This is a genomic window from Streptomyces viridiviolaceus (assembly GCF_014650995.1).
GTDB classification, from domain to species: Bacteria; Actinomycetota; Actinomycetes; order Streptomycetales; family Streptomycetaceae; genus Streptomyces; species Streptomyces viridiviolaceus.
In genome coordinates this window covers 1-57043 of the sequence record NZ_BMWA01000020.1, presented here as the reverse complement: position 1 = coordinate 57043, position 57043 = coordinate 1, and the positions used below count along the sequence as shown (strand labels likewise).

The window sequence follows — 57043 nt, the reverse complement described above, 5'->3', positions numbered from 1 at the left end:
CCCACGACCAGTTCGGTGTCCACCGGGTGCAGCGCACCGGCGGAGGAGGTGGGCCTGAGGCGTCCGGAGGTGTCCGAGGCCGCGAGGGACAGACGCAACAGGGCCCGCAGGTCGAGGTCCGCGGGGCCGGCCTCCGGGAGCGGGCACGGCGGGCCCGCCCAGGCCCGGACGGGCGCTCCGGCGGGTGTTTCGGGGCCGGGGCGCTCCGGGGAGCGGGCGCGGGCGAGGGCGGCGCCGAGGTCCACCGGGCGGTCCTCGCGGAGGTGTTCCACGGCGGTCCTCACATGTGCGGCGGAGGCGCCAGCGTGAAGGTTTCCGGCGCGCTGGGCGCGGTCGTGCGCCATCCGCGCGCGACCGCGGCCTCGGCAAGGCGCGGGCAGCCGAAGTAGCCGAAGGCGGCGGGCGCGTTGGGCAGGAGTCCGGAGACGAGGACCCGGGCGACGCGCAGCGCGGTCTCCGCCACGTCCTCGGTGGTGAGGTCGAAGGTCATGACACGGTGACCGCCGCCGCGCAGCGTGCTCTCCAGCCGCTTCCGGCTGCCTGGCTCGACCTCTGCCACGGATACCGTCCCGAGCGCAGGCTCGGTGAACCTCCGGGCCTCGACCGCCATTCGCTCGTCCAGCCACACCTGCACGTGTGCTCCCAGGTCCCGCACGTGCTCGAACTGCTCGCCGCACACGTCGAGGTAACGGCCGTCGGCCCGGTGCTCCAGGTACAGCCCGCGAGCGAGCAGCCCGGCCTCGACGGCCTGGAACACCCAGCCGTCGGGGTCGGTCAGGCCCTGGGTGAAGACCCAGGTGTGGACGGCTTCCAGGACGGCCTTGCGGGCGGCTTCGGCCGGTTCGTACTTGCAGGCGAACCCGGCGGCGTACAGGCCGAGGCGCGGGTCGTGGACGAGCGCGGCCATGCAGGGGGCGAACTCCGAGTGCATTTCGACGATGTGGACGTCGAGCGCGGAGCCGGCGAGGTCGTCGGCGAGGCCGGGCACGCTCGCCGGGTCGATGCCCCGGGCCGGGCCGTCCAGGTGCCACCACAGTTCCAGGGCGTCGCGTTCGACGATCTCCAGCAGGCCGCGTTCAATTGCGTCGTCGAGGCCCTGTCCGGTGGCGATCCCGGCGTAGTTGAGGTGGTGGGTGCGGGGCAGCTCCCGCAGGTCACCCTGGCGCCAGTTGAGGTGGGTGAGCGAGACGGGTGCCCAGACCTCGGCGGCGGTCCCGTCGGGCAGTCGTTCGGTTCCCCGTGTCCACAGCACGGGGGTGTCGGCGGTGAGCGGGCGGTAGGGGAACTTTGCGCGGGCGTACTGCCAGGGTGCGTAGGCGGGCAGATCGGCCGGGCCGTACAGGCGCAGGCCCTTGTCCGCCAGTTCGGCGGCGGTGGCGCGCAGGGGTGCGTCCGGGTGGCCGGGCGGCGGCACACGGTTGCCGCAGTAGCGTTCCATCCCCTCGGCTATCGCGGCGACGCGGGCCTGCTCGGGGTCGCCGAAGGTGGTGCCGAGGGAGACCCGGTCGGCGGGCCACAGCCCGAGTCTGCGGGCGTCGGACATCTCGGCCGTGAGTGCGGTGTAGCGGGGCGGGGCGCCCACGGGGTGCTCGACGGGCTTGACCTTGCGGACGATTCCGCAGACGGGGTCGACGAGCGCTTCCAGCGGCAGAGCCGTCATCGCAGGATCTCCTCGGCAGGGTCGGTGGGGGCGGGACGGGACGGGAGGACGGGCAGGTTCAGCACCACGCTTTCCGGGTCGACCTCGCGCCGGGAGGCGAGCAGCTGTGCGGCCGTCATCGGGTCGTCCCCGGTGTGGGGGTTGCGGGCGTGGGCCGGGAAGTGGTGTCCGGCGATCTCCAGGCGCAGCCGGGTACCGGCCCGGAGCCGACGTGCGAGCCGGCCGAGGCCGACGGTGAACGCGGCTTCCCGGCCTGCCGGTTCGGCACGTCGTACGATGCCGACGGCGAGCCGCTCGGCGGTCCCGTCGGTTGGCAGCGCGACGAGCCGGGCTGCCCAGTCGGCGGACGGTGTGTGGGCGGTGGCCCGCAGCCGCACACTGACGGGGCCGACGAGGTCGAGCGGACGCGGCGACGGTGGTGTGACCAGCAGGCAGCGGTCGGGCGGGCCATCGGCGGGGACGGTCAGGTCGTCGGAGCGAACGGGCCGGGCGGGGTCGGCGGTGAAGGCGGAGCCGTGCAACAGGCGCGTGCGGTGGGCGCGCGGTTCTCCCTCGACGTTGGCGGGCAGCCATAGGCCGGCGCCGCCGAGCGCCAGTGCGCCGTGGTGGCCGGGGGCGAGGTCGCCGGTCAGGGCGCGGCGGGCCCAGCGTACGTACAGCTCGCCGAGGTTCAGCCGGTGGGCGGGTCCCGCGTCCGGCCCCGGGGCAGAGGTCAGAGGGTGCCCCCAGGGGCCGAGCAGCAGACGCGCCGAGGATCCGCCCCAGGCGCGCCACAGAGCGACGGTCTCCTCGGTGAAGTGGTCGTGGTGGCCGCCCACCGCGAGCAGGGGCGGCCCGGCGTGCGCCGCCCGCGCCACGAGGTGCCCGCGGTCGGGCCGGCGCCACAGCCCCGCCCACGAGGGCAGGGCGCGTCCCAGCCGCTCGGGCAGGGCGGTCAACGGCAGGTGGGCGAGCAGGCCGGGGTCCTCGGCGAGGGCCTTGTTCAGCGCACTTTCGTCGGAGTCGCGCCGGTCGCCGTGGGCGGCCCACCACCCGGCGCGGGAGAGCAGCCGTTCCACGCCGGACGCCTCGCGGGCTGTCTCCGCCAGGCCGAGGGCGGGCACGGCCGCGATGACGGCATCCGGCCGGGCGTCCCCGGGCGCGTCGAGGGCGAGGACGAGGGCGCAGTGGGCGGCGTAGGAGGCGCCGGCGGCCACCAGCCGCCCGTCGCTCCACGGCTGCCGCCGGATCCAGCGGACGGCCGCTGTTCCGTCCGCGGTCTCGTGCGCGTACGGGTGCCACTCCCCCGGCGACGCGAACCGCCCCCGCACGTCCTGGACGACGGCGGCGAACCCGCGGCGGGCCCAGCCACGCGCCTCGGCCTCGTGCCGGGTCCGGTCGTAGGGGGTGCGCAGCAGGACGGCCGGGAAGGGGCCGTCACCGGCCGGGAGCAGGACGTCGGTGGCCAGTTCCCCCACGGCCGTGCTGAACGCCGTCATCCTTCCTTCTTCGGCATCGGCGCGACGTCGGGCACCGGCAGCACGGGGTGCTCAGTGACGGTCAGCGTGCGCAGGTCCACCCGTCGCAGTCGGCGCCGCGCCGGGAGTCCCGCCGGGTCGCAGGCTCCGGTGGCCCACCGGCCGAGATCGTCCGCGAGCAGCGCCGCGAGCAGCATGGCGGCGGGCGCGGCAAGCCGGACCGGCGCGCCGGAGGTACGCGGTCCGCTCCAGTACGCGGCCAGTTCGCGGTGAGCGGGCGTGGCGGCGAGCCGGCGGGACCGGACGTGCGCCGAGGTGACGTCCCCGGGAGTGACGGTCACCGGCTCGACGTACGCCTGCCAGCCCTCGCGGTGGCAGCGCAGCCATGCGACACCGTGCTCCGGCAGCCGGTCGGCGGCGTCCCACAAGCCGTCCGGCACGGGTCCGTCCAGGCACCACACGACCGCGGAGGGGTTTCCGTCGAGCAGGTCCTCGATGCCCACCGGCGAGCTGCCGGAGGCGGTCACGGCCGGAGTCGTACGGGGCCGCGCGCCCAGGGCGGCCAGTTGTACGGCGAGCGGTTCGGTCAGTACCGGGTCGCCGAGGATCCTGACGTCCCGACGAGCGGCGGGCCACTCCTGGCCCAACGGCCCTTCCGCCAGATAACCGGCTTCTTCGAACGCCCGGACTACGCGATCCAGCCCCTCGTCCACCGGGGCTGTGGTTCCCCCGGTGAGCAGGGAGAGCAAGGCGTCCTCGTCCACGTCTCCTGTCCTGACACTCAAGAACTCCCCCGCGGGGGTGCGGACGGCAAGCCCTCGCCCGGGCACGGCGACGACCTCGACACCGGGGACGAGTCGGCTACGGGACACGGTGTTCCTCCTGTCGACGGGACCTGGGACGGGCGTGGGCCCGCCCGGAAGGCATCGGGCGGGCCCACGGTCGAGGGTGGCTGGGCCCTCGCTTACTCCTCGGTGTCCTCGAAGGGGTTCTCGACGAGCGCGTTGGAGTGAGAGGCCGAGTCGTGAGCCAGCTGACCCGGGTCGGCGATCGGCGCGAAGACCTGCTCGTTGTCCATGAACTCTCCTTCATCAGCAGGGAGATACGGCGTTCGGATGAGCGCCGCGGCCCAATCTAATGAATCTGATTTTCATATTCTAGAGCCGCGATGGGGTGATCTGGGTAACACACAGGCCACCCCCCTTCCGGATCCTCACCGACCCGGCCTGCCACCTGCAGCACCTCCGCCAGCAACCCCGGCGTGACGACCTGCTTCGGCGCTCCGTCGGCCACCACACGGCCCTCCCGCAGGGCGACGATCCGCTCGGCGAACCGGGCCGCGTGGGCCAGGTCGTGCAGCACCATCACCACCGTGAGCCCGCGTTCCTCGCGCAGACGCACCACGGTCTGCAGTACGTCGAGCTGGTGGTGCAGATCCAGGTACGTGGTCGGCTCGTCGAGCAGCAGGACCCGGGTGTCCTGAGCGAGCGCCATCGCGAGCCGGACGCGTTGCCGCTCGCCGCCGGACAGCGCGTCGACGTCACGTTCGGCCCACTCCTCCACCCCGACGTCGCGCAGCGCCCGGCGCACGACGGGGTCGTCGCCCTCGCGCAGCATGCCCAACGGGCCACGTGCCGCATACCGCCCCTGACGGACCAGGTGACGCACCGTCATGCCCGGCACGGCCGGAGCCGACTGGTGCAGCAAGGCCACCCTCCGGGCCGTGGCACGTCTGGAAAGCCGCGCCACATCGTCCTCGCCGAGCAGCACACGCCCTTCGTCGGGGTGCAGCAGCCCGGCGGCCAGCCGCAGCAGGGTCGACTTGCCGCAGCCGTTCAGGCCGATCAGTGCGGTCAGTTCGCCCGGCCGGACGGTCAGGTCGACGCCCCGCAGCACGGGCCGTCCGGGGTAGCCGAAGTGGACCCCCTCGACGTGGATCCCCACGGACTCGATCATGCTCTGTCCTCAATTCGACGTCAGAACGTACGGCTCGGCGTGCGGCGCACGACCAGCAGCAGCAGCGCGGCACCGAGGCAGGCGGTGAGCGCCCCGACCGGCAGCGTGAGCCGTCCGGAGTCCAGCGCCGTCGCCAGCAGCCGCGAGGACAACTGCGCCGCCGCGTCCGCCCCGCACACCACAACCGCTCCTGTCAGGGCGGCGCCGGGAAGGCTCCGGCGCAGGTCGGCGCCGAAGACGGCCACGGCCAGATGCGGGACGAGCAACCCGATGAAGCCCAGCGCGCCGACGGCAGCCACGGCGCCGGCGGTCAGGGCCACCGCGCACAGCAGGGCCAGGGTCCGGGCCCGGCGAGCGGAGAGACCGGCGGCGAGGGCGATGTCGTCCCCGCAACGCAGCAGGGTCAACGGCCCCGCCAGCAGCCAGGCAGCAACCCCCCAGACGAGCGCCCACGGCCACAGCAGGTGCCAGTGCTCCCACACCCGGCCCTCCGTGGTGCCCACCAGCCACTGCACGACGCTGCCGAGCTCACCCGGCTCCACCAGCAGGACCATGGCGGTGAGCCCGCCGAGCACCGCCGACACCAGCACCCCGTGCACGGCGGTCTGCGCGGGATCGCCGCGACCGCGGCCGGCGAGCAGCCACAGCAGCGCCGCTCCGGCACACCCGCCCGCGCACGCGGCGAGGACCACGGCCAGCGGCGAATCCCACCCGGCGAGCCCCAGCGCGGTCGCGGTGACCGCGCCGAGGACCGCCCCCGGGGTCACGCCCGTCACCTCCGGCCCGGCCAGGGGATTGCGCAGTGCGGACTGCAGGACCAACCCTGCCACGGCCAGACAGGCGCCCGCGCCGAGGGCAACCAGGAGCCTCGGCAGACGCAATTGGAACACTACGTGGCGCTCCGTCGCGTCACCGCCACCGTTGAGGACGTCCCAGACCGCCCCCGGGGACATGCCGCGCCCAGCCACCACCTCCACTGCGGCGCACACGACGGCCAGTGCCGCGAGGGCCGTGAAACGCCGGGTCACCGTACGTCCTCCGTTCTGGTCGTCCCGAGAGGCGGCGAAGTCGGACCTCCGGGCCCGGGTTCGCCCCGGTGAGCGTGATGCGATGCCCCGGCGGGAGGCACTTCGTCCGCCACACCCGAAGCCGTCTTCCGCGGCCCGGACAGCTGCTCGCGCACCCCGGCCGAGGCGGCCGGGGTGCTCTGGGCAGCCGCCCGGCGACGGCCACCCGACCGCATCAGCGCGACGCCGGCCGGCACCCCCAGCAGGGCCGTCCACGCGCCGGCAGGCGTCTCCACGGGTGCCAACGCCAGCCGGGCCGGGACATCGGCGACCACCACGACGACAGCGCCCCAGGCCGCGGACCAGGGGAGCCAGCGCACCGCTCCCGCCGCGGGAGCGAACCAGCGGCTCAGGTGAGGGGCGAGGAAACCCACCCAGGCGACGGGCCCGCACACGGCCGTCACCGGAGCGATCAGCACCACGGCGATGGCCAGCGCTGCCAGCCGGGCGCGCTGAGCTCGCACACCGAGCGCCTCCGCGTCCTCGTCGCCCAGCCGCAGCACGGACAGCACCGGCGCGCACAGCACGAGTGCGGGCACCGCGACGAGCAGCCACGGCCACAGGCCCGTCACGTCGCCCCACGTCCGGGCGGAGAGGGAACCGAGCAGGTAGCGGTAGATCAACTGGAGGTCCAACTGGTCGGCCATGACCATCAGCACGAGCAGCGCAGCCTGCAACGCGGCCGCCACCGCCGCGCCGGTCAGCAGCACGGCGGACGGACTTCGGCCGATCCCGGCGACAAGCAACGTGAGCCCGCCACCGAGGGCGGCCCCGCCGATGGCCAGCAGAGGCTGAACGACGGCAGGCAGCGAGAAGGCCAGCACCAGCGGCGCGGCCACCCCCAGCGCGGCCCCGGACGACACACCCAGCATCTCCGGCACCGCCAGCGGATTGCGCAGCGCCTCTTGGAGCACCAGTCCGGCCGCCCCCAGACAGGCACCGGCGACCAACGCCAGCAGCAGCCGGGGCACACGAAGTTCACTGACGACGATCCCGGCGAGGGTGGTGTCCCCCTCCAGCACAGCGGCGACCAGCCGGTGCGGGGGGACGTAGGGGGTGCCGAGGCTGAGCGCGCAGACCGAGGAGACGGCCAGCAACACGACCACCAGAAGCGGTTGCCACCTCCGCGCACCGCGCGACGGCCGCTCTCCGCCCGCCGCGGCGCGATCGGCTGCGGCGGGCACTGGAAGGGACGTCCTCACCGCAGCGCGGCCGTGGCCTCGTCGAGCACGATGCCCAGCGAACGGGTGCCGCGCCCCTTGGCCCAGACCTCTGAGTTCACCTCATGGACGTCACCGTTCTTCACTGCCGGAATCTTGCCCCAAAGCGGGTTTCCGGTGAGCTTCTCGGACAGTTTGCCCTCCGCGTCGCCGAAGCTCAGCGTCTCGACGAACAGCACGTCGACGTCCTTGGCGAGGATCTCCTCGAGACTGTAACTGCCCTCCACACCACGGGACTTCCATGGGTAGTCGGCGATCTTGGGGAACAGACTGGCGGCCACGTCACCTTCGGGCGTCGCGACGCCGAAGTTCTCGTCACTGCCGTAGACGATGAGCGCGGTCTTGCCGCTCGGGGTCTTCTCAGCCTCGGCGAGCTTCGCCCGGAAGGCCCTCTCCGCCTTTACCCCCTGGGCGGTGCGGCCGGTGAGCGCGGCGGTGTCGCGCAGGTAGCCCACGCTGTCCTGCCACGTCTCGGGCTGCATGGCCCAGAACGTGGTCGCTCCCTTCAGCGCTGGGGCGAGCTTGCCGTGGGTGTCCCCGAGGCCGATCACGAGATCGGGCTTGTGGGAGAGGATCGCCTCCACCTCCGGGGCGATGAAGCCGCCGGGGATGATGTCCACCCCCTTGGCCTTCTCCTCCCCCAGGAAGTCGGGGTGGGCGAGCAACGTGCTGTTGGTGGCCGTCGGGACGATGCCCAGTTCGGTCAGGATGTCGTCGCACAGGGCGAACAGGCAGACGATCCGCTCGGGCTCCTTCTTCAAGGAGATCTTGACGCCGTTGGTGTCGGTCAACTCCGTCGACGCCTTGATGGGTTCGACGGTCACCTCCGTCTTCGCCGCGGGCTTGGCCTTGCCGTTCGCGGGTTCCTCGGAGGACGAGCCGCAGCCGACCAGGAGCGAACCCACCGCCGCTGCGGTGAGCCAACTGCGAACGAATCTCGACGGTGAGCGCAGCATCGATGCCCTCGCTTCTTTTCAGGTACCGGGAACGCACCGAAGATACATGATAATCGTTTTCATCAGACCGGTTTCTGGAGGACTCATGCCTGCTGCCACGCCCGTCCTGCTCGTCTCCGACCATGTGGCCGGAGCCGTACACCTGCTGACCGTGCCCGACGGTGCCGTAGCAGGACACCTGACCGGCCGTCACCTATCGGAGCACGCCGGATTCCTGGCCCTGCCGGGCGGGCGGGTGGCCTGCGTCGACGACCGTCGCGGGGAACTGCTGGTGCTCAACCCCTACGCCGAGGAACTCGTGGAACACGCGGTTCCGGTCGCCGTGCCGGCCGAGCACCTCGCCTGCGACCCGTCCGGCCGCCGACTGGCCGTCACCACCGGCCTCGGCAAGAACAGCGAACCGTGGTCGGACCTGCTCACAGTCCTCGACCTGGCCACCGGAGAGGCCGCACGGGTGCGGACGCGCATCGGCGAACCTGGCGTAACCGTGCTGGGCGAGACCGACCCTCTGGTCGTACTGCGGCACCGGGAACCCGGCGCGCTGGCCGTCCACCGGTTCGAGGAACTCCTCGCGGCTCCGCCTGGCTGCCCCCTGGTCACCCCTCACGCGGTCCTGCCGCTGCCGGACGACGGACACGGGGACGCACAGGCACCCGGCTCGGAGCAGGTGTTCGCGGCCACGGGCCAGGGAGTGCACCGGGCCCGCCGAAAGGGCGACATCCTCGCTGCCGAGGCGGTCATTCCCTGGGCATCGCCCGCCCGGGGCTGGTACCTCCGGCTCGATACCCGGCGTCGGGCACTGTGGACCACGCTGCGCGGCGGCGACCCGGACCCGCTGCGCTGGCCGGCGTGGACCAACCAGGCATGGCACCACGAGCTGGGAACCGGCCGCACGCTGCTCACGGACCTCGGTCCCGGGCTCGTCTTCCGGCTGGCCCTCGCCCGGCGCCACACCGCCTTCACCCGTGTCCATCCCGACGGCGACGAGCTGATCCTGCTCGGCGCCGACGGCGCCGCCCGCCGCTTCCCCCTGCCCGGTATGGACGGTGCTCCGCGTCGCGGCGGCACCCCCTGGGAGGGCGTCCAACGCCGCGCGGTGGCCGCCTCACCGGGCTGCGACTGGATCGCCGTCACCCGGGGCGGCCACGGCGAGGTGCACATCGTCGACGCGGAGACCGGCCACGAGGCGGCGCGTCCGCGGCTGAGCACACCGCTGCACCACGGCGGCCACCTGACACTGCGCGTCCGGAACGACGGTGCCGACGGTGATCCCGTGGGTCGGTGACGGGCCGTGTGGGCCGACGCGTTCCAGGCGTCCCCGACAGCCGCCCGCCCACACGAGCGACACCCGGTACCCCGCCACACGTGCGTGCGTACGCCGCTTCTCCCGTCGTGGCCGAGGACCGGGTCCGGTCCCTCGGCGGGACAGCGGTGTGCCTTCGCCACCGCAGCATCGAGGCCGATGTGGCGAGAGCACGTTGCGGGGTCAGTGTCCGGCGACGACGCCCGACAGTTCGTTGGTGCTCTCCGGCAGGGTGGCGGAGGTGATCTTCTTCCCCGTGTCCAGGTCGATGGCGTGCAGGGCCTTCTTGCTGGGGTCGGAGACGTACGCGGTGTGGTCGCGGACGAACAGGGTGGGCCGGGCCTGCTGCCAGTCCAGCGGCTCCTGCCACTCGCCCACGGCGGGGATCTCCTTCTCGATCTTGCCGGTGTTCTGGTCGATGACGTGGATGGCGCCGTCGGTGCCGAGGACCAGGGCCTCGCCGTGCGGGCCACGGGCCAGTGAGCGGAAGGAGTAGCTGGTGCCCAGGTCCACCAGGCGCAGCTTCTTCTTCTCGGTGTCGATGAGGGAGACGCGGGTGGGCCGCTCCAGCTCGGCCTCGGGGTCGGTCTTGTAGTCGCCCAGGAGGATCGGCGAGGTGTCGCTGCCGGCCTGGTTGCCGATGCGGCCGTAGTCGTCGGGGGCGTCGATCTTGGTGAACTTGCCGTCCTTGTAGATCAGGATGCCGTCCTCGCAGCCGACGGCGACGGCTTCGTTCTTGGCTGCCGCCTCGCCGTGGACGCCGGGGCAGTCCTCGTTACGTGCGATCTCCTTGTTGTTCTCGTCCAGCACCAGCGCGCCGGTGCGCTTCTCCTCGGTGCCCAGGGTGCTGAGGAGTTCGCCGTTGGCCAGTTCGATGGCGACACCGTGGTGTGCCTCGGCGGAGGTGTAGGCGCGGCCTTCCGGCTTCTTGCCACTGCTCAGGTCGGCGGGGTCGAAGACGTTGACCTCTCCGGTGCCGTCGGTGAAGAGCACGGTCTTGCCCGCGTGGCGTACGACGTGGCCGGGCTCGGCGCCCTTGTACTCGATGTCGGTGAGGGTCTGGTCGGTGGCGTTCAGGACGCGGAAGCCGCTGTCGGTCGAGACGACGACGTGGTCCTCGTCGCCCGCGGGATTGACCCGGTTGAAGCCAGGAAGCTCGATGGTCTTGGCGAGCTTCAGGCTCTTCCCGTCCAGAATGTAGAGTCCGCCGTCGAAGGTGGCGACCAGCGGGTTCTTGACCGCTGCTGTGGGCGTGGCGCTCGCGGTGCCGTCGGCCTTGGCGTCGGCAGAGGAGGAGTCGCCCCCTCCGCAGGCGGTCAGAACCGTGGAGGCCGCCAGGGCGAGTGCCGTGCTCGTGAGGGCTCTGCCGCGTATCGACTTGTTCATCTGTGTGTTCCTTTCCGCGCCGCCCGGTGGCGGCGGTGTGGTGTGACGACGTCGGCCCGTCTGCTGGCGGGCAGGGAGACTCTGTGGGTCAGGCCCCGGTCAGGCCGTCGACCATGGCGGTGGTGTTTGCGCGCATCATCCGCAGGTAGGTGTCGGCGCCCTCGCCCTTGGCGGTCAGCGACTCCGAGTAGAGTTCGATGACCCGGACCTGGCCACCCATCTCCGTACGCAGCACCTCTGCGAGCCGTTTGGGCTGGGAGGAGTCGGCGAAGACGGTGCGTACGTCCGCCCTCCCCATCGCCTCGGTGAGTGAGCGGAGGTCCGAGGAACTGGGTGAGGCCAGCGTGGTGCCACTGGGGATGACCGCGCCGATCACCCGGAAACCGAAGCGGTCGGCGAGATAACCGAAAACGTGGTGGTTGGTGACCAAGGCCCGCTTGCCCTCTGGAATGCGGTCGAAGGACTTCTCCATCCAGGCCGTGAGGTCCGTGAGCTCATCGGCGTAGCGGTCGGCGTTGCCGCGTATCGTGTCGGCGTCCACTCCGTCGACGTGCTCGATGACCTGGTCGGCTATCAGACCGGTGGCCTTACGCACCCGGTCGGGGTCGGTCCAGAAGTGCGGGTCGGGCTGTCCTTCCTCGCCCTCAGGACCGCCGTCGTCGGCCGTATGGAAGGTGAGCGGGTCGGCCGCCTCGCCGGCCGCGAAGGTGGCGACGCCGGACTCGTGGGCGGCATCCACGTGCCGCAGTACGTTCTCCTCGAGTCCCAGGCCGTTGTAGACGACCAGGTCAGCCTGTTCCAGCTCGGCGGCCTGCACCGCCGAGAGGCCGAAGGAGTGCGGGTCGGCGTTGGGCTTCATCAGGACGGTGACGTCGGCTTCGGCACCGACGATCTCCCGGGTGACGTCGCCGAGGATGTTGGTCGTGACGACGATGCCGGGCTGATCGTCGTCGGTGGTGCAGGCGGTGGCGGTGGCGGCTGTGACGAGGCTGAGCAGGCCCACGATCAGACTGCGCAGGCGTGCGATGCCCACCCTCGCGCGCTGCTTCACCCGGGTCCGGCTCATCGTCCGGCCTCCGCCATGAGGACCGGCTTGACGTCCAGGTCGAAGGAGCGCGCGATACGCAGACCGTCGTTGTAGTCGATTTCGAACACCTTCTTTCCGTCGGGGTCGTTGACGTAGGCGCGGCTGCGGTCGACCTCGATGACGGGGGCGCTGCCGTCGGGGCCGGCCCGCTTTCCTCCCGTCAGGAGCGACTTGGTCCGCGCGGCCTGCTTTCCGGTGGCGATGTCATAGCCGTGCAGCGAGCCGTCGGTCTCCAGGACGAGCAGCGGGGAGCCCTCACCGGCTGTGTTGGCCGCGACGACCGGTCCGGTCTCCACCCGGGTCCAGGTCCGCTCGGCGACATCGAGAACCCATACGGCGTCGTCTCCGGCCGGGGCGGTGAGGGTGTCGCTGCCGGGCCGGTGACGGAAAGCGGTGACCCGCTCCTTCGCCGGCACGTCCCGTCCGTAGGGGATCTCCTCGGCGGTGAAGGCGCCGTCCTGCGTACGGACGAGCAAGGCGCCGCCGGCGCAGCCCAGGATCACGCCGCGCCGGGTGACGGCGTCTCCTCGCGGCTCCTCGCACTCCACGTCCGGGGAAGCGACGCGCTCACCCTCGCGGTCGAGGACGACGAGCTTGGAGGTGCCGCCCTCGTCCGCGAAGGCAAGCAGGTGCTCCTCGTACGGCACGACGGCGCCGGTATAGGTGCCCGGCAGCGTCCGGAGGGAGGCGATGCTGCCCGTCTCCAGCTCGCCTCGGTCGTAGAGAGCGGCGCGCCCGTCCTCGTCCGTCACCGCGGTCACGGCGACATCGCTGCGCACCTGTGCCCGGCTGTCCACGGGAAGCTCACCGACGTCCCGTATCGCCGCGCTGTAGTAGTGGACGTGGTCCCCGTGGTCCACCATCCAGGCGCCGCTGTCGAGCACATGGGTGCCGCTGGACGTGTGGAGGTAGCCGAACCTGCCGTCCGTACCCAGCCGAACGGCGCCTTTCACCTGAGCGGTCTTGTGCACCTTGCCTGTGATGAGGTCGAGAACCCCGCTGCTTCCGCTGTCGGGGTCGTTCAGGAGGAGCCGGGACTGCTGCTCGGCGGCCTCCTGTGCTCCCTCGACGTACCCGTGCGGAGTGGCGGAGAGGGAACTCGGCGCGGAGCGGGAGTCGTTGTTCTTGTCTCCCGCGCAGCCTGTGGCGAGCAGCGCGGTGAGCACCAATGCGGCCGAAGCCCACGGAGTGACGTTTCTGCGGACGGTCATGGCGATCGCCTCAGGCTTCTTTCAGTTGACTTCGAGTACAGGGGCCGGGGCGGGGGCGTGGCGCGCACGGCGGTACCGCAGCCCGGACAGCACGTGAGAGAGGAAGAACAGGCTCACCGCGAGGGCCGCGACGGTCGCGCCGGCGGCAGTGCTCAGGTGCCAGGACAGCAGCAGGCCGAAGAACGTGGCGGTGGCGCCGAGCAGGGCGGCGAGCGCCATGACCCCGCGCACGCTGCGGGCCCAGGGCAGAGCGGCCGCCGGGGGTGCGATGAGCAGTCCGAGGACGAGCAGCGTTCCCACGATGTGGAACGAGGCCACGATCGCCAGACCGAGCAGGCCGAGCAGCACGGCGTGGGCCAGGCGCGGCCGCAGCCCCAGAGTGTGGGCCTTGCGCTCGTCGAACGCCAGGGCCAGGAACGCGCGGTGACCGAGCACCGACACCACCAGCGCCGCGAGCAACGCCGCCGCGAGCACGAGGAGGTCCTGCTGCCGGACGGCGAGGACGTCACCGAAGAGAAAGCCGGTCAGGTCGACCGCGAAGGACTGCGAGCGCGAGACGATGATCACGCCGAGCGAGAGCATGCCCACGAACAGCAGCCCGATGCCGGTGTCCTGGGACAGCCTTGGTGTACGGCCGAGCGCGGTGACGCCCGCCGTCATGACGACGGCGCTGGTCACGGCCCCCACCATCAGATTTCCGCCGAGCAGCGCGGCCAGCGCGACACCCGGCAGCAACCCGTGGGACATGGCGTCACCGAGGAAGGCCATTCCCCTCAGCACCACCCAGGTGCCCGCCAGCGCGCAGATCGCGGACACGAGTATCCCGCCCCACAGGGCTCGTTGCACGAAGGTCACCTCGAAGGGGGCCGTCAGCCATTCCATGCCGAGGACAGTACAATGAAAACCATGTTCAATAAAACGCAGCCCTCGCCCACCTCACCCCCGGAGCGGGCTGCTCACCTCCACTTCTCCGGGTTGTGCGCCGGCTACTCAAGCCGCCCAGTGCTTCGTGAAATCAGCGCGCAGATACCGAAGTTGGCCACAACGGTGCTCGTGGGACCGAATGGCAGCGGCAAGTCGACCCTGCTCGGCGTGCTCGCCGGTGTGATCCGTCCGACATCCGGTGATCTCCACTGCACCGGGGATCTGCCACCCGCGTTCGTACCGCAGCGCGGAGCCGTCGGCGACACCCTGCCGCTCACCGTCCGGCAGACCGTGGAGATGGGGCGCTGGGGCAAGCGCGGCCCGTGGCGCCGGCTGACCCGCCAGGACCACGCGGCCGTGGACGGGGCACTCGACCGGCTCGAGATCCGGGACCTCGCGTCACGCCAACTGGGCGAGCTGTCGGGTGGACAGCGTCAACGCGCGCTCATCGCACAAGGATTGGCCCAGGAGTCGGACCTTCTGCTCCTCGATGAGCCGACCACAGGTCTGGATCCGGAGGCGAGGGAGCGGATCGGGACACTGCTGACGGCACTCGTCGCCGACGGGGTGACGGTCATCCAGGCCACGCACGACCTGGAGGTAGCACGCACGGCGGACACATGCCTCCTGCTCCAGGACGGCCGCCTCGCCGGACAGGGGTATCCGGACCAGGTCCTCACCACATCGGCGCTGGCCCGCGTCTGGCAACCACTCTGAGGACCGGCAGCACAGCCAACCACCACCGCCCCGCCGAGATCGCCAGCCCGTTACCGGGAGCCGAGGTGCTCGCCTGGTGCACGTCACCGGACCCTGAGCGCACCGCAGGCCCGGCTGCTACCCCTGGACGCTCTCCGGCCCGGGACCCGCACATGATCGACGCGGATGCCAACGTACCTCGCGGCGAGCGAGGGTGAGGACACGGCAGGTGATCACGGCGTGGCATCGGACGCTGCCAGGCTGTGTCCAAAGCCGGCTGCGGGCCCCGCCGTTCCACCCGGGACCTCCACCAGGGCAGCGGCGCGCTTGCGGTACCGGTGTCGCTCAGCAGGCATCCGCCGTAAGCAGGGTGAGGATACGGACGGTGCGCTCGCCGGTGTGCGGGTCCCGACCGCGCCAGCAGGGATAGTTGTCGACGAGTATCACCGTCTCGGCGAGCCGGAAGCGCGGCAGTCGGAGTTCGAGGGCGTGCACCGCATCCTGGAAACGGTGCAGCATGGCGCTCATGTGGTCCTCGGCCGGGTGGCGGTACATCGGGACTGCGCCGTCCGGCCAGGGGTAGCACCCGTGTTCCCGTACGGTGTACCCGATGTGCCGGGCGACGCGCGGTGTGGCCCGGAGCCCGCTCACTCCCGCCCATGCACCGTAGAGATCGACGTCGCTGCCGCTGAGGAAGTACAGGAGCGCGGGGTCTGCCGCGACGAGCCCCTCGGTGAACGCGTACGCGTCGATGGCGAAGGAGTCACCGCCCGTCGGCGCGGCCCTGGCACGCTGGACCAACATGTGGTCCTCATCGGGATGGCGGCGTCGGTGGGGTGCGCCTCCGACAACGATGCGACGCTGTCCGCGTGCACGTGCACCGATCCGTCGTCGGTGTGGACGTGCGCACGCAGTGCGGGTACAGCTCGCGCAGCCTTCGATGAGAGCCCGAACGCCGGCTGACCCGGCGACGAAAGGGGCAACGGCACCTCCAACGACACGGGCGAAACGGGCACGGAGGACGACGGTTCATCCGGCACCGGAGTGGCCGGTGACGATGCGCCCTCGGCCCGCGGTTCCTCAGACAGCGACGGCTCGATGGCCCCGAGCGGTGCTGGGAACGCCGTATTCCTGGGCGGCACCGCAACGGCGCTCGCGGGACGGCCTTCTTCGCCGTCACCCGCAGGCGCCGAAGACCGGCCACGCCCGTGATCGCCCCGACTGTCCCGACGCCGAAGCCGGCCACGACTCCGCCCGTCAGGGCACCGCCCAGCTCGCTCCGACCCAGGCGCCCAGCAGACTCCCAGCGATCAGGTTGATCGCGATGGGCCAGCGGGCGGCCACGCGCGGTCAACGGGGGAGATCGTGCAGGCGCGCAAGGACTGGTTGGAGGGCGGAGATTCGGCGAGGTGAGCGGTTACGACGGCGCCCCGCTGCCGGCTCCCGAGCTCCCGAATGTCCCGTTGAAGCCGCGCGGGAACACGCGCTGACCCGCTCGGTTGTCAGGTGCTGGCTCCCGGGAGGCGCGGGCCTGTGTGCTTCTGCCTCTCAGCGCCCGGACGGGCTGCCAGGAGGGTAGACGTTCCGGCCAAGCGCCCGGGGTGGGGCGGCGAGCGATTCCAGGGTGTGGCCGTGTGTAAGCGCCTCTGGCCATCCTTTTGCTGACCTCTTGCTGACTTTACTGACGGAACGCCAGCTCCTGTTCAACCGGCCTCTCCGCAGCTCCCGAACCGAAGATCCTGCTCACCGAGCGGGAGATCGCTCACCACTTGGAGGACTCCGGAGCGAGGGCGTACTTCTGCTTCGAGGCACGGACCAGTTGCCGATCACGAAGACGGGCCGCGAGGCGTTCGAGTCGACACCTGGCTGCTGCGATTTCGTCCTGCTCACAGGCGAAGTCGGCTTACGAGCGGGCGTAGTCGGCGTCCTGGTAGGCGACGACGGAGCCCGGGCCCTCGACCAACGGGCCGCCGCCTGGCATGGCCACTTGCCTCAGCGCCCAGAACGTTGAGCTGTAGTCGGGCAGGAAGACGAATGGGCCGGTTCCCGCGGCCGAGTCATCCGCCGATGCACCGGCCGGTGGACCACCGAATGCGGTGTTCAGGTCCAGGCAGGGCTGCCGATCGTCAGCTCGACCTCGTCTCCCGTTCGGACGAACTCCCGGATCAGCCAGCTACGACCGTCGACGGGAGCGCCGGCGCCGGTGGTGCAGGCCGAGACCGTGTGTACGGGGCGCGCCGTGTCTTCGATACGCAACTCGGCCTCAGTGACGACATCGTCGGAAAAGCACAGGTCCAGGTCGATCGGCCACGGGTCTGCCGCGAAGGCTTGAGGATCGGAAAGCCCCTGGAGGCGGCAACGGGCACCCGGAAACAGATGAGTGTGACCGCACACGACCAGGAAGGTGTCCGCTTCGGTCGATCCGGTGGAGGACTGCGGCATGAGGAAGCTCCGGAATCCGCGGTGACGATGGGCACTGGGCAGTCTGGCGCCCTGGACGGCCGGGCTTCGGCATTCCGCAGCCGTGCTGCTCCGCCTGCCACCCGGTCGGAGCTCGGGAAGTCCTCGGACAACCAACTCGTGTTCACCATCGACGTCTTGACCAGCTTGGGCGGGTGAGCCTAGCGTACCGACCAATTAGTTTGTACTTTCAGTGGCTGGGTTGCTCACGGAACGACGGGTAGCGCGCAAGCGCGCAGTTCCTGGGCATCTATCAGCCAGCACAACCAGTGATGCCGGAAGTTACATACCAACCGGTCGGCCGTATCGCTATCCCGCGACTCCACCGCCATGAAGGGAACCTAGTGCGCATGAGCAGGGCGAGAGGCTTCGTCACCACGGCCACCGCGATCGCGCTGGCGCTGAGCGTGACCAGTTGCGCGGAGAGCAAACGCGACAGCGGCTCGAAGCAGGGCCGTGGTGGCGGCACGTTCGCCTACGCGACCTCCGACGACCCGGCGAGTCTCGACCCGGTCTTCACTCAGGACATGCAGAGCGGACTCGTCGCTGCTCAGGTGTTCGAGGGCCTGACGGGTGTGGCGTCAGGAGACGTCCGGGCCGAGCCGCGGCTCGCGACCGGATGGACCGTCGGCAAGGACGGCCTCGCGTACAGGTTCACCCTCCGCGAGGGCGTGACCTTCCATGACGGGGCACCGTTCGACGCCGAGGCCGTGTGCTTCAATTTCGACCGCTGGTACAACCTGCCGAGGACGGCCCAGTCCGCGAACTTCGCCTATTACTACGGATACTTCTTTCACGGTTTCGCCACGGGCCCCACCGCCGACAGCGCGCTCTACAAGTCCTGCACCGCTGCGGGCGCGCACGAGGCGGTCATCGAGCTCAAGAAGCCGTTCGCGGGCCTGATCGACGCCCTCACGATGCCGCAGTTCGCCATGCAGAGCCCGAAGGCGCTCAAGAAGTACCAGGACGACGGGGCTTCGAACCCGAACACCACCGCGTACTCGACGGCGCACCCGGTGGGCACCGGGCCGTTCACGCTGGAGTCCTGGGACCGCGGCAAGGAAGTCGTCATGGAGCGGAACGACGACTACTGGGGCGCCAAGGCCAAGGTGGACCGGCTCGTCTTCGTGTCGAAACCGGACTCCAAGGAGCGCGTGGCGGCACTGCGCAACGGAGAGGTGAACGGCGCGGACTCCGTTTCCCCCACCGATGTCGGAACTCTCGACCGCGAGGGTTTCCGGGTGGAGACCCGACGCCCCTTCACGCTGGCGTTCCTCGGCTTCAACCAGAAGCGGAAGCCGCTGGACGACCCTCGCGTACGGCAGGCGATCGCCCATGCCATCGACCGGAAGGCCGTGATCGGCGCGAGCTTCCCGAAAGGCACCGTGGAAGCCGATCAATGGCTGCCCAAGGGGATGCAGGGCTGGGCCGAGGACGTCCCGGAGTACGCGAACGACCCGGAGAAGAGCCGCCGGTTGCTGAGGGAGGCCGGCGCGGTCGGTACATCGCTCGAGCTGAACTACCAGAGCGGCGGCGGCAGCGCCTGCCTGCCGGCGCCCGCGGACACCTTGAACATCCTGCGCAAGCAGATCGAGGCTGTCGGGCTGAAGATCAAGCCGGTGGCGATTCCGTCCTCCGAGTTCAGCGACCGGATCTACGGCACCTCCGACCACGACATCGAGATGAGCTGCTGGATCGGCCAGGTGAACCTTGCCGACAGCTTCATCGGTCTGGCCTTCGGATTCCCCAGCCTCGAGTGGGGGTTCGACGACCCGGAGCTCTACAAGGACCTGGCGCACGCTCAGACCGTTCCGGGCCGGAAGGAGCAGAACGAGGTGTACGCGGCGTTGTCGAAGCGGATCATGCAGATCCTGCCGGGTGTACCGTTCGCCAGTTCCCCGTCCTCGATCGGACTCGACCCCGAGGTCTCCGGATTCGTCGCGAGTCCGATCAGTCAGGAGATGTTCCACACGGTCTCCCTCGGCTGAACCGGCACCGATCATAAAAGGGAGAACCCATGCTCGGCTTCGTCGTGCGGCGACTGCTCCAACTGGTGCCCGTGTTGTTCGGTCTGTCCGTGCTGCTGTTCATCTGGGTCCGGGCCCTGCCGGGAGACCCGGCGCGCGCCCTCCTGGGCCGGCACGCCACCCCGGAGGCCGTCGCGGACGTCCGCGCCCGGTTGGGCCTCGACAAGTCTCTGCCGGAGCAGTACGTCGCGCACCTGAAACCGCTGTTCAGCGGAGACTTCGGCCGGTCCATCAGCGATGGGCGACCCGTGTTGGAGAGCTTCTTCGACAAGCTCCCGGCGACGCTGCAGCTTGGTGCCGCCGCGCTGCTGATCGCCGTCGTCGTCGGAATCCCCCTCGGGTATCTCGCGGCTCGCCACCAGGGGCGGTGGCCTGACACGCTTCTCGTCTCGGGCTCGCTGCTCGGCGTGGTGACGCCGGTGTTCTTCGTCGCCATCCTGCTCCGGCTCGTCTTCGCGGACTGGCTCCACTGGCTGCCGACCGGAGGCCAGCAGGATCCACGGATCGACGCGACCCATGTCACCGACTTCTACGTGCTCGACGGCATCCTGACCCGGGAGTGGGACGCCGCGTGGGACGCCTTCGTGCACCTGATCCTGCCGGCCATCGCGCTGGGAACCATGGCCATGGCCTACATCGCCCGCATCACCCGGGCCTCCGTGATCGAGGTGCTGGGCGAGGACTACGTCCGCACCGCGCGCAGCAAGGGTCTCTCCGTCATGACCGTGTCACGCCGCCACGTGCTGCGCAACGCACTGCTGGCCGTGGTGACCACCGTCGGGCTCATGGCCGGCATGCTGCTGTCGGGTGCCGTACTGACCGAGACCGTCTTCAACTTCACCGGTATCGGTCACTACCTCTTCGAGGCGATCTCCACACGCGACTACCCCGTCATCGAAGGGTTCGTTCTGTTGATCGCGGTGTTCTACTCGTTGATCAACCTCGCCGTGGACGTCGCGTACGGTGTCATCGATCCCCGGGTGCGCCTGTCATGACCGCGCTGTCGCCTTCTCCCGCAACCGGACCCGGCTCGATGCCGGGGCCCGCCGGTCCGGACGCGGCCGGTGTGAGCCTCACTCGATCGGCCTGGCGGCGCTTCAAGCGCAACCCGGCCGCGATCACCGGCGCCGTCATCGTCCTCTGCTTCGTCGCGGTCGCCGTCTGCGCGCCCGTGCTGACACCGTATGAACCCGCGTCGGTGGAGTGGGCCGACGAGGTCACGCTCGACTCCGGGCCCGAGCCCAACTCGGCGCACCTCCTCGGCCTGGACCGCTTCGGCTCGGACCTGTGGACGCAGATGGTCTACGGCGCCCGCACGTCGCTCGTCCTCGGGCTGGTGTCGACCGTCATCGGACTCACCGTCGGCGCCGTACTCGGCGCGATGTCCGGCGGGTTCGCCACGGTCGGGGGCCGCTGGGGGCGCCGCGTCGACAACATCCTCATGCGTCTGGTCGACATCATGCTCTCCGTCCCCAGCCTGCTGGTGGCCATCAGCATCGCGGCGGTGCTCGGCGCCAACTCATGGTCCGTCATCCTGGCCGTCGGAGCGGCCCAGGTGCCGTTCTTCGCCCGGCTCCTACGGGGTTCGATGCTGGGGCAGAGCGGCGAGGACTACGTCGTGGCCGCCCACGCGCTGGGTCTGCGCAAGCGGCAGATCGTGGTGGGACACATCCTGCCGAACTCCGTCGGGCCCACCATCGTCCAGGCGACGTTGAGCCTGGCCACGGCGATCATCGAAGTGGCGTCCCTGTCCTTCCTCGGTCTGGGTGAGTCGGACCCGGCGGTCGCCGAATGGGGCCGCATGCTGGTCGCGGCCCAGGACCGCTTCGATGTCGCGCCGCAGCTCGCCCTGTATCCCGGCATCGCGATCGCCGTCACCGCGCTGGGCTTCACTCTCCTCGGCGAGACCATGCGTGAAGCCCTAGACCCGAGGAGTCGCCGATGACCCGGCCGACCGAAGCCGCAAGCGCAGGGGACGGGCCCGCACCCCTGCTGGACGTCGACCGCCTCTCGGTCACCTTCAGCAGGAAGGAGGAGCCCCCGGTCCGCGCCGTGGACGAGGTCTCCTTCCGGATCCTTCCGGGTCAGCATGTCGGACTCGTGGGCGAGTCGGGCAGCGGCAAGTCCGTCACCTCGCTGGCCGTCATGGGACTGCTGCCGCGACGCGGCGCGCACGTCGACGGGACGGCCCGCTTCCAGGGAAGCGACGTCCTGGCCATGTCGCCGCGCGAACGCAGCCGGCTCTCCGGGCGGGCCATCGCCATGGTGTTCCAGGACCCGATGACCTCACTCAATCCCGTCGTACCCATAGGTCTCCAGATCACCGAGGTGATCAGGCGGCACTTCGACGTGTCGAAGGCGGAGGCACGCGATCGTGCGGGTGATCTGCTCGCCAAGGTCGGGATCCCGGACCCCGCACGGAGGCTGAAGGAGTATCCGCACCAGTTGTCGGGCGGTCTGCGACAGCGCGTGCTGATCGCGATCGCCCTCGCCTGTGAACCGCGCCTGCTGATCGCCGACGAGCCCACCACCGCGCTCGACGTCACGATTCAGGCCCAGGTGCTGGAGGTACTCAAGGAACTCGTGTCGGAGACCGGCGCCGCACTGCTGATGATCACCCACGACCTCGGCGTGGTCGCGGGACTCTGCGACGAGGTCAACATCATGTACTCCGGCCGGATCGTCGAGAAGGCGCCCCTGTGCCGACCTCTTCGTCCGGCCGCGGCACCCGTACAGCGGCGGGCTCCTGGAGAGCGTTCCCCGACTGGACGCGCCGCGCGGGGTCCCGCTGCGCCCGATCCCGGGATCGCCCACCCAGGTCCTGCCGTGGACCGAAGGCTGCGCGTTCTCACCGAGATGTGCGAACCGAACCGACGCCTGCACCACCAACCCGCCGGAACTGACCCCCGAGGGCCTTCGCGCCGTGCGCTGCTTCCATCCGCTCGGTGCAGGCGAGGAGAACCGGAGTCCGAGGGAGGCCGCCCGGTGAACCTGCTCCACGTGCGGAATCTGAAGGTTCACTACCCGGTCCGTGAAGCGTCCCTCTTCGGCCGCCGGGCCGGCACCGTGAAGGCCGTCGACGGAGTCGACCTGGACATCCCCGAGGGACACACGCTCGGGCTGGTCGGCGAATCCGGGTGCGGCAAGTCGACGCTGGGCAAGGCGATCCTGCGGTTGGCGCCGGTGACCGAAGGGTCCGTAACCTTCGACGGCACCGATGTCGGGGGTCTGACCGGTGAATCCCTGCGCCGGATGCGGCAGAGGATGCAGATGGTCTTCCAGGACCCGCTGGCCAGCCTCAACCCCCGGCACAGCGTGGCCAGGCTGCTGACCGAGCCGCTGCGCGCCCACGGCGTCGAGTTCGACGCCACCACGAAGGTACGCGAACTGCTCGACCAGGTGGGTCTGCCGACCTCGGCGGCGCGGAAGTACCCCTACGAGTTCTCGGGTGGGCAGCGACAACGCCTCGGGATCGCGCGAGCACTCGCTCTCCATCCACGCCTGATCGTCGCGGACGAGCCGGTCTCCGCGCTCGACGTGTCCATCCAGGCCCAGATCCTCAACCTCCTGGAGGAACTCCAGCGTGAACACGGCTTCACCTACCTGGTGATCGCGCACGACCTCGCCGTGGTCCGGCACGTGTCGCACGAGGTCGCCGTGATGTACCTCGGCGGCGTCGTCGAACAGGCCGAGAGCGAGACCCTCTATCGGCAGCCCCGCCACCCGTACACCAAGGCCCTGATGTCGGCCGTGCCGATTCCCGACCCGGTGGTCGAGCGGGCGCGTGAGCGCATCGTGCTCCTCGGCGACCCTCCGTCGCCGGTCGCTCCCCCCTCGGGATGCCGGTTCCACACCCGGTGCGCGTTCCGGCAGACGACCCGCTGTCACGACCAGCGGCCCGTACTGCGCGACATGGGGGACGGGCACAGAGTCGCGTGCCACTGGGCCGACGCGATCGCCGCCGGCACCATCACCGCCGCACCCGGGCCGGCGACGGTCGGCGTGCCGTAGCTCCCGGCGTACCGCTCGAAATCCCGCACTCTTCTCAGCCGAACCAGGAGGAAGCCCTCACATGACCACCGAGAAGCCGACGGCACCCGCACGGGACCGGCTCACGGCTGAGGAGTACACCCGCGCCGAGGAGCTCTGGCCGACCGAGCTGCTCCGCCGCGTCACGAACGCCGTGATCGTTCCGACATGGCTCGACGGCGAAGACCGTTTCTGGTTCAAGCACGAGCACCGTGACGGTCACGAGTACGTCCTGCTCGACGCCACCACCGGGGAGAGGCGCCCGGCGTTCGACCACGACGTGGTGGCCCGTGCGCTCGGTGCCGAGCCGCGGTCGCTCCCGGTGGAGACATTCGAGTACGACGGTGAGGCGATCGTGGCAGTGGTCGCCGGCCGTGAGGGCCGGGTCCGGATCGACAAGGACGGCTCGGTGAGCGAGGCGCCCATGCCGGCGGCCGACGCGTTCCGCGGCCCCGACGGCCAGGAGGCGTTCGTCCGCGATCACAACCTCTGGGTGCGCGACGGCCGGGGTTTCGAGCGGCAGCTCACCACCGGTGGGGTCGAGCACTTCGGCTGGGCGGAGGCCCCCGACAACGACTACGACCGGCTCGGTCGCGTCGGCCGCGACCGAGCCGGTGCCCCTCACACCACACAGGGCTGCTTCTGGTCGCCCGACGGCCGTCGGCTGTTCGTCGCCCGCGTGGACGAGCGGAGGGTTCGCGCCTATCCCTACCTGGAGAGCGTCACCCACGACGGCTCCGTCCTCCCGCGCGTCCATCGCGTCCGCCGCAAGCTCTTCGGCGACGCCGAGGAAACGCGATGGCTGTGGCACGTGATCGACGCCGCCACCGGTGAGCAGACCGTCGTCGACCCGCTGCCCGACGGGCTGCTGATCCAGCCGTGGCACTGCTGGTGGACCGAGCACGGCACTGTGCTGGCCCTCGCCGGCACCTTCGCGCAGGACGCCGCCGCGCTGGTCGAGATCGACGCGGCCACCGGCTCGGTCCGCGTGGTCCACCTCGAACACGACCACATGTTCCGGTTCAACAACATCTGGTTCCACGACGACAACGTGCGCTATCTACCGGAGCGCGGCCAGTTCATCTGGTTCACCTTCGAGGACGGCTGGCCGCACCTGTGGGTGATCGACGTGGCCACGGGCGCGCCCCGACAGCTGACCGCGGGGGAATGGGTGGTCCAGGACCTGGTCCGCGTCACCGACAGGCACGCATTCTTCACCACCGGCGGCACGCAGCCGGGCGCCAACCCCTACCTGCGCCGCCTCCACCGCGTCGACCTCGACGGGGACGGCCCCAACGCCGGACTCGCCTGCCTCACGCCCGAGGACGCGGATCACGCGTTTCCGCCCGTCCCCCAGGGGACCGTGTGGCGCGAGTGGGGAGCGCAGCCCTTCGAACTCCGTTCCTGCGTCTCCCCGTCGGGACGCTACTTCGTCGACAACATCTCGCGGGTGGACCTGCCGACCGTCACACTCCTGCGGGACGGAGAGGGCAACACCGTCACCGAACTCGCCCGGGCCGACATCAGCGGTCTCGAGGAGCTCGGGTGGCGCTTCCCGGAGACGTTCCGCGCGAAGGCCGCCGACGGAAAGACCGACGTGTGGGGTGTCATCGTCAAGCCACGTCGCTTCGACGACGGCGAACCCTGGCCGGTGATCGAACGGATCTACGGCGGCCACCAGGTGCTCGCGCAGCCCCGCAGCTTCCTCGAAGGACTCAACGGCTCGTTCATGTTCGGCCTGCACGCGCTGGCGGACCTGGGCTTCGTCGTGGTCGTCCTGGACGGCCCGGGCACCCCGGTCCGCTCGCGCGCCTTCCGCGACATGACCTGGGACCACGAGGACCGCTTCGGCATCGCCCACCACCGCGCGGCGATCGAGGAGCTGGCGCGTTCCAGGCCCTGGATGGACATCTCGAGCGTCGGCGTGAACGGCCACTCCTCGGGCGGCTACGCCACACTCATGTGTCTGCTCCTCGAGCCCGACTTCTACAAGGTCGGGTTCTGCAGTTCGCCGGCGTTGGGCGCCGACGGCAGCCAGGCGTGGATCACCGAGGCCCACTTCGGGAGACCGGACTACGGCGACGGGCGGACCGTGCGCCTGCGGCCCGACGAACGCGCGCCCAGTCACACCGTCTGGGACCCCGCGACGCATGTCGACCGGCTCCAGGGACGCCTGATGTTGGTCTACGGCGACATCGACGAGGAGTGCGAGCCCCCGGTGCTGCTGCAGTTCCTGGACAAGCTGGTCCAGGCCGGCAAGGACTTCGACCTGCTCCCCATGCCCGGCCGCTCGCACTACTACACGACGGAGCCCTACTACCAGAAGCGGCTGTGGGACTACTTCGTCGAGCACGTGCAGGGCCGCACCCCACTGCGTCATCACCGGCTGGGGGTGACGCCGGGCCGGCGGCTGTCCGAGACCTGACCGGACGGTTCCGCTGCGGTGACGGTCACGGCCGTTGCTCGCGCTGGGCTGGTACGCCTTGGGTGCCCGCCCGGAGACCCGACGCACGTGCGGGTCGGTCCGAGCTGCCGCTTGAGTGTCCTGCCGGCCGTCGCCACCGCCTGACCGCCACCACCAGCAGGGCCGCCGGCGGCACAGGCGACACACCATCGACGCCACTCGGGGGACCGCCTCGTTGTCGAGGCCGATGTGCACAGCGGAGAGGAGTGACCGGCGCTCTGGTCGTTGCGCAACGAGGTCACCAGGACGTTCGTTCACCGACCTGGCTGGCGAGAAGTCGAAGAAACTTCGCTCGGCTTCCGAACGATCGGTAGCGCAGCAGGAGCGGCAAACGGCGAGCTCACGGGCGCGAAGACGTGGTCGGGGACGCCACACCCACGGGCGAGGCCGTCACGTGCGTGGCGATCTGAGTCCTGTTGACCACGCCCAGCTTGGACATGATGTTGTCGACGTGTTTCTCCGCGGTGCGTACGGAGATGACCAGTCGGGACGCGATCTCCCGGTTGGTCAGGCCCTCCGCCACCAGCTCGCTTACCTCGCGCTCTCGCCTGGTGAGGGGGTCGGCGTCCGGCTCCGGCGCCTGCCCAGAGGGTTCCGGGATCTCGTTCAGGGCCCAGGCGACCGCAGCGTCGGGGGACAACGCCGCGCCCGACGCGTAGGCGCTGCCGAAGCGCCGTTCCGTCACGCGCCGGCGAGCATCGCCCTCGCCCTTGAGGTGATAGGCCCACAGCTGCGGGATGCCTTCGAGTGGCATGCCCACCGTCCGCAGCAGCGCGTCCGCGGCTCCCAGGAGAAGCGCCGCCCGTTCCGCCTCACCCTCGGAGGCAGCGATCCAGGACATCGCCTCCAGGCAGACCCCCATGCCCAGCCTGTCGTCGAGCCGACGCTTGAGCCGAAGGCTCTCCCGCTCCAGCTCGGCCGCCATGGCGGTGTCCCCCTGGCGCCATCTCTCGACGCCGTACGCCCACAGGGAGTACGAGTGCCACCACGACTCACCGACCGCGGACGTCACCCGCTGACAACGACGGTGCCACTCGGAGGCACGTGCGCTCTCCCCGGCGAAACCCAGCGCGAGACCGACCTCGAAGGTGGAGTGAATTTCGCCCGTGCGGTGCCCCAGGCGTGCGAACTCGGCCACGGACGCCTCGAGTCGCCCGGCGGCGAAGTCCAGGTCACCCCTGAACACGGCCAGCAGTCCCCAGGTCTGCCTGACGAAGGCGCTCAGTAGCGCGTCATCCGTGGCGAGGGCGATGTGCTCGGCCTCTTCGAGCAGTGCCGCCGCCATGTCGTAGTCACTCTGTAGGATGGCCATCCACGCACTGAGTCTGACGGCTCGCCCCCGGTCGGCGGTCGGCTCGGGAGCGACGGCGAGCAGTTGGCCGAGCCAGTGCCTGGCCTCACTGAGGAAGCCTCGGGCGAGCCAGAAGTTCTCGATCGAACACGCGAGCCGCATTCCGCTCTGCGGTGCCTCGGCCAGGCAGGAGTGCAACGCGGCGCGCAGATTCGCGTACTCCCGGCGCAGCCGTTGCAGCCACTCGATCTGTCGCGGCCCCGACCAGTCGGCGTCGGCACGTTCGGCGAGCCCGACGAACCACTCCCGGTGCCGGCGGCCCAGCGCGGCCGACTCACCGCTCTCCAGGCGCTCGGCGCCGTACTGCCGGATGGTCTCGAGCATGTGGTAGCGCGGCTCTGTCGAGTCCATGACCCTGGTGAGAATCGACTTCTCCACCAGCCCGGCGACCAGGTCGAACACCGATGCGCGGTCCATGTCCCCACTGGATGCGACAGCCTCGGCGGCGTCGAGCCCGAACCCGCCCTGGAACACGGCCAACCGACTCCACAGCAGCCGCTCGGACGGCGTGCACAGGTCGAAGGTCCAGTCGATGGACGCCCGCAGTGTCTGGTGCCGGGCAGGTGCCGCACGGCTGCCCTGGGTCAGCAGCTGGTACCGGTCACCCATGCGGGCCAGCAGCTCGGACAGCGGCAGGACCCGGAGCCGGACCGCCGCGAGCTGAATCGCCAGTGGGATCCCGTCGAGGAGGCGGCACAGTTCCGCGACCTGGACCTCGGTCTCGGGGGTCAGTACGAACCCGGGCACCGCGGCGGACGCGCGGTCGACGAAGAGACTGACCGCCTCGCTCTCGGCGATCGCCTCCTGAGTGAGGGCGCGCTGCGGGTCCGGCGTCGACAGCGGCGGTACGGGAACCGCCGCCTCGCCGTCGATGTTCAGCGCCCGGCGGCTGGTCGCCAGGACCGTCAGCCGCTCGCACCGGCGCAGCAGCGCGTCGACCAGGCTCGCGGCCTCCTCGACCAGGTGCTCGCAGTTGTCGAGCACCAGCAGCATCTGCTGGTCCCGCAGATGCTCCACGAGGGTGTCGAGCTGCCATCGCGCCGAGGTCTCGCGGATCCCCACGGCGGTGTTGACCGTGTGTCCCAGCAGGGCCGGGTCCTGAAGGTCACCGAGCGCGACGAACCGCACGCCGTCCTCGAAGGCCCGTGAGAGCTCCCTGGCCATGCGCAGAGCGAGTCGGGTCTTGCCCACTCCCCCGGTCCCCGTCAGGGTGACGAGGCGCGCCCGCTCCAGTGCGTGGCGCGTGAGCGCCAACTCCCGCCGACGTCCGATGAACCGCGTCAGCTCCAGCGGCAGCGCTCCCACGGGCTCGGACGTGCCGATCTCGGCTGTTGGATGACGGACCACGCCGGTAGTGTCCACCAGCCTGTGGTGCATCGCGATGCCCTTGCCGTTTCCATTACGTTGCGTTGCGACGGCTCGCCGTCCTCACCACCCTGCGTGGCGTCGCGACGTCACCGGACGTCGGCGCGGACCTGCCCCGCAGCAGATCGGCGGCCTTCTCCGCGATCATCACGGTCGCCGCGTTCGTGTTGCACGACACGATCGTCGGCATGACGGAGGCATCGGCCACGCGCAGGCCCCGCACTCCATGGACCCGCAGTTCCGGGTCGACCACCGCGTCGCCTCCGGCGCCCATACGACACGTACCCGACAGATGGAAGAAGCTGCTCACCGCGTTTCGCACAGCCAGCTCCAGCGCGGACCGGTCCAGCCGCAGAAGGTCCTCGGTCTGCGACCGCACCCCCCATTCGTCGAACGCGCCGGTGCCGACGAGCCGGTGGACCTCCTCGATGCCGGCGATCAACTGGTCGTTGTCGTGGTCGTCGCTCAGGTACCGCGGGTCGATCAGCGGTGCGACGTCGGGATCGGCCGACGCCAGCCGCACACTCCCCCGGCTCCGCGGACGCATGTGGCCGACACCGAACGAGAAGGCGTTGCCGGCCGGGCTCTGCCAGGGCAGGTGGTAGTCCACCTGCACCTGCAGGATCTGCAGTTCGGGAGCCACCTGAGCGGCGTCCGTCTTGGCGAAGAGCGTCGACTCCGCGTAGTTGCCGCTCGGCGGCGGCAACGGCCGCTCGGCCCGGACCCTGATTCCGGCCAGCAGGATGTGGTCCTGCAGGTTACGGCCGATGCCGGGAAGGTCGGCCACCGGCTCGATCCCCAGAGCCCGTAGCTCGCCTTCCGGGCCCAGGCCCGAGAGCATCAGCAGCCTGGGGGATCCGACCGCGCCCGCGGTCAGTACGACCTCCTCCGACGCGGCCGCCCGTTCCGGCCGGCCGTCCCACCGGTACGCGACGCCCACGCACCGGCCGTTGCTCACGACGAGGTGCCGTGCCACCGCACCGGTGTGCACGGTGAGGTTGGGACGGTCCATGGCAGGACGAAGATAGGCGGTGGCCGTGCTCTGCCTCCGTCCGTCCACGATCAGCAGGTCGTGCCGGCCCGCGCCCGACAGCTGTCCGTCGTTGAGATCGGCGGCCACCCGGTGGCCCGCGCGGCGTGCGGCCTCGACGTGGGCGTCGGTGAGCGGGTGCGGCGACGCGATGGGCCGGGGCGTGAGCGGTCCACCGCGGCCTCGGTATCCCGGGTCGCCGCCCGGTACGTCCTCCGACCGCATGAAGTACGGCAGGACGTTGTCGTAGTCCCAGCCTTTGGCGCCCGACTCCGCCCACCCGTCGAAGTCGGCGCGGTGTCCGCGCAGGTGGGCCATCACGTTGATCGAACCCGATCCCCCGAGCAGGCGGCCGCGGGGCGCGGGCACGGCCCGGCCGGTGACCTCCTGCCGCGTGGTCTCGTAGCGCCAGTCCGCGTCGCTGCCCAGGAGGGCCGGCCAGGCGCCGGGGGTCTCGACATCGGGGCGGCGTTCGTCTCCGCCTGCCTCGAGGAGCAGTACGGTGACATCCGGGTTCTCGGAGAGGCGGGCGGCCAGGACGCAGCCCGCCGTACCACCGCCGACGACGACGTAGTCGTATGTGGTCACGGCCGGCACCTCAGAGCGCGACCACGACGGTCTTCAGTTCCAGGTACTCGTCCAGGTTCTCCTTGCAGGTCTCGCGACCCCACCCGGAGTGCTTGTACCCGCCGAACGGCAGTGCGGCGTCGACGGCCTGGTAGCAGTTCACCCAGACCTGGCCCGACTCCACTGCGGCCGCGAACCGGTGTGCCCGGCGCACGTCGCTGGTCCAGACGCCGGCGCCCAGGCCGAACGTGCTGTCGTTGGCGAGCCGCAGCACCTCCTCCTCGGTGTCGAAGGGAAACACCGACAGCACCGGGCCGAAGATCTCCTCGCGCGCGACGCGGGAGTCCGGCCGAACGTTGGTCATGACGGTCGGCTGGACGAAGTGGCCCCGCTCGCCCCAGGATTCACCGCCTGCCACCACCTCGGCGCCCTCGTGGCGTCCCAGTTCGACATAGCCGAGCACCTTCTTCCGGTGCTCGGCCGAGATCATCGGGCCCATCTCGGTCGATGGGTCCAGGCCGCGTCCCAGCCGGATGCCGCGAGCCCGGTCCGCCAGACCCGCCACCACGTCGTCGTAGACGCTGCGGTGCGCGTAGAGGCGGGAGCCCGCGACGCAGCTCTCGCCCTGGCAGGCGAAGATCGCCGTGCCGGCCGAAGCGATCGCTGCTTCCACGTCTGCGTCGGCGAAGATCACGTTGGGCGACTTCCCGCCGAGTTCGAGCGAGACCCGCTTCAGGGTTCCGGTGGCTGCCCGGGCGATGGCCTTGCCGGTGGCGACCGAGCCGGTGAAGGTGATCTTGTTGACGCCCGGGTGCTCGACGAGGGCGGCGCCTGCCGCGTCACCGTAGCCGCTGACATAGTTGAAGACGCCCTCGGGAATACCCGCCTCCAGAACGAGCTCACCGAGGCGCGCAATCGACAGCGGGGTCTGTTCGGCGGGCTTCACGACCACGGTGTTGCCCGTGGCGAGTGCCGGCGCGAGCTTCTTGACCGCCATCATCAGCGGGAGGTTCCACGGGACGATCGCGCCGACGACGCCGACCGGCTCCCGGACGGTGTACGCGTGGTAGGGCCCGCCGACGTTCCTCGGGAAGGACACCGGGATGGTGTCTCCGGTGATCTTCGTGGGCCAGCCCGCGTAGTAGCGCAGGATGTCGACCGAGAACGGGACGTCGACGAAACGTGCCTCGTTGATGGGCATGCCCACGTCGAGTGACTCCAGCTCGGCGAGCTCCTGCGCGTGCTGTTCCACGAGTTCGGCCAGCCGCCACAGGAGCCGGCCGCGTTCCTGCGGAGTGATGTGCCACCACGGACCGGTCAGCGCGGCACGGGCCGCCCGGACGGCACGGTCGACGTCCTCCGCGCCGCCCGCGGCGACCTTGGCGATGACCTCGCCGGTCGAGGGGTCCTCCACGTCGAGGGTCTCACCGCCGGCCGCTTCGACCCAGTCGTCGCCGATCAGCATGCGTTCGGCCTTCCGCACCCGGGTGCGCAGGCCGTCGGGGATGAGGGTTGTGGTCATGTCGTTCCGTCCTGTTCGTGAGGTCGTGACGGGCTCCGGCGCGAAGGTGGGGCGGCGGGCACGCTGCCGCCCCACCTGGTGTCAGGCCTGGGTGAGGGCCTTGGGCGGGGTGAAGTTCTTCATGAGCGGGAACACTTCGCGGCCCAGCCGCTTGATGTCCTCGACGTAGTCGGTGAGGACGAGCATGTAGCCGGCGACTCCGTCGATCGCCGCCCACCTGTCGAGCTCCGCGGCGACCGTCTGCGGCGAACCCGTGATGAAATCGGTCGACATCTGCACGAAACCCTTCTTGTCGACGTTCGCGAGGATCTCCGAGGTGCCCCCCTTCGCGCTGTCGGTGGCCGCCTGACCGAGCATGTACTCCATGGCGCCGAGGTCCGCGTGGTCGATGTAGTCCTGCAGCTTGGCTTCCGCCTCCTCGTCGGTGTCGGCGAGGACGACCCCCAGGGCGACGTACGGCTTGATGGTGCGCCCGGCGTTGCCGACCTCCGCCTTGAATCGCTGGGCCACGTCCTGGAGGGCCTCCCGGCCGCCCCAGGCGAGCCGGAACGAGTAGTCGGCGTAGCGGGTCGTGAACTCGATCGCCTGCTGCGAGGCCCCCGCGCACACGAGGTCGATGTGGCGCGGCGGAAGCGGACCGACCCGCAGGTCGTCGTACTGGAAGTACTTGCCCTTGAAGTTCGAGACGCCGGTCTCCCACAGCTCGCGCAGGACCTGGCAGTACTCGCCGCAGTACTCCCACCGGTAGGAGTTGTACTCGTAGCCGGGCCACACCTTGAGCACTTCGAGTTCCTTGGGGTGCCAGCCACCCGGCACGATGTTCAGCGCGAAGCGGCCGTCGCTCACCGAGTCGACGGTCACCGCCATCCGCGCCGCGATCGCGGGATGGATGGCCAGGACGTTCACCGAGCCGATGAGCTTCATGAACGTCGTGTCCCGTGCGAGGGCCGCCATCTGCGTCATGGACTCCAGCGCGTCGTCCCAGAAGCGGGTCGTGCCCCCGTGCCCGCGCAGGCATGACAGCGAGAGGGCGAACGAGAAGCCGTTCTCCTCACCGGTCTGGACGATCTCCCGCATGTGGGCGTACGTGGGCGAGTACTGCGGGGCCGTCTCGGAGATGATGTAGCCGTTGCGCGCGCTGGGGATGAAGATCCCGAATTCCATTCAGGTGTTCCTCTCTGTGGTCACCGCTGATCCGACGGAGCGGTAAGACTGCCTAGGAGGTGAGCAGGAGCTCGAACGGTCGGTTGTAGAGGATGTCCTCGACCACGGCGCGCGGAATCGGCAGCGGCATCTCCAGGTCGGAGACGGCGAGGAACTGGTCGGCGGCCTCGCGTGGGTCGAACGAGGGGAAGTCGGAACCGAAGACCAGGCGGTCGGTGACGTGGCCCTCGATCGCGAGGCGCAGACCGTTGTACAGCTGCCAGGTCTTGACCGGCAGCGTCGAGACGTCGGCGAAGACGTTGCGGTTCTTCATCATGAGTTCCACGGCCTCGTTCATCCACGGCTTGCCGAAATGAGCGAGGAGGATCTTGGTGTCGCGGAACTCCCGGGCGACCCTGTCCAGCATCGTGGGGCTCGCGTACTCGTTCATGCCCTGGGGAGCGAAGACGCTCGCCTGATGGAACATCAGGAAGATGCCGAGGTCCGCCGCCGTGCGGTACACCTCGTACGCCTCGTCCGAGTGCGGGTGGAAACCTTGGTAGGGAGGCGAGAGTTTGACGCCGTGCAGGCCATGGGTCCTGACGGCCCGTCTCAGTTCCGCGGCCGCTCCCGGCTGGGTGGGGTCCACGCTGCCGACCGCGATGGCCCGGTCGCGGTGGGCATCGAGGTACTCGCCGACATAGTCGTTGGGGACGTCCATGCCGATCCGCGCGACCCGCAGTCCGACGATCAGGAACCGTTCGACACCCGCGGCGGCCATGGCACGCGTGTGCTCCTGGAGGTCGGCACGGCCGAAACCCGGGCGTCCGACGAGTTCGGTCCCGCGGTCGGTCCAGACGGGTCCCAGGTGCTCGGGACGGTAGACATGTGTGTGCCAGTCGCTGAAGGGCCGGTCGGGCATGTCAGCGACGCCCCGAGTCCGGCCGGACCGCGATCGCGTCGATCTCCACCCGGCAGTCGCCGGCGATGCCGACCACGAACGTGCTGCGCGCCGGGAACGGGCCGGGAGCGAACACCTCCGTGTAGGCCTCCCAGAACTCCTTGCGGTACGCGTCGTCGCTCAGGTAGCAGGTGGTCTTGACGATGTCCCGCAGACCGCACCCGGCCGCTTCGAGGATGCCCCGGATCTCCTCCAGCGCGATCCTCGTCTCGTCGGCGACGGTGGCGGCCTCCTCCTTGCGGCGCAGCGTGTCGAGGTCGAGCGCCATCCCGCCGGCGAAGACGAGGTCCTTCGTCGCGACGCCGGGGGTCATGCCGTAGCGCGGGTAGGGCAGGTTGCCGGGGTTGAGGTACTCGGTCACTGTCTCTCCTCGGTGGTCGTGGTCAGCGCGTCGCGGTGATCGAGCGGTCGAGCTTGCGGACCTGGGGCATGACCTCGCGGGCGAAGAGCTCCATCGAACGGTCCACGTCCGCCGCTCCGATGCCGGGGAAACCCATCTGCAGCAGCCAGTTCTGGATGCCGTGGGACTCGGTCATCCGGGACATGCGCTCGGTGACGCTCTCCGGCGAGCCGATCATCAGGTGGTCGCGCTCCATGAGCAGCTCCCAGGGGTCCATCCGCTGGAAGCGCTCGTCCTCCGGATCCTCGTCGGCGTCGAGCCACACGCCGATGCCGCGCACCTTGCAGAGGAAGTCGAAGAACTCGACGACGGCCGGCTCGGCGATCCGGCGCGCCTCCTCGTCGGTCTCGGCGACCAGGCACAGCCGCAGGACACCGCAGCCCTCCCCGAGCGGCGGTGTGACGCCCGTGGTGGCGCGCACCTCGTCGCGGTAGCACTCGAACAGGTTCCGCAGTACGCCCCCGGTGGGATACCAGGTGATCGGGCGGAGGTTCTTCCGTGCGGCGGAGAGGAAGCCCTCCATCGACTCGGTGACCGCGAACTGTGGCGGTGTCGGCTGCTGGAACGGCTTGGGCGTCATGCCGAAGGCGACGAGCTCGTCGTTCTCGCCGACCCAGCCCTCCGGCATCCGCGCGCCCGGTGAGTGGATGAACTTCGTACCCGGCTCGGGGAAGGTGTAGCGGTTGCCGCTCCAGCTGAAGGGGTCCTGCGTCCAGATCCCGCGCACGATCTCCAGGTGCTCGTCGAAGATCTCACGGCTGTTGTCCGAGCCGTTCCAGCGGTTCGCCGCGGGGTTGAGGTTCATGACCTCGATGGGAAGGATGCCCCGGCCGAACGCCACGTCGAGGCGGCCCTCGCTGAAGTGGTCGAGCACCGCGAGGTCCTCGGCGAGGCGAAGCGGGTGCCACAGGGTGAGGGAGACCGCCGCCATGCCGAACCGGATGCGCTCGGTCCGGGCCGCCAGGTCCGTCGCCAGCATGACCGGGTTCGGGCTCGCGTCGGTGCCGTCCGCGTCGAAATGGTGCTCGCCCAGCCAGACCCGGTCGTAGCCCAGCCGGTCCGCCGCCACGACGTGCCGACGCGTCTGCTGCATGACCTCGTGCCAGGTCATCTCGCCCGACCGGTTCGTCAGCGCATAGAGCAGATCGATTTCCATGTCCACCTCAAGTTGATTGGTGTTCGACACACTGGCTTCGGCTGGAGGCTTCGTGCGTCCCGGATGTCAGGTGGTACGCCGAGTGGGCCGCCTCGGCACTCCTCGACGTGACGACGCTCACGCCAGCATCCATGTGGGTGGGCGGCGGGAGCGATCCGTGGAACTACGTATCCACTACGTATCCTCCGCGGCTACGCGGTCACCGCGCCGAGCAGTGGAGACCCGCCGCGTGGTGTCGATGACATGCGAAAGCGCGTCGCCGGCGGGGGGCGACGCGCAGGGGCGGTGGTCGGGGCGCCCGCGGGTGACGGACGCGGCCCGACGTGCGTGTGCCGCCGTGCCCGCCTCGGTGTCGGCGGGCACGGCGGCATGGCAGTGACAGAGGATCTGCGTGCTGGAGGGAGAGCCCTCTAGACCCCTCTAGACCGGGTTCTGGTGGTAGCCGCGCGCACGGAGCAGCGGGATCACGTGCTCGCGCATCTCCTGCACGCCCTTCAGCGGATCGAAGAAGCACAGCGCGACCTGTTCCACGCCGGCCTCGTAGAGGTCGATCAGCTGGTTGGCGACCGTCTCGTACGACCCGAAGAGCCGGTAGGCGCCCATGCCCAGACCGAGGCTCTCGTAGAACTTCTGGCCGATGCCGAGGTAGGGGTCCTGTTTCGCCTCCTCCGTACGCGAGGTGCCCACCTGGTCGCTGTCGAGCTGCTGGCGCTCGCTGTTGAGAACGTGCCCGGCGCGCACCAGCCAGGTCTGCAGGGCGTCGTCGTCGATCTGGCTCTTCATCCACTCCACGGTGTCGGCGGCCTCGGCGTCCGACTGCTCCATCACCACGTAGCACATGGCACAGACCCGCGCCCGCCTGCCGTGCTCGGCCGCCATGTCGTGGATCTTCTTCGCCCGTTTGGCATAGCCCTCGACGTCGTTGTCCTGGGACGTGATGAAGAGGGCGTCGCACTGCCGCGTCGCGTAGTCCAGCCCGATGTCCGAACCCGCCGCCGCGATCAGCAGGGGCCGGGGCCGGCTCGTGGCGCGCGGGTTGACCTGGGCGCCGTACATGGTGAAGTACTCGCCCTCGAAGTCAACGGGTTCGTCCGATGTCCACAGGTACTTCAGCGCCGTCGTGAACTCGTCGGCGATCGCGTAGCGCACCTCCTGCGACGGCGGGCCGTCGAGGCCGAACTGTGCGTAGTCGGCCGCGTTCGACCCGGCGACGATGTTGACGCCGAGCCGACCGGCCGATATGTGGTCGATACTCGCCGTCATCTTGCCTATGAGTACCGGATGGAACTCGTACCCGACATGGATGGTCGTGTAGATGCCCAGGCGCTCGGTCACGGCGGCGGAGCCGGTCGCGGCGGTGGCGAAGTCGAGTTGGGCCTCGTTCCAGCCGGTGGCGCCACCGTAGCCGCTCCACATGCCGTACTGCAGCTGGCTGTCGAACCCTGCGCGCTCGGTCTCCTTGAGCAGCTTCGACGCGGTCGGCCACTGCCAGAAGTCCTGGTGCCTCTGCGGGTTGCTCAGCACGGCCTTGCTCGCCGACAGCCCGTTGCGCACGTTCCACGCGAACAAGGAGAGGTGGAGGTGGTTCTCTCGTGTGACCAGTGGCTGACCACCGGGGTCGAACGGACCCCGCAGGACCTCGGCCCTCACACCCCTGCGCCTGCCGGCTGGACGGCTGTTCATGACATTCCTCCACATCGTCGACCGACCGGTCGGTTGTATTTTTCGCCGGGAAGACCCTGGTCACTCGTCGTAGACCAGCCCGAGGGAGGCGTACTCCGGCTTGCTGCACACCACGGCCATCTCGCACACCTCGTCGGTGTCGTTGCGGGCGCCGTGCACGCAGTTCGGCGGAATGTAGACGGCTGCCCCCGGGCCCACGGTGATCTCCTCGTCACCGAGGAACACCGTGCACGATCCCTTGATGACGTAGTAGATCTCGCTGCCGTACGGATGGTGGTGCCGGATGTGGTGCATGCCGGGCAGCACCCGGGCGACAGCGAAGAGCATGTCGGTGGCACCGACCGTCGCACGGCTGAGGAGCGTCTGCGTCAGCGTCTCGTCCCTGCGGTCCAGCTCCACCGGTCCGTCGGGAACCCAGTGCGTCGTGTCGACGTAGCCGTCCTCCGTGGCCCGCACCACGAGCGGGTGTCGTTCGGTCATCCCGTCCTCCCTCTCCACGCGTGCATGACTCCGCCCGTACCCGGCGGCCCGGTCACCCGACGGCCTCGCCGGCTCAGTCGCCCTGCCCGAGGTCGGGCGCCAGCAAGAACTCCTCGACCGCGCCGGCGGTCTTGTCGTAGGCCGAGGTCAGCACCGCGTGCAGCCCCGGCACCTCCACCACCTGGGCGAGGTGCGGCTCGTACGCCTTGCGCTGCTCGGGGGTCACCAGCGCGAAGGCCGGCGCGTAGAGCATCATCGTCGGCACGGTGATCGTCTCCGGAGGAGGAGCCGGCCGGGCGAACTCACTGAAGATCGACACGATGGCGCTCTGGCACGTGCGGCGCCGCACCCGGCCGTCCTCGCAGGTCTCGAAGTGCCCTTCCAGGTCCGCGAGGTAGCGCTCGGTGTCGATGTCCCCCGTGTTCTCGCGGCCCGCGACGAACGCCTCGACCGAGTCCCACACGCCGCCCAGCCGTTCCTGCTCCGCGCGGTGCATCGCCAGCTCCGGGGTTATCCGGATCACCGGTTCGAGCACGGCCGCCCTGCGCACCCTCTCGGGGAACCGGGCGATCAGCTCGAGCATGAGCCTGCCGCCGAAGGACACGCCCACCCAGTCCGGCTGCTCCAGGTCGAGGGCGTCGATCGTCTCGATGATGTCGTCGACGTAGGTGGCGTGGGTCCACGGCGGCTCCCAGCCGGAGTCGCCGTGGCCTCGCAGGTCGAAGGCGACGACCCGGAAGTGCCTGCCCCAGCGGTCCTCCGCGACGTGCCGGAAGTTGCCGTGGTGGCCTCCGACGCCGTGCACACAGACCAGCGGGGGTCCCGACGGGTCGCCCCACTCGGTTGTCCTGAGTTGCATGCGTCTCCCTTGTTCGTGGATGGGCGGATCGCCGTGCGGTTGTCGTACGTCCGTATCCGGGGCGTTCGCCGGTGCCGGCGCGTCCTGCTGGGGCTAGAGCACCCGGCGCAGAAAGGTGCGGGTGCGTTCTTCCCGCGGGTTCTCCAGAACCTCGGCGGGCGGTCCCTGCTCGACGATGACGCCGCCGTCCATGAAGACCACCCGGTCGGCGACCTCCCGGGCGAACTCGATCTCGTGGGTGACGATCAGCATCGTCAGTCCCTGATCGGCCACGCCACGGATGACTTCGAGGACTTCACCCACGAGTTCGGGGTCGAGGGCGCTCGTCGGCTCGTCGAAGAGAATGACGCTCGGATCGATGGCCAGTGCCCGGGCGATCGCCACCCGCTGCTGTTCACCGCCCGAGAGCTGGCGAGGGTACTTGTCGGCCTTGTCCGCCAGCCCGACGCGTCCGAGGAGTTCCCGGCTGCGCTCCCGCGCGGCTGAGCGGGACCGCTTGTGCACGGTCACCGGGGCGAAACTCACGTTCTGTTCCGCGGTCATGTGCGAGTAGAGGTTGAAGTGCTGGAACACCATGCCGATCGAGGATCGCTGGCGGCTCAGCTCACGGCCGCGCATCTCATGCAGCCTTCCCCCGCGTTCGGAGTACCCGACCGGTTTCCCGTCGACCAGGAGCCGGCCTCCGTTGATCCGCTCCAGGTGGTTGACGCACCGCAGGAACGTGCTCTTCCCGGCACCGGACGGACCGATCAGGCAGCACACCTCGCCGGCTGCCACGTCGAGCGTGATGTCCTCCAGTACTCGGGTGTTCCCGTAGTGCTTGCGCACGGACCGGGCGGAAATCATGGGTGTCATCGGCGCTTCGCCCACCTTCCCCGAACGTCCGTGAGGATCCGCTCGGCCAAAGTCGATGTCGTGGTCCGCTGGGCACCGCGTGCGAAGCGCTTCTCGAGGAAGTACTGGCCGGTGCTGAGGAGGGTGGTCATGAACAGGTACCAGATCGCGGCCACGACGAGCAGGGGAATGACCTGGTAGGTCCGGTTGTACACGTCGCTCGCGCTGCGCAGCAGCTCCGAGTAGGAGACCACGCTCGCCAGTGAGGTGAACTTCAGCATGCCGATCAGCTCGTTGCCGGTCGGCGGAATGATGACCCTCATCGCCTGCGGCAGAACGATGTGGCGCAGTGTACGGAACCGGCTCAGACCATAGGCCGTCGCCGCGTCCGACTGGCCTTCGTCAACCGACAGGATGCCCGCCCGCACGATCTCCGAGTAGTACGCGGCGAAGTTCAGGCCCAGCCCGAGGAGGGCGGCGAGGAACGGCGTCATCACCCGGTTGGTGTCCACGTCGAACCCCAGGGCGCCGACACCGACTTCGAATCCGGGGAAGATCGACGACAGGTTGAACCAGAAGATGAGCTGGACGAGCGTCGGCGTTCCGCGGAAGAACCACTGGTACAGCGACGCCACACTCGTCAGGACCGGATTCGGCGAGAGCCGCATCACTGCTATCAGGGTTCCCAGCACCATGCCGAGCGCCATGCTCAGCACCGTCATGACGATGGTGCCCTTGACGCCGGCAAGGACCTCGGAACTGAACAGGTACTCCCCGACGACGTTCCACTCCATCGTCTCCGTCGTGGCCAGGATCCAGGCCATCCAGGCGAGCGCCAGAACGACTCCCCCGGCGCACGCCCACCGCCACGGATACCGCCTCTGAACGACCGGAAGGTCCGCCGAGTCCTCCTGCCTCTTGCGCGACTCGACCCCGTTCGTCGGAGCCTCACTCGCCGTCATCGCAGCTCCACCGCCCTCGCGTCGGCGCTCGGCGGGGTGAGCACTGCCTCTCGGACGTCCGACCGTCCCATGATCTCCTGCCACTTCCCGTCCTCGATCAGCTCGTTCATGACCTGGGATCAGCCGATGTCGGCCGGCTCGGTGTTGACCAGAGGAGGAATGAGCGCCGCGTCGCCGATGCCTGTTTCCTTCATCAGCTCCTGCCAGCGGCCTTCCTCGATCAACTCCTGGATCGCGTGCACGAAGGCCGTGCGCAATGCCTCATCCCCCTTGGGCAGGATCCAGCCCTCGTAGCTGTCGCCCGGCACGGACACGAGAGGCTCCAGCACCTCCAGCTTCTCGTTCTGCTGGACCGTGTACTTCGCGACCGCCGGTGCCTGGAGGGTGAGGTCGGTACGACCGTTCTCCAGAGACAGGAACGCCTGCCCGGGGTCGGTGAACGTGAGCACTTTCAGCCTGGGTCTGCCCTGCTTCTCGCACTGCTCCGCCAGGTACTTGGCGACCGTGAGCTGGTAACTGCCGGCCTCCTCGCCGCCCGTGAGACCACAGGCGTTGTCGGGGTCGACGTTCTTCGGATTGCCCTTGAGAACCACGGCACGCATACCGCTGCGCGAGATGTCGAGGAAGTCCACCTGCTTCCGGCGCTCCGCGGTGTCCTGGAAACTGCCGATCAGGACGTCGTTGCGCCCATTGACGATCGACGGGATCATCGACTCGAACGCCAGGGTGTGGAACCGGACTTCGATCCCGAGCTTGTCTCCCACGGCCCTGATCAGGGTGGGGTCGGTGCCGACGACTTTCCCGTTCTCCATGTAGGTGATGGGCGCGTAGGGCACGAAGACCCCTACGTCGATCGCACCCTTGCTCCTGATGTCCGCCGGCAGCCGGGCGTTCGACGCGCCGCTCTTCGAGTCACTTCCCGCGCCGGTCGAGCCGGCCGTCTTGACCGAGCAACCCGAGGCCGCGAGGGCCAGGACCGCGACCATGGCAACGGTGAGGCGTCCTGCATGCTTGCGGGTCACGATTCCTCCACCTGGCCTGAATGGTTCGGATGATCGACCGGCTCTTACAGACGAACTGGTCGGTCGGTAATTTGGAGTATCAGGACGACTCTGATCCACGTCAAGGGCCGGGAAGCGCCGAGTGGCTGTGGAGTGAGCAGCATTGACACGCAATAGAGCCCTTCTTAGCATTCCGACCGGTTGGAACTGAGTGCCCGCAGGGACCACCCGCCGCGACAGGGCTTGTGCCGCCGTCCCGCTGAGCCGGCCTGTGTGTGCGCCGTCCACCCGTTCCCACGACCAGTGTTGGCTGCCAGAGGGGTGTCACGTTGATGAGAACCGTGCAACATACGCCGGTCGAAGCCGGGCCGTTCATCGGCGGCCGATTCGTGGAATCGGCCGGCCAGGAGCGGCAGAGCACCGTCAGCCCGGCGACCGGGCAGGTGGTGGGCAGCTTCGCCCTCGGCCTCCCGGACGACGTCGATCGAGCCGTCACCGCGGCGCGGCACGCCTTCACGTCGTGGTCGGCCCTCACCGTCTTCGACCGCTGCCGCTTCCTGGAGCGACTGATCGGGGAGATCGAGAACCGACGGGAAGAGCTGGCCCGTCTGCTCGCCCTGGAACAGGGCAAGCCGTACCGGGTGGAGGCTCTTCCCGAAATCGACGAGACCGTCTCGAACATCCGCGTGGCGATCGAGCTCGCGAAGTACCTCGACGGCACGATGCCCCAGTTGGCGAATCCTCGCAAGCGTGCCTTCGTGTACCGAGTCCCGCGGGGCGTCGTCGCCGCCATCCAGCCGTGGAACTTCCCGCTGGGCACGGCTTCGGCGCAGATCGCACCCGCCCTGGTCACCGGCAACACGGTGGTGGCGCTCCCGGCGCCTTCCACGACCCTGATCGAGTACGAGTGGGCGCGCTGCTTCGAGGCGGCCGGCTTCCCCCCGGGTGTCTTCAACCTGGTCACCGGTCATGGCCCGGTCGTCGGCGACGCGATGACCGCGCACCCCGATGTCCAGGTGGTCGCCTTCACCGGGTCGGTCGCCACGGGCCGGCGCATCGCCGCCCGCGCGAGCGGCAAGGCTCAGCTGATCGAACTCGGCGGCAACGGTCCGGTGGTCCTGCTGGACGACGCCGACCTGGACGTCGTCCTCCCTGACGCACTGCGCTCGACCTACGGGGCGGCCGGTCAGTCCTGCACCGCCTCCGGCCGCTTCCTGGTGCACGGCGCGCTCTACGACGAGTTCGCCCACCGCCTCATCGAGGCCGTTCAGCGCGAGGTCACCCTGGGCCTGCCCTTCGACGATGCCACCACCATGGGGCCGGTGAACAACGTACCTCTGGCCGAGAAGCTGGACAGACACGTCGGCACTGCCCTGGACGAGGGCGCGGTGGTGCTGACCGGTGGCGGCCGCGCGAAGGGCTTCCCGACCGACCTGTACTGGGAGCCGACGGTACTCACGGACGTCACCGAGTCGATGGCGGTCGCCGTCGAGGAGACCTTCGGTCCCATCGCGCCGCTGCAGCGCATCTCCTCCGAGGCGGAAGCACTGGAGCTCATGCACAAGTCGCCGTACGGGCTGTGCGCGGCCGTCTACACCAGGGACGTCGCGCGCGGCCTCCGCTTCGCAGAGAAGGCACCGTCCGGCCTGGTCAACGTCAATGCCGCACCGGGCGACACGGAGACCCATCTTCCGTTCGGCGGCAGGGCCGGGAAGCTGAGCGGAACCGGCAAGATCCTCGGACGCTATCCGATGGAGGACGTCTTCACGGAGCTGAAGCTCGTCTCGGTCAACCTGGGCTGACCGCGCCGGTCGCGGCACGCGCGGCACCCGAACGCCATCTGCCTGGAGCACCCCTCATCGGGGTGCTCCAGGCAGACTCGTTCTCCGGTGACCGGGCCGGTGACGCACCGGCTCACCGCGGACGGCTCCCACCAACACCGCGGTGCCCGCCCTCCGGGCGGAGGACGGGCATGGCAGGGCGGGGCCTTACCGGGCCGCCACGGCGTCCAGCAGCACCCTGGCGTCACCGGCCAGGCCGCCCACCTGGGTGATGCGGACGGGATAGGGGCCGGGCGCGAGTGCGTCGTCGAAGGTCTGCCAGAACTCGGCACGGTAGGAGTCGTCGGTCAGGTAGCAGTTCACCTTCACGAGGTCGGCGAGCGTGCAGCCCGCGTCCGACAGGGTCTGCCTCAGCCGTTCCAGACAGACGCGTGTCTCGTCGGCGATTGTCGCCGCTTCCGGGACGCGCTCCAGTCTCGGCAGGTCGAGGGCCGAGGCGTCGGCGTAGACCAGGTCGCCGACGTCGACGCCGGCCGAGAAGGGGACCTCGCCGGCCCGGAAGGGTCCGGGCAGGAATGTCTTCATCTGTTTCCTCCGTGGGTGGCCCCCGCGCTCCGACGGGGGGAGGGAGACACCGCCCCCGTGGGGTCAGGCCGGCTTGCGCCGGGCGGCGATCGCGTCGATCTGTACCCGGCAGTCACCGGGCAGGCCGATGACGAACAGCGCGCGCGAGGGGTACGGGCCCGGCGCGAGGAGGTCGCGGTAGGCGTAGGCGAACTCCAGGCGGTACTTTTCCTCGCTCACCCAACAGGTGACCTTGGTCAGGTCCTTCAGGGTGAGCCCCGCTTCGGCGAGGGTCTTCTCGATGCGCCGAAGACACACGCGTACTTCGTCGTGCAGGGACTCGGCCTCGGGGACCCGACGCATCGTGGCGGGGTCGACGGCCGACGCCGCGGTGAAGACGAACCGGTCCGTCACCGCGCCGGCGGACGGTCCCTTGGTGCTGGGCCTGATCAGCTCCTTCATCGCCCGTCCTCCTGCGGAATCACGGCCATGATCTCGAACTCGACCCTGCAGTCGCCGGCCAGGCCGGCGACCAGCGTGAGGCGCTTCGGGCAGGGGCCCGGCGCGAAGATCTCTTCCAGGGTCCGCCATGTCTCGGCGATGTGTTCCCGGTCGGAGACGTAGCAGGTCATTTTGGCGATGTCCCGCAATGTGCCGCCCGCGCGGGCGAGGGTCGCCCCGACCGAGTCGAAGCAGATCCGGGTCTCGTCCACGACGCTCTTGGCGTCCGCGACGCGCGAGAGCGTCGTGAGGTCGATGGCCATGGCGCCGGCGAACAGCCGATCGCCGGCCAGCGCCGCGCCACCGAGTCCCAGCTTGCCCATCCTCTCCCGGTCCGCCGTTGGTGCGACCAGGAAGGTGGTTCCCGGGCTGCCGTGCTCCTCGACCGACATGTCCACCTCCGTCATGACTGTGCCGATCCGCCCGCCCGGAGCTCCGCCTCGTTGCCCGTGGCACGGCGGACGCGCGGGATGACCTCCTCGGCCATCAGCCGCATGCTGCGGTCGAGTGCCTCAGCCGGCGCGTGCCCCAGGCCGAGCATGAAGTGGTCCCAGCCCTCTTCGTCGTGCAGGCGCACCATCCGCTCGGCCACCGAGTCCGGGGTGCCGACGAACAGGTAGTCGCGCTCCATCATGAGGTCGAAGCCCGTCATGGCCTGCAGCTTGGGGTCCTCCGGGTCCTCGTCGACGTCGAGCCACGCGCCGAGACCGCGTACGCGCTTGATCACCTCGAAGCGGCCGTTGACGAACTCCTCGATCTCCTTGCGTGCCTCCTGCTCGCTCTCGGCGACGAAGAACTCGCGGACCGCCGGGGCCACCTTGGAGACGTGGCCCGGCCGGCCCACCTTGGCCGCTTCCTCGTCGTAGGCCTCGTTGAGGGCACGCAGTTTCTTCCCGGCCGGGTGCGAGCTGATGACCCCCATCCCCTGGCGCGCGGCGAGGCGGAACCCCTCGGTCTGCTGCGAGACGGCGTACAGGGGCGGCATGGGCTTCTGTACGGGCTGCGGAATGATGGGAAGCCCGGTGAGGTGACCGTTCTCGTCCTCGTAGTCCTTCAAGGCGTCCCCGCCCCAGGACGTCTCCGGCCAGGGAATCCGGTAGCGCTCGCCGTGCCAGCGGAACGGATCCTGCGTCCAGGCGCGCTTCACGATCTCCAGGTTCTCGGCGAAGATCGCGCGGCTCTTCTGCTCGTCGCGCCGGTCCGCCTCGGGGTTGAGGTTGACGATCTCGCCGCGCAGGATGCCACGGCTGAAGGCGACGTCGACCCGGCCGCGGCTGAAGTGGTCGAGCATCGCCAGGTCCTCGGCGAGACGGATCGGGTGCCACAGGGGCAGCCCGATCGCCGCGATGCCCAGGCGCATGCGGGACGTGCGCGCGGCCAGGTCGGCCAGGAGCATGACGGGGTTGGGCAGTTGGTCGCTGCCCTCCGCGTCGAAGTGATGCTCGCCCAGCCACAACCCGGTGAAACCCAGTTCGTCGCCCAGCTCGGCCCGGCGCCGGGAATCGTCGAGAAGCTCACCCCACGGCCGCTTCCGTCCGCGATTCGACAGCACGTGCATGAGATCGAATCTCATAGTCACAACCTTTCTCGATCCGGCCATGTCGCATGGGCGGATGTGTCCGACGTGGTCGTAGTCGTCGGGCCTGACGCGGAAACCGGCGACACCACGTGCACCGCGAAGAAGTCGGCCGGTACGGCGGCGGGGACCCGGTGTCACCTGCGCCGTACACGCGCGGCATCGCATCGTGCGGAGCTGCCGTCGGCATCGTTCCGACCGGTTGGTCGGTAATACGTTATCGGAGGCTCTCGTCATGGATCAATACCCCGTGCCGGCAGCTCGTCAGGTATCCCGGTCGCGCAGCAGCTCGGCCGCCTTCTCCCCGATCATCACCGTGGCGGCGTTGGTGTTGCAGGACACGACCGTCGGCATCACCGAGGCATCGGCTACACGCAGCCCGGTGACACCGTTCACGCGCAGCCGGGGGTCGACGACGGCGTCCGGATCGGATCCCATGCGACACGTACCGGACAGGTGGAAGTAGCTGCTCACCGTGGACCGGACCGCGTGTTCGAGTTCGGCGCCTTCCTTCCGCAGCATCAGCGAGGTCTCCGACACCCCGCCCCACTCCTCGAAGACTCCGGAGCGCACGATCCGGTCGGTTTCCTCCACCGCTTCGATCAGCTGGTCCAGGTCGTGGCGCTCGCGCAGATACGCCGGGTCGATGAGAGGGGGCACGGTGGGGTCGGCGGAGGCGAGTCTGACGCTTCCGCGGCTGTGCGGGCGCATATGGCCGATGAGGAAGGTGAACCCGTTCTCGACGGGCTGCTGCCACGGCATACGGTAGTCGCCGGCCATCACCGACAGTTGCAGGTCGGGACCGAGCTCACTCGGGCCGGTGCGCACGAAGAGTGTGGGAACGCCACCCTCGGCCTCCGACGCACGGATCGGCCGGGTGGCACGGTAGCGGATCCCGGCCATCAGCACGTGGTCCGCCAAGTTGCGCCCCACCTCGGGGAGGTCCACCACCGGGGGCAGGCCGAGTTCCGCCAGCTCGTCGGCGGGTCCGATGCCCGAGAGCAGCAGGAGCTGCGGCGAGGCGACCGCACCGCCGCACAGCACCACCTCTGCGGCGACCGCGGCACGGCCGGGCACTCCGTCGCGCACGTACTCGACCCCGGTGCACCGGCCGGCCTCGATGGTCAGCCGCCGCACCATCGTGTGGGTGAGAACCGTCAGATTCGGTCGGCCCATGACCGGCCGCAGGTACGCGGACGCCGTGCTCTCGCGTCGGCCGTGATGAACGAGTGCGTCGGCCCAGCCCACTCCGAGCATCTCGCCTGCGTTCAGGTCGTCGGCCACCTGATGTCCCAGGCGGACCGCGCCCTCCAGGTACGCCGTCCCCAGTGCGCCCGGCTTCCCGTCGGGACGCGGGTGCAGCGGGCCGCCGCGGCCCCGGTGCGCCGGATCACCGAGTGGCACGTCCTCCGAGCGCTTGAAGTACGGCAGGACGTCGTCGTACGCCCATCCCTTCGCACCGAGGCCGGCCCACTCGTCGAAGTCGAGCCGGTGGCCGCGCAGATGGGCCATGCAGTTGATCGAGCCGGAGCCACCGAGCACCCTGCCGCGAGGCGCCGGGTGGATCCGGCCGGTCCCCGGCTGCCTCACCGTCTCGTACGCCCAGTCCGCCTCGCTCCCGAGCAGGGTCGACCAGGCGTCGGGCCTCTCCACGTCGGGCCGCCGCTCGTCCCCGCCGGCCTCCAGGAGCAGCACCGAGACACCGGGGTTCTCGCTCAGTCGGGCGGCGACGACACATCCGGCGCTGCCTCCGCCGACCACCACATAGTCGAACGTGCTCATCTCGTCCTCCCTTCGCTCGTGCCCTCACTGGTCGGTCAGCCTCTTGACGACGGGTGACCAGCGCTGTGCGTAGGCGCCCAGGGCCGGGTCGGTGGCATAGGCGGTGTCCAGCAGGTAGAGCCCGGGGAGTGCGCACACGGCGCCGAGTTCCGAGAGGAGGGGACGCAGGGTCGTCTCCGGGGCAAGGGCGTGCGCGGGGTTGCCGCCGAGCATGAACGGGAGGGCGACGACGCCCTCCAGGGCGGTGTTGCCGTGGAACTGGTCGAGGAACAGCTTCAACAGGCCGCTGTAGGTCGCCTTGAACGTCGGGCTCCCCACCACGACCAGCGACGACGACTGGACCGTCGCCCTGGCCTCGGCCACCGCCGGGTCGTCCCCGCCGAGCAGGGCGGCCCCCAGCTCCGCGAGGTCGATGACGTGGTCGGGCTCGGCGCCCGTGATCCTCTGCGCCACGAGAGTGGCCGCAGCCAGGGTGCGGGATCCTGGACGTGGGTTTCCGACGAGGACGCTGACGCTCATGAAGGGCCTCCGGGGATCACTCGGGTTGATGTCTTCGAGGAGGTGGGCCAGGTCGCTAGGCCAGGGAGATCTCCTCCCAGTGGAAGCCGTTGAAGCCGAGGCCCGAGGCGTCCGGGACGGGGCCGGTGAACTTCCGGTTGTAGGCGTCGGCGATGTCGCGGCGGCCCCACACGATCCACGGTCCCTCGTCGTGGACGACCCGGGACAGCTCCTGCATCAGCTCCCTGCTCTTCGAACCGGAGGTGGCAAGGGCCTGCCGGTAGAGGGAGGCGACCTTCGGATGGTCGAAGCCGGTGTTGTTGTAGGGACCCGACGGCAGCCAGCAGTAGGAGGCGTTGTCGTAGATGGACTGGGTGAAGTTCCAGTCGTTCTTCAGCTGGGCGGTCCGGTAGCTGGCGCTGCCGTAGAACTGGGCGAGGTCGGCGACGACGTCCAGTTCGAGCTTGACGCCGGCGGCCTTCGCGTGCTGAATCAACAAGGAGGCGGCGGTCTTCGCGCCTGGTTCGACGTCGCCGACGCGGAAACGGACCGACATCCCGTCCTGGCCCGCGGCCTTCAGCAGGGAACGGGCCTTGTCGATGTCCTGTGTCCGCTGCGGGAGCGAGCTGTCGTACGTCGGGTCGAACTTGGCCCAGGAGCCGACGTCGTTGCCCACGTCGCCCAGACCGCCGAAGGCGACGTCGACCATCTGAGGCCGGTCGACCATGAGCTTGAACGCCTGCCGGACGCGGTTGTCCTCGAACTGGGAGCCCTTGTCGCAGCGCATCGAGACGAACTGGAACGCACCCGTGGGCGAGACCAGCACGTTGATCTCGCCCCGCTGCCGAAGCTGGGCGAGCTGGTTGGCGGGAACCCGGTCGATTCCGTCGAGTTGCCGGCTCAGCAGTCCGTTCACCCGGGCGACGTCCGCGTTGGCGAACCCCATCAGTTCGAGACTGTCGAGGTAGGGCCGGCCCTCCATCCAGTAGTCCTCGTTGCGTACGCCGACCCAGCGCTGTCCGGGTGTGAAGCTCTGCTGCTTGAACGGCCCCGTACCGATGGGCTTCTTCGGATCGAAACCGACCGGCACGATGCCCGCGGGCACCTCCGCGAAGCCTTCTTGGAGCATCGAGTTGGGGTACTTCAGCTTCAGGCGCACCGTCTGCGCGTCGAGCTTGGTGAGCTGCCTCGGGTCGAGCGAGTCGAGCAGGCCGGCGACGAAACCCGGGTTCTCGGGGTCGAGGTTGCGGCGGATGGTGAAGATGACGTCGTCCGCGGTGAGCGGCTTGCCGTTGTGGAAGGTGACGCCGTCGCGCAGCCGGATCGTCCAGGTCGCGAGGTCGTCGCCCTCGGGAGTGAACTCCTCGGCGAGGGCGGGACGGGGCACCCAGTCGTGGTCGCGTCGCACCAGCGTGTCGGTGTAGGCGGCGGCCAGCGCGAAGGAAGAATTGGCGGACTGGGGGTCCGTGGTGACGGTGCTGCCGAAGTCCGCGGGCGCGAAACGGAACGTACCACCGCGCTTGCGCGGGCCGGTCGGCGCGCCCGTTGCGCTGGAGATGGGGGCGGCGGAGCGGCTGCAGCCGCTCAGGGCGAGGCCGCCCGCGAGCGTCGCTCCGAGCAGCGCTCTGCGCGAGACGAACGGGCTGGGAAGGTTGCTCACGATCTTCACCTCTTGTGATGGTCGAGCCGTGGGGAGGCGTGGACGCCGGGCGCCCGCCGTGCTCGGGCGCCGTGCGACGGGCGGGTCAGGCGTGCAGGAGACTGGGGGTGTCGCCCAGCAGTTGCCGCGTATAGGGGTCCTGGGGCCGGTCCAGGACGTGGTCGACCGGTCCCTGTTCGACGATCCGGCCCTCGTTGAGCACGACGACGCGGTCGGCGATGGCGCGGACGACGGCCAGGTTGTGGGTGACGAAGAACATCGTGAGCCCGCTGTCCGCGCACAGCCGCTTGAGCAGCAGCAGGATCGCGGACTGCACGGAGACGTCCAACGCGGAGGTGATCTCGTCACAGATCAGGATGGTCGGAGCGGTCGCCAGGGCCCGGGCGATGGTGACCCGCTGCCGCTCGCCGCCGCTGAGCTGTGAAGGGTACTTGTCGGCCGCGTCGGAGCCCAGGGCCACGTCGGCCAGCAGGCTCGCGACCCGCTGCGAGAGGGGTCCATCGGCACCGCCTAGCACCCGCAGCGGCTGCTCGATCGAACGCCCGACGGTCTTGCGGGGGTTGAGTGCCTCGGATGCGTTCTGAAAGATGTACTGCACCTCTCGCCGGTCGGCGGCGGACCGCTCGTGCGCTCCGAAGGCCAGCCGCCGGCCGTCGACCGACACCTCACCCGTCGCCTCGTCGTGCAGCCCTCCGAGACAGCGGGCCAGGGTGGTCTTGCCGCTGCCCGACTCCCCCACCAGCGCCGTGACGACGCCGCGCGGAACGGTGAGGTCGATCCCGTGGAGCACCTCCTTGCCTCCGTAGGAGGCTCGCAGGTCGCGCACCGCCAGGTACACCTCGCCCGGGGTGCGTACGGCGTCGTCCGGGGTCCCACCGACCCTGGTGGACTCCTCTTCCTGCCCGGCCCGCACCGGAAGCGCCTCGGTCCGCCGGCACAGCGCCGTGTGGCCGTCGCCGATCCGGACCACGCCGATCGGCTGCCGGCGGCACTCGGGTTCCACGAAGTCGCAGCGGTCGGCGAAGACGCAGCCGTCGGGACGCTCGTGCAGCGCGGCGACGCGGCCGCGGATGGTGCGGATCTCCCGCCGCCGGTGCGGGTCGGGGACGACGTCGAGCAGCGCCCGGCTGTACGGATGGGCCGCCCGCAGGGCCACCTCCTCGGCGGCTCCCACCTCGACGAGGCGGCCGGAGTACATGACCGCGATCCGGTCCGCGAGGTCGGCGACGACCGCGAGGTCGTGGCTGACGTACACGGCCGCCGTCCGGTGCGACCGGCACAGCTCGCGGACGGTGCGCAGCACGTGTGCCTGGGTGGTGACGTCGAGTCCGGTCGTCGGTTCGTCCAGGACGACGACCTTCGGCCGGCACAGGAACGACAATGCCAGCACCACACGCTGCTGCTGGCCGCCGGAGAGTTCGTGCGGGTAGCGCCTGAGGAAGCGGTCGTCGCTCGGCAGTTTCACCTCGTCGAGCACCTGGCGGATCCGCGCCAGGCGCTGCTGCCTGCTCGCCACACCGTGGACGGTGAGGGCCTCCTGCAACTGTGCGCCGAGGCGCATCGCGGGGTTCAGCGAGGCACGCGGGTCCTGCGGGACGTACGAGATGACGCGGCCGCGGTAGCGGCGCAACTCCTTTCGGTTCAGCGACAGCAGGTCGACGCCGTCGACGACGATCTTCCCGCCGGTGATGGCGGTCCCGGCGCGTGCGTGGCCCAGCAGTGCCGACCCGACGGTGGTCTTCCCCGAGCCGGACTCGCCGATCAGGCCGAGGATCTCGCCGGGCGCCAGGGCGAAGCTGATGTCGCTCACCACGTTGACGGCGCCACGTTCCAGGTCGACGGTGAGTCCGGCCACCTCGACGGCGTACTCACCGGTGTACCGATCGGTGTCGGTTCCCATGGTCACCCCTCCCGGCCGAGATCGACGCCGACGGCCCGGCCGAAGCTGTCGGTGAGAAGGTTGGCCCCAACGGTGACGATCGTGATGGCGAGCACGGGGAGCAGGACGGGCCAGGGGCTGCCGACGACGTTCGACTGGTTCTGGCTGATCATCATTCCCCAGTCGACCGCCGGGTCCTGACGGCCGAAGCCCAGGTAGGCGAGGGAGGCGATCAGGCTGATCGAGTAGGTCAGCCGCAGTCCGAACTGCACGGTGAGTGGTGCGACGATGCTGGGCAGGATCTCGCCCGTGAGAATCCGCCTGCGGGGGACGCCGATCATCTCGCAGTACTGGACGAAGCCCCGGCCCGTCACGGCCAGGGTGGAGCTCTCGACGATGCGCGCCACGTAGGGGACGTGCGAGATCGCCACGGTGAGCAGGACCAGCAAGGGGCTGGTGCCGAGCAGTGACATGAACAGCAACGCGAGCAGCAGCGGCGGGAAGGAGAGCACGACGTCGAGTGAGCGCATGATCAGCTCGCCCCGGACACCGCGCCGGTAGCCGGCCACCAGCCCCAGCAGCATCCCGGTGCCCGCGCCGACCACGGTGGCCAGCAGCGACAGCAGAAGGATCACGGCCCCGCCGTGGAGGAAACGGCTGAGCACGTCGCGCCCGAGAAGCTCCGTGCCGAGCAACGTGTCGCCGCCCGGGAGTGCGTATGGCGATCCGATGGTGGCCGTCGGATCGTGCGGGCTGAACAGCGGGCCGAGGAAGGCGATCGCCATCACCACGAGCATGAGCACCAGGCCGACCCGCGCCCCGCGCAATCGCAGGGTACGGCGCAGGACGGCCCTGACGCCGTCGGCCGACTGTTGCTTTCGGGGCGGTGCCGCGTTCCGCTTCCGGGCGGTCCCGGTGGTCGCGCTCGCCGGCGTGGCGACCGCGATGTCGTCCGGAGGTGTCATCGGGTTCCTCCCCGCATGGTCGGCGTCATGGCGACCGTGCCGATGTCGGCCAGAAGGTTGACGAGGACGTAGAAGACGGCGAGCAGCATCGCAACGGCCTGGATGACCGGCAGGTCCCGGCTGAGCACCGACGATACGAAGGCCTGCCCAATGCCCGGGAACTGGAAGACGGACTCGACCACCACCACCCCGCCCGCCAGGTAGGCGAGCGACTGGGCCACGACCTGGAAGGTCGGCCCGGCCATGTTCGGCAGCGCGTGCCGCAGCACCACGCGGCGCTCGGACATCCCCTTGAGCCGTGCCATGGTCACGTACTCGCTCTCCAGCGCCTCGATCATGCAGGCCCGCACGGTGCGCACCACGTAGGGCAGCACGAGCAGGACGAGGGTCAGCGTCGGCAGCACGATCAGGTCGAGCTGCTGGAAGATCGAGCGCGAGGGATCGACGGGCGAGACCGCCGGCAGCACCTGAGAGACGTTGGTCGCGAACAGCAGGACCAGGGCGACACCGAGGACGAACTCGGGCAACGCGGAGATCACCAGCATCAGGACGGACGAGATGTGATCGGTCGCGCGATCCCTGCGGATGGCCGTCAGGATTCCCAGCACGACGGCCAGGGGGACGGCAATCACCACCGTGGCGGCTATCAGCACCAGCGAGTTGGCCACCTGGTCGCCGATCAGCGAGCCGACCGGGAAGCCGGTGGCGAAGGAGACGCCGAGGCGTCCTTGAAGGATGTTGCCGAGCCAGTTGACGTACTGGGTGGGCAAGGGGTCGTTCAGGTGGTAGAGCTGCCGGAAGCTCTCCAGGGCGGCCGGGGTCGCGTTCTTGCCGAGTTTGGCGACGGCCGCGTCACCGGGCAGGGCCTGGGTGGCCGCGAAGACGATGACGGACACGACGAACAGCGAGGCGACAGCGTAGACAGAGCGCCACAGAATCATCTTCACCATCAGGCCACGCTCCAGGACGTCCCGGGTGCTCCTCGACGGCGCCGCGCACGGACGGGTTTTGGCTGAGCGGCTTGCAAGGGCCACCCCCAATTAGATACAGACCAGTCGGTCTCTGGTGCGGAGACCGTAGCCACTCTCCAAAATGGCTGTCAACGCTCTGGCGCACGCCACCTCTTATCGGATGGGGGCCGATACGACTGGGGTAATCCAGGCGATCAGTCAATACTCCGCACGTACGCGAAGGGGTCCCACCCCCATCGCCCGCCCCCTTGACTCCAGCCAGAGAGCCATGAAGCATAGATACCGACCAGTTGGTCGCTAACAAGGGGCGTTCAATGAACAGCACCGAATCGAAGTGCCTCTCGACGGCCTCCACGGACGGAGGCTCGCGTCGACGCGAGGTACCACAGAGCCTGATCCCGACCCATTTCCCCGCCCACGACCCCGCGCTGATCGTCACCGGTGTCGTCCGGCGCGGCGACGGACGCGGCCGGCTGCTGGGTTTCCCGACCGCGAACATCGTCCTGGACCCTGGCACACACCGACACGGCGTCTGGTCCGCCCTGGTGGTGACCGCCGACGGCCGCCGCTGGCCGGCCGCGGTGTCCATCGGGCGCAGGAGCACGTTCTACGGCCGCGACGGCCAACTGCTGCTCGAAGCTCACCTTCTCGACGTCGAGGGTCTGGACCTGTACGGCGAGGAGATCTCGGTCCACCTCTGCGAGCGCATCCGACCGCAGCGGCGGTTCGCCGACGTCGACGACCTCAAGGACCAGTTGGCGCGGGACGTGCACCACTCACGCTCCTGGGCCATGTCCTCCTCCGCCGCGGACACGCGATGACCGCCCGCCGCCCGCCGCGCTGGGCCGTCGTGCGGGTCTCCGCCGCGCTGGAGGCCCAGCAGCACGGCGAGGCCCAGCAGCACGGCGCGCAGAGCCGTATCGACGTCGGCGTGCTCGCCCGTCGCCTCGGGCTGAGCCGCGGTCTCACCGCCGCGTGCCTCCGCGCGGCGGCCGCCCCGTCGCCCATCACGTCGGAGCGGGACCGCGCCGCCGCGCCCACCGACGCGCCGCACACCGCATGACGCCCGGGAGGCGGTGATCCACGGGGCGACGAGTCCGCCCAGCCAACGCTCCGTGCCGTCCCCCGGGCGTCACGGGCTGCCGCCTGGCCGGGGCCACTCCCCCTTCGGTACGAGTGCGAGGCCGGCCCCGGTGGCGGGGTCGGCCTCGAGTGGTGCCCTCGTTCAGGCGGGGGTGAGCAGGTCCCAGGTCTCCTCTTCGCCGAGGGCCGCGGCGCGGTGGCCGAGGCTCTCCGCGCACTCGCGTTCGGAGGTCACTGCGTCGCGCCAGGCCCACAGTCGGCGGGTGAAGCGGTGCAGCGGGTACTCCTGAGTGATGCCCATGGCACCGTGCAACTGGTGGGCGATCCTGGCCACGGTGGTGGCCGCGGTCGCCGTGACGAGCCGGGCCGATTCGACCGCGAAGGGTGAGGGACGCCCGTCGAGCGCCAGGGACAGGGCGGCATCCGCCTGCAGCAGCTCGACCCGCATGAGGGCCAGGTTGCCGGCCACCGCTGGAATCTTCAGGAGCGGGCCGCCGAACTGACGGCGCTCCGCAACGTAGGTCTTGGTGAGCCGGAAGGCACCGTGTGCCGCGCCCGCCACCGCCCCCGACCACAGCAGCGCCAGCCGGGTCCGCACCTGCTCGGCGTCGGGTCCCCCGTCCGCCCGTGCCGTGACCGGGACATCGTCCAGCACCACCACGTCCCGGGGCTCCCCCGCCAGGTTCTCACCAGGGCGCACCTCGACCGAGGGATGACCGAGGTCCACGAGCAGGGGAGCCGTGCCGGGCGCGCAGACGACCAGCACTTCGCTGTCCCGGGCCCACGGGACACCCCGCAGTTTTGACGTGAGCGTTCCGGCGGTCGTGTCGAGGGGGTGGTCCGCCAGGAACAGGGTGGCGACCCTGTCCGTCAGTCCGGCGCCGTGAGCGATCACCCAGTCCGCCGTGGAGGTCTCGATGACCGGCAGGCTCACGCCGTTGCGGCCCAGGGCCCCGACGATGGTCAGCAGGTCCTCGAACGCTCCCCCGGAACCACCCCGTTCCTCGGCGATCCCGACCCGGTGCAGGCCGAGTTCACGGGCCTGTTCCCACAGGGCCCGGCGCTCGTCCGCCGCGTCGGTGGCGGCGTGTCCGCGGACCAGGTCGTCGACCAGGTCACTCAATTCCGTGGCGAGTTGGCTCATGAACGGGTCTCCTGCCTGGCGATGAGGGACAACAGGACTTCGGCCGAGCCGCCGCGGAGGCCGAAGCCCGGGGAGGCGAGCAGAGCCTGGCCGAGGACCGAGTCAGGAGCGGGTTCCCGGTACAGCTCCGTACGGCGCAGCGCCTCGATGACATCACGCTCGAAGGTGTTGCCCAGGTACTTCAGCGCGGCGGCCTGCTGCACCGGGGCCTGTCCGGTGTCCATGGCGGTGGCGACGTCGAAGCAGAGCCGGCGCAGCACCGCCAGACGCGCGACCAGCGCGCCGAGCACGGCCAGCAGTTCCCGGTCGTTCTCGTACTGTGCCGCCTGGTCGAGCAGGGCGATCAGCGCGGGGTAGCTGGAGAGCACGCGCTCGGCGCCGCCGCGCTCGAAGGACAACTGCTCCACGACCTGCCGCCAGGCGCCACCCACGGTGCCGAGCACCCGGCCGTCGGACACGGCGACGTCCTCGAAGTGGACCTCGTTGAAGTGGTGTTCGCCGCTGAGGTCATGGATCGGGGTGACGGTGACGCCCGGCGCGTCCATGTCGACGATGAACTCGGTGAGTCCCTCGTGTCGGTTGCCGGTCTGCTCGCTGCGGGCGAGCAGGTAGATGTGCGTGGCGCGGTGGGCCTGGCTGGTCCAGATCTTGTGGCCGTTGATGCGCCACCCGTCGCCGCTGCGCACGGCGGACGTGCGCACGGCCGCGAGGTCCGAGCCCGCTTCCGGCTCGCTCATGCCGAGGCAGAAGACGGCGTCGCCGGTGGCGATCCGCGGCACGATCTCCCGCTGGAGCTCAGGGGTGCCGTGGCGCAGGATCGCGGGGCCGATCTGCCGGTCGCCGATCCAGTGGGCGGCGACGGGCGCGCCGGCGCGCAGCAGCTCCTCCGTCACGGCGAGGCGTTCCACATGGGTGCGCCCGGCGCCGCCCAGTTCCTTCGGGTAGGTCATGGCGACGAGCCCGCGTGCCGCCAGTTCCTTGCTGAAGTCCAGGTCGAAGGAGCGCAGCCAGGAGTCGCTGCGCGGTGTGTAGCGGCCGGCCGCGCGCCAGGCGTCGGTCAGTTCCCTTACCTGCGCGCGCAGTGCCGTGCAGGTGTCCGTGGTCGGGGTGTGGTCCATGGTGACCTTTCGGGCGAGGCGGCAGGCGTCGGTGCCGACGTCCGCTCTCGGCGCGGGCCGGGGCATGCCCGCCTCGGGGACGGCGTCCGCGCCACTCCTGAACGTGGGTGGCGGAACGCGGGTGTGGATCCGGGGCCCTGAGCCTGTCCGGCGGATCAGAGCACAGGAATGGGACGGCGCCTGATCAGCGCGGGTGAGTCTGCGGCAGGATCCGCCGGAGAGGCCTTACTGGCCCTAACAAAAGCTATTGATCATGTGACTGTCAGCTTGTCCGCTCGTTGCTCTGATCGTGGGGAAGAGACAG

At 69.9% G+C, this 57043-nt stretch carries 50 protein-coding genes and 2 pseudogenes (1 of these 52 cut by a window edge); 12 read left to right on the top strand and 40 right to left on the bottom strand.

Annotation, left to right across the window (positions count from 1 at the left end; all coding sequences use genetic code 11):
- From IE260_RS27315 to IE260_RS27280, 9 genes are all read right to left on the bottom strand, one after another.
- Window positions 1-272 carry the 5' portion of a nitroreductase family protein gene (locus IE260_RS27315; protein WP_229881318.1) on the bottom strand. 862 nt of this gene lie to the left of the window's left edge, so the window shows 272 of its 1134 coding nt (coding positions 1-272); it begins with the start codon at window positions 270-272; its stop codon lies off the left edge, out of view.
- Window positions 273-280: 8 nt separating this feature from the next.
- Window positions 281-1660 (bottom strand): YcaO-like family protein, encoded by a 1380-nt coding sequence (locus IE260_RS27310; protein WP_189876412.1) that lies wholly within the window; start codon window positions 1658-1660, stop codon window positions 281-283.
- Window positions 1657-3138, bottom strand: a complete 1482-nt coding sequence (locus IE260_RS27305) for a CocE/NonD family hydrolase (protein ID WP_189876410.1) — start codon at window positions 3136-3138, stop codon at window positions 1657-1659. The genes IE260_RS27310 and IE260_RS27305 overlap by 4 nt, the downstream gene beginning before the upstream one ends.
- On the bottom strand, window positions 3135-3989 hold the full coding sequence (locus IE260_RS27300) for a hypothetical protein (RefSeq protein WP_189876408.1): 855 nt from the start codon (window positions 3987-3989) through the stop codon (window positions 3135-3137). The genes IE260_RS27305 and IE260_RS27300 overlap by 4 nt, the downstream gene beginning before the upstream one ends.
- A gap of 92 nt (window positions 3990-4081) precedes the next feature.
- The gene (gene amiA, locus IE260_RS42670) at window positions 4082-4195 is read right to left on the bottom strand and encodes a streptamidine family RiPP (RefSeq protein WP_241270818.1); all 114 of its coding nucleotides are present in this window, start codon (window positions 4193-4195) and stop codon (window positions 4082-4084) included.
- A gap of 56 nt (window positions 4196-4251) precedes the next feature.
- On the bottom strand, window positions 4252-5073 hold the full coding sequence (locus IE260_RS27295) for an ABC transporter ATP-binding protein (protein ID WP_189876406.1): 822 nt from the start codon (window positions 5071-5073) through the stop codon (window positions 4252-4254).
- A gap of 20 nt (window positions 5074-5093) precedes the next feature.
- Window positions 5094-6101 (bottom strand): FecCD family ABC transporter permease, encoded by a 1008-nt coding sequence (locus tag IE260_RS27290; protein WP_189876404.1) that lies wholly within the window; start codon window positions 6099-6101, stop codon window positions 5094-5096.
- A complete protein-coding gene (locus tag IE260_RS27285) occupies window positions 6098-7246 on the bottom strand; it encodes an iron ABC transporter permease (RefSeq protein WP_229881315.1) in 1149 nt (382 codons plus the stop codon). Before IE260_RS27285 ends, IE260_RS27290 begins: the two co-directional genes overlap by 4 nt.
- A 92-nt stretch (window positions 7247-7338) precedes the next feature.
- Window positions 7339-8316: an ABC transporter substrate-binding protein gene (locus IE260_RS27280; protein WP_189876401.1), complete on the bottom strand. Its 978-nt coding sequence runs from the start codon at window positions 8314-8316 to the stop codon at window positions 7339-7341.
- An 85-nt stretch (window positions 8317-8401) separates the two neighbouring features.
- Here IE260_RS27280 and IE260_RS27275 point away from each other — a divergent pair, with 85 nt between their 5' ends.
- On the top strand, window positions 8402-9601 hold the full coding sequence (locus tag IE260_RS27275; protein WP_189876399.1) for a hypothetical protein: 1200 nt from the start codon (window positions 8402-8404) through the stop codon (window positions 9599-9601).
- 201 nt (window positions 9602-9802) lie between these two features.
- On the opposite strand, the gene aztD is transcribed toward IE260_RS27275, so the two are convergent.
- The 4 genes from aztD to aztB all read right to left on the bottom strand — a co-directional run bounded on the left by aztD (window position 9803) and on the right by aztB (window position 14185).
- Window positions 9803-11005 carry a zinc metallochaperone AztD gene (gene aztD / locus IE260_RS27270; RefSeq protein ID WP_189876396.1) on the bottom strand — a complete coding sequence of 401 codons (1203 nt, stop codon included), beginning with the start codon at window positions 11003-11005 and terminating at the stop codon, window positions 9803-9805.
- An 88-nt stretch (window positions 11006-11093) separates the two neighbouring features.
- Window positions 11094-12071, bottom strand: coding sequence for a zinc ABC transporter substrate-binding protein AztC (aztC, locus tag IE260_RS27265; RefSeq protein WP_189876394.1), 978 nt, complete (start codon window positions 12069-12071; stop codon window positions 11094-11096).
- A complete protein-coding gene (locus IE260_RS27260) occupies window positions 12068-13303 on the bottom strand; it encodes a hypothetical protein (protein WP_189876392.1) in 1236 nt (411 codons plus the stop codon). The genes aztC and IE260_RS27260 overlap by 4 nt, the downstream gene beginning before the upstream one ends.
- Window positions 13304-13324: 21 nt before the next feature.
- Window positions 13325-14185 carry a zinc ABC transporter permease AztB gene (aztB, locus tag IE260_RS27255; RefSeq protein ID WP_189876390.1) on the bottom strand — a complete coding sequence of 287 codons (861 nt, stop codon included), beginning with the start codon at window positions 14183-14185 and terminating at the stop codon, window positions 13325-13327.
- A gap of 15 nt (window positions 14186-14200) precedes the next feature.
- On the opposite strand from aztB, the gene aztA reads away from it, so the two are divergent.
- Window positions 14201-14944 carry a zinc ABC transporter ATP-binding protein AztA gene (aztA, locus tag IE260_RS27250; RefSeq protein WP_189876388.1) on the top strand — a complete coding sequence of 248 codons (744 nt, stop codon included), beginning with the start codon at window positions 14201-14203 and terminating at the stop codon, window positions 14942-14944.
- A gap of 324 nt (window positions 14945-15268) precedes the next feature.
- On the opposite strand, the gene IE260_RS27245 is transcribed toward aztA, so the two are convergent.
- Entirely contained in the window at window positions 15269-15727 is a 459-nt protein-coding gene (locus IE260_RS27245) for a hypothetical protein (protein ID WP_189876386.1), read from the bottom strand.
- 543 nt (window positions 15728-16270) lie between these two features.
- On the opposite strand from IE260_RS27245, the pseudogene IE260_RS41970 reads away from it, so the two are divergent.
- Window positions 16271-16413 (top strand): annotated as a pseudogene (locus IE260_RS41970) (pirin family protein); the annotation flags it as partial.
- Window positions 16414-17023: 610 nt separating this feature from the next.
- On the opposite strand, the gene IE260_RS27240 reads toward IE260_RS41970, so the two are convergent.
- The gene (locus IE260_RS27240) at window positions 17024-17365 is read right to left on the bottom strand and encodes a hypothetical protein (RefSeq protein WP_189876384.1); all 342 of its coding nucleotides are present in this window, start codon (window positions 17363-17365) and stop codon (window positions 17024-17026) included.
- 368 nt (window positions 17366-17733) lie between these two features.
- Between IE260_RS27240 and IE260_RS27235 the strand changes: the two genes are divergently transcribed.
- The 6 genes and pseudogenes from IE260_RS27235 (at window position 17734) to IE260_RS27210 (ending at window position 25864) form a co-directional block, all read left to right on the top strand.
- Complete coding sequence (locus IE260_RS27235; RefSeq protein WP_189876382.1) at window positions 17734-19371, top strand: ABC transporter substrate-binding protein; 1638 nt, start codon at window positions 17734-17736, stop codon at window positions 19369-19371.
- 29 nt (window positions 19372-19400) lie between these two features.
- Entirely contained in the window at window positions 19401-20405 is a 1005-nt protein-coding gene (locus IE260_RS27230) for an ABC transporter permease (protein WP_189876380.1), read from the top strand.
- A 71-nt stretch (window positions 20406-20476) separates the two neighbouring features.
- Window positions 20477-21355 (top strand): ABC transporter permease, encoded by an 879-nt coding sequence (locus tag IE260_RS27225; protein WP_229881312.1) that lies wholly within the window; start codon window positions 20477-20479, stop codon window positions 21353-21355.
- Window positions 21352-22399: pseudogene (locus IE260_RS27220) on the top strand (ABC transporter ATP-binding protein). Before IE260_RS27225 ends, IE260_RS27220 begins: the two are co-directional and overlap by 4 nt.
- Entirely contained in the window at window positions 22396-23421 is a 1026-nt protein-coding gene (locus tag IE260_RS27215; protein ID WP_189876378.1) for an ABC transporter ATP-binding protein, read from the top strand. The pseudogene IE260_RS27220 and the gene IE260_RS27215 overlap by 4 nt, the downstream one beginning before the upstream one ends.
- Before the next feature lie 61 nt (window positions 23422-23482).
- Window positions 23483-25864, top strand: a complete 2382-nt coding sequence (locus IE260_RS27210) for a S9 family peptidase (RefSeq protein ID WP_189876376.1) — start codon at window positions 23483-23485, stop codon at window positions 25862-25864.
- A gap of 379 nt (window positions 25865-26243) precedes the next feature.
- Here IE260_RS27210 and IE260_RS27205 read toward each other — a convergent pair whose 3' ends face one another.
- The 13 genes from IE260_RS27205 to IE260_RS27145 all read right to left on the bottom strand — a co-directional run bounded on the left by IE260_RS27205 (window position 26244) and on the right by IE260_RS27145 (window position 41238).
- Window positions 26244-28616, bottom strand: a complete 2373-nt coding sequence (locus IE260_RS27205) for an ATP-binding protein (protein ID WP_189876374.1) — start codon at window positions 28614-28616, stop codon at window positions 26244-26246.
- 37 nt (window positions 28617-28653) lie between these two features.
- Window positions 28654-30237 (bottom strand): GMC family oxidoreductase, encoded by a 1584-nt coding sequence (locus tag IE260_RS27200; RefSeq protein ID WP_189876372.1) that lies wholly within the window; start codon window positions 30235-30237, stop codon window positions 28654-28656.
- 10 nt (window positions 30238-30247) lie between these two features.
- On the bottom strand, window positions 30248-31738 hold the full coding sequence (locus IE260_RS27195) for an aldehyde dehydrogenase family protein (protein WP_189876370.1): 1491 nt from the start codon (window positions 31736-31738) through the stop codon (window positions 30248-30250).
- Window positions 31739-31819: 81 nt separating this feature from the next.
- Window positions 31820-32902: an LLM class flavin-dependent oxidoreductase gene (locus IE260_RS27190; protein WP_189876368.1), complete on the bottom strand. Its 1083-nt coding sequence runs from the start codon at window positions 32900-32902 to the stop codon at window positions 31820-31822.
- A 52-nt stretch (window positions 32903-32954) separates the two neighbouring features.
- Window positions 32955-33803, bottom strand: a complete 849-nt coding sequence (locus IE260_RS27185) for an amidohydrolase family protein (protein WP_189876366.1) — start codon at window positions 33801-33803, stop codon at window positions 32955-32957.
- A 1-nt stretch (window position 33804) separates the two neighbouring features.
- The gene (locus IE260_RS27180; RefSeq protein WP_189876365.1) at window positions 33805-34203 is read right to left on the bottom strand and encodes a RidA family protein; all 399 of its coding nucleotides are present in this window, start codon (window positions 34201-34203) and stop codon (window positions 33805-33807) included.
- Window positions 34204-34225: 22 nt separating this feature from the next.
- A complete protein-coding gene (locus tag IE260_RS27175; RefSeq protein WP_189876363.1) occupies window positions 34226-35398 on the bottom strand; it encodes an LLM class flavin-dependent oxidoreductase in 1173 nt (390 codons plus the stop codon).
- A 420-nt stretch (window positions 35399-35818) separates the two neighbouring features.
- The gene (locus tag IE260_RS27170; RefSeq protein ID WP_189876361.1) at window positions 35819-37081 is read right to left on the bottom strand and encodes an LLM class flavin-dependent oxidoreductase; all 1263 of its coding nucleotides are present in this window, start codon (window positions 37079-37081) and stop codon (window positions 35819-35821) included.
- 60 nt (window positions 37082-37141) lie between these two features.
- Window positions 37142-37561, bottom strand: coding sequence for a cupin domain-containing protein (locus IE260_RS27165; RefSeq protein WP_189876359.1), 420 nt, complete (start codon window positions 37559-37561; stop codon window positions 37142-37144).
- Window positions 37562-37634: 73 nt separating this feature from the next.
- Window positions 37635-38420 (bottom strand): alpha/beta fold hydrolase, encoded by a 786-nt coding sequence (locus IE260_RS27160; RefSeq protein ID WP_189876357.1) that lies wholly within the window; start codon window positions 38418-38420, stop codon window positions 37635-37637.
- Window positions 38421-38513: 93 nt separating this feature from the next.
- Window positions 38514-39275: an amino acid ABC transporter ATP-binding protein gene (locus IE260_RS27155; RefSeq protein ID WP_308434698.1), complete on the bottom strand. Its 762-nt coding sequence runs from the start codon at window positions 39273-39275 to the stop codon at window positions 38514-38516.
- Window positions 39272-40216, bottom strand: coding sequence for an amino acid ABC transporter permease (locus IE260_RS27150; protein ID WP_189876355.1), 945 nt, complete (start codon window positions 40214-40216; stop codon window positions 39272-39274). Before IE260_RS27150 ends, IE260_RS27155 begins: the two co-directional genes overlap by 4 nt.
- A 119-nt stretch (window positions 40217-40335) precedes the next feature.
- Window positions 40336-41238 (bottom strand): transporter substrate-binding domain-containing protein, encoded by a 903-nt coding sequence (locus tag IE260_RS27145; protein WP_189876353.1) that lies wholly within the window; start codon window positions 41236-41238, stop codon window positions 40336-40338.
- Window positions 41239-41558: 320 nt separating this feature from the next.
- On the opposite strand from IE260_RS27145, the gene IE260_RS27140 reads away from it, so the two are divergent.
- The gene (locus tag IE260_RS27140) at window positions 41559-43019 is read left to right on the top strand and encodes an aldehyde dehydrogenase family protein (RefSeq protein WP_189876351.1); all 1461 of its coding nucleotides are present in this window, start codon (window positions 41559-41561) and stop codon (window positions 43017-43019) included.
- A 186-nt stretch (window positions 43020-43205) separates the two neighbouring features.
- Here IE260_RS27140 and IE260_RS27135 read toward each other — a convergent pair whose 3' ends face one another.
- The 10 genes from IE260_RS27135 to IE260_RS27090 all read right to left on the bottom strand — a co-directional run bounded on the left by IE260_RS27135 (window position 43206) and on the right by IE260_RS27090 (window position 53373).
- On the bottom strand, window positions 43206-43583 hold the full coding sequence (locus IE260_RS27135; RefSeq protein WP_189876349.1) for a RidA family protein: 378 nt from the start codon (window positions 43581-43583) through the stop codon (window positions 43206-43208).
- A gap of 63 nt (window positions 43584-43646) precedes the next feature.
- Entirely contained in the window at window positions 43647-44024 is a 378-nt protein-coding gene (locus IE260_RS27130; RefSeq protein WP_189876347.1) for a RidA family protein, read from the bottom strand.
- Window positions 44021-44470 carry a RidA family protein gene (locus tag IE260_RS27125; protein ID WP_189876345.1) on the bottom strand — a complete coding sequence of 150 codons (450 nt, stop codon included), beginning with the start codon at window positions 44468-44470 and terminating at the stop codon, window positions 44021-44023. Before IE260_RS27125 ends, IE260_RS27130 begins: the two co-directional genes overlap by 4 nt.
- Window positions 44467-45636 (bottom strand): LLM class flavin-dependent oxidoreductase, encoded by a 1170-nt coding sequence (locus IE260_RS27120; protein ID WP_189876343.1) that lies wholly within the window; start codon window positions 45634-45636, stop codon window positions 44467-44469. Before IE260_RS27120 ends, IE260_RS27125 begins: the two co-directional genes overlap by 4 nt.
- Before the next feature lie 267 nt (window positions 45637-45903).
- Complete coding sequence (locus IE260_RS27115; RefSeq protein WP_189876341.1) at window positions 45904-47421, bottom strand: GMC family oxidoreductase; 1518 nt, start codon at window positions 47419-47421, stop codon at window positions 45904-45906.
- A gap of 24 nt (window positions 47422-47445) precedes the next feature.
- A complete protein-coding gene (locus tag IE260_RS27110) occupies window positions 47446-47940 on the bottom strand; it encodes an NADPH-dependent FMN reductase (RefSeq protein WP_189876339.1) in 495 nt (164 codons plus the stop codon).
- 55 nt (window positions 47941-47995) lie between these two features.
- Window positions 47996-49579, bottom strand: coding sequence for an ABC transporter substrate-binding protein (locus IE260_RS27105; protein WP_189876336.1), 1584 nt, complete (start codon window positions 49577-49579; stop codon window positions 47996-47998).
- Between the two features lie 85 nt (window positions 49580-49664).
- Window positions 49665-51479 carry an ABC transporter ATP-binding protein gene (locus IE260_RS27100; protein WP_189876334.1) on the bottom strand — a complete coding sequence of 605 codons (1815 nt, stop codon included), beginning with the start codon at window positions 51477-51479 and terminating at the stop codon, window positions 49665-49667.
- Window positions 51480-51481: 2 nt separating this feature from the next.
- Window positions 51482-52423, bottom strand: a complete 942-nt coding sequence (locus IE260_RS27095; RefSeq protein ID WP_189876332.1) for an ABC transporter permease — start codon at window positions 52421-52423, stop codon at window positions 51482-51484.
- Window positions 52420-53373 carry an ABC transporter permease gene (locus IE260_RS27090; RefSeq protein ID WP_189876331.1) on the bottom strand — a complete coding sequence of 318 codons (954 nt, stop codon included), beginning with the start codon at window positions 53371-53373 and terminating at the stop codon, window positions 52420-52422. The genes IE260_RS27095 and IE260_RS27090 overlap by 4 nt, the downstream gene beginning before the upstream one ends.
- Before the next feature lie 335 nt (window positions 53374-53708).
- On the opposite strand from IE260_RS27090, the gene IE260_RS27085 reads away from it, so the two are divergent.
- Window positions 53709-54215, top strand: coding sequence for a riboflavin kinase (locus tag IE260_RS27085; RefSeq protein WP_189876329.1), 507 nt, complete (start codon window positions 53709-53711; stop codon window positions 54213-54215).
- A complete protein-coding gene (locus IE260_RS27080; RefSeq protein WP_189876327.1) occupies window positions 54212-54457 on the top strand; it encodes a hypothetical protein in 246 nt (81 codons plus the stop codon). Before IE260_RS27085 ends, IE260_RS27080 begins: the two co-directional genes overlap by 4 nt.
- Before the next feature lie 162 nt (window positions 54458-54619).
- Here IE260_RS27080 and IE260_RS27075 read toward each other — a convergent pair whose 3' ends face one another.
- Both IE260_RS27075 and IE260_RS27070 read right to left on the bottom strand, forming a co-directional pair.
- Window positions 54620-55621 (bottom strand): acyl-CoA dehydrogenase family protein, encoded by a 1002-nt coding sequence (locus tag IE260_RS27075; RefSeq protein WP_189876325.1) that lies wholly within the window; start codon window positions 55619-55621, stop codon window positions 54620-54622.
- The gene (locus tag IE260_RS27070) at window positions 55618-56739 is read right to left on the bottom strand and encodes an acyl-CoA dehydrogenase family protein (RefSeq protein WP_189876323.1); all 1122 of its coding nucleotides are present in this window, start codon (window positions 56737-56739) and stop codon (window positions 55618-55620) included. The genes IE260_RS27075 and IE260_RS27070 overlap by 4 nt, the downstream gene beginning before the upstream one ends.
- Window positions 56740-57043 lie beyond the last annotated feature (304 nt).

What these genes read in the sequence shown, in the direction of transcription:
- IE260_RS27310 (WP_189876412.1), bottom strand. Translation starts at nt 1,660, where the DNA reads ATGACGGCTCTGCCGCTGGAAGCGCTCGTCGACCCCGTCTGCGGAATC.
- IE260_RS27305 (WP_189876410.1), bottom strand. Translation starts at nt 3,138, where the DNA reads ATGACGGCGTTCAGCACGGCCGTGGGGGAACTGGCCACCGACGTCCTG.
- amiA (WP_241270818.1), bottom strand. Translation starts at nt 4,195, where the DNA reads ATGGACAACGAGCAGGTCTTCGCGCCGATCGCCGACCCGGGTCAGCTG.
- IE260_RS27295 (WP_189876406.1), bottom strand. Translation starts at nt 5,073, where the DNA reads ATGATCGAGTCCGTGGGGATCCACGTCGAGGGGGTCCACTTCGGCTAC.
- IE260_RS27280 (WP_189876401.1), bottom strand. Translation starts at nt 8,316, where the DNA reads ATGCTGCGCTCACCGTCGAGATTCGTTCGCAGTTGGCTCACCGCAGCG.
- IE260_RS27275 (WP_189876399.1), top strand. Translation starts at nt 8,402, where the DNA reads ATGCCTGCTGCCACGCCCGTCCTGCTCGTCTCCGACCATGTGGCCGGA.
- aztD (WP_189876396.1), bottom strand. Translation starts at nt 11,005, where the DNA reads ATGAACAAGTCGATACGCGGCAGAGCCCTCACGAGCACGGCACTCGCC.
- aztC (WP_189876394.1), bottom strand. Translation starts at nt 12,071, where the DNA reads ATGAGCCGGACCCGGGTGAAGCAGCGCGCGAGGGTGGGCATCGCACGC.
- IE260_RS27260 (WP_189876392.1), bottom strand. Translation starts at nt 13,303, where the DNA reads ATGACCGTCCGCAGAAACGTCACTCCGTGGGCTTCGGCCGCATTGGTG.
- aztB (WP_189876390.1), bottom strand. Translation starts at nt 14,185, where the DNA reads ATGGAATGGCTGACGGCCCCCTTCGAGGTGACCTTCGTGCAACGAGCC.
- aztA (WP_189876388.1), top strand. Translation starts at nt 14,201, where the DNA reads ATGAAAACCATGTTCAATAAAACGCAGCCCTCGCCCACCTCACCCCCG.
- IE260_RS27245 (WP_189876386.1), bottom strand. Translation starts at nt 15,727, where the DNA reads ATGTTGGTCCAGCGTGCCAGGGCCGCGCCGACGGGCGGTGACTCCTTC.
- IE260_RS27240 (WP_189876384.1), bottom strand. Translation starts at nt 17,365, where the DNA reads ATGCCGCAGTCCTCCACCGGATCGACCGAAGCGGACACCTTCCTGGTC.
- IE260_RS27235 (WP_189876382.1), top strand. Translation starts at nt 17,734, where the DNA reads ATGAGCAGGGCGAGAGGCTTCGTCACCACGGCCACCGCGATCGCGCTG.
- IE260_RS27230 (WP_189876380.1), top strand. Translation starts at nt 19,401, where the DNA reads ATGCTCGGCTTCGTCGTGCGGCGACTGCTCCAACTGGTGCCCGTGTTG.
- IE260_RS27210 (WP_189876376.1), top strand. Translation starts at nt 23,483, where the DNA reads ATGACCACCGAGAAGCCGACGGCACCCGCACGGGACCGGCTCACGGCT.
- IE260_RS27195 (WP_189876370.1), bottom strand. Translation starts at nt 31,738, where the DNA reads ATGACCACAACCCTCATCCCCGACGGCCTGCGCACCCGGGTGCGGAAG.
- IE260_RS27190 (WP_189876368.1), bottom strand. Translation starts at nt 32,902, where the DNA reads ATGGAATTCGGGATCTTCATCCCCAGCGCGCGCAACGGCTACATCATC.
- IE260_RS27185 (WP_189876366.1), bottom strand. Translation starts at nt 33,803, where the DNA reads ATGCCCGACCGGCCCTTCAGCGACTGGCACACACATGTCTACCGTCCC.
- IE260_RS27175 (WP_189876363.1), bottom strand. Translation starts at nt 35,398, where the DNA reads ATGGAAATCGATCTGCTCTATGCGCTGACGAACCGGTCGGGCGAGATG.
- IE260_RS27170 (WP_189876361.1), bottom strand. Translation starts at nt 37,081, where the DNA reads ATGAACAGCCGTCCAGCCGGCAGGCGCAGGGGTGTGAGGGCCGAGGTC.
- IE260_RS27165 (WP_189876359.1), bottom strand. Translation starts at nt 37,561, where the DNA reads ATGACCGAACGACACCCGCTCGTGGTGCGGGCCACGGAGGACGGCTAC.
- IE260_RS27160 (WP_189876357.1), bottom strand. Translation starts at nt 38,420, where the DNA reads ATGCAACTCAGGACAACCGAGTGGGGCGACCCGTCGGGACCCCCGCTG.
- IE260_RS27155 (WP_308434698.1), bottom strand. Translation starts at nt 39,275, where the DNA reads ATGACACCCATGATTTCCGCCCGGTCCGTGCGCAAGCACTACGGGAAC.
- IE260_RS27150 (WP_189876355.1), bottom strand. Translation starts at nt 40,216, where the DNA reads ATGACGGCGAGTGAGGCTCCGACGAACGGGGTCGAGTCGCGCAAGAGG.
- IE260_RS27135 (WP_189876349.1), bottom strand. Translation starts at nt 43,583, where the DNA reads ATGAAGACATTCCTGCCCGGACCCTTCCGGGCCGGCGAGGTCCCCTTC.
- IE260_RS27130 (WP_189876347.1), bottom strand. Translation starts at nt 44,024, where the DNA reads ATGAAGGAGCTGATCAGGCCCAGCACCAAGGGACCGTCCGCCGGCGCG.
- IE260_RS27125 (WP_189876345.1), bottom strand. Translation starts at nt 44,470, where the DNA reads ATGACGGAGGTGGACATGTCGGTCGAGGAGCACGGCAGCCCGGGAACC.
- IE260_RS27120 (WP_189876343.1), bottom strand. Translation starts at nt 45,636, where the DNA reads ATGAGATTCGATCTCATGCACGTGCTGTCGAATCGCGGACGGAAGCGG.
- IE260_RS27115 (WP_189876341.1), bottom strand. Translation starts at nt 47,421, where the DNA reads ATGAGCACGTTCGACTATGTGGTGGTCGGCGGAGGCAGCGCCGGATGT.
- IE260_RS27110 (WP_189876339.1), bottom strand. Translation starts at nt 47,940, where the DNA reads ATGAGCGTCAGCGTCCTCGTCGGAAACCCACGTCCAGGATCCCGCACC.
- IE260_RS27100 (WP_189876334.1), bottom strand. Translation starts at nt 51,479, where the DNA reads ATGGGAACCGACACCGATCGGTACACCGGTGAGTACGCCGTCGAGGTG.
- IE260_RS27095 (WP_189876332.1), bottom strand. Translation starts at nt 52,423, where the DNA reads ATGACACCTCCGGACGACATCGCGGTCGCCACGCCGGCGAGCGCGACC.
- IE260_RS27090 (WP_189876331.1), bottom strand. Translation starts at nt 53,373, where the DNA reads ATGGTGAAGATGATTCTGTGGCGCTCTGTCTACGCTGTCGCCTCGCTG.
- IE260_RS27085 (WP_189876329.1), top strand. Translation starts at nt 53,709, where the DNA reads ATGAACAGCACCGAATCGAAGTGCCTCTCGACGGCCTCCACGGACGGA.
- IE260_RS27080 (WP_189876327.1), top strand. Translation starts at nt 54,212, where the DNA reads ATGACCGCCCGCCGCCCGCCGCGCTGGGCCGTCGTGCGGGTCTCCGCC.
- IE260_RS27075 (WP_189876325.1), bottom strand. Translation starts at nt 55,621, where the DNA reads ATGAGCCAACTCGCCACGGAATTGAGTGACCTGGTCGACGACCTGGTC.
- IE260_RS27070 (WP_189876323.1), bottom strand. Translation starts at nt 56,739, where the DNA reads ATGGACCACACCCCGACCACGGACACCTGCACGGCACTGCGCGCGCAG.